The organism is Caulobacter sp. GW821-FHT12D05 (assembly GCF_058807295.1).
Window position 1 is genome coordinate 1 of the sequence record NZ_JBXAQO010000005.1, and the last position, 55,083, is coordinate 55,083.

General features: G+C 67.9%; 51 protein-coding genes and 3 pseudogenes (1 of these 54 only partly in view). 19 read left to right on the top strand and 35 right to left on the bottom strand.

All coding sequences use genetic code 11. The annotated features are described in order from the left end of the window. Positions 1-80 precede the first annotated feature (80 nt). Positions 81-641, bottom strand: a complete 561-nt coding sequence (locus AC1RRR_RS23355; RefSeq protein WP_492816618.1) for a nucleoside 2-deoxyribosyltransferase — start codon at positions 639-641, stop codon at positions 81-83. Between the two features lie 53 nt (positions 642-694). On the opposite strand from AC1RRR_RS23355, the gene AC1RRR_RS23360 reads away from it, so the two are divergent. After that, a complete protein-coding gene (locus tag AC1RRR_RS23360; protein ID WP_492816620.1) occupies positions 695-1,492 on the top strand; it encodes a CAP domain-containing protein in 798 nt (265 codons plus the stop codon). Between the two features lie 112 nt (positions 1,493-1,604). On the opposite strand, the gene AC1RRR_RS23365 is transcribed toward AC1RRR_RS23360, so the two are convergent. The 4 genes from AC1RRR_RS23365 to ilvC all read right to left on the bottom strand — a co-directional run bounded on the left by AC1RRR_RS23365 (position 1,605) and on the right by ilvC (position 4,280). Further along, a complete protein-coding gene (locus AC1RRR_RS23365) occupies positions 1,605-2,186 on the bottom strand; it encodes a YceI family protein (protein ID WP_492816622.1) in 582 nt (193 codons plus the stop codon). Between the two features lie 109 nt (positions 2,187-2,295). Next, entirely contained in the window at positions 2,296-2,772 is a 477-nt protein-coding gene (locus tag AC1RRR_RS23370; protein WP_492816624.1) for an SRPBCC family protein, read from the bottom strand. After that, positions 2,756-3,115, bottom strand: coding sequence for an ArsR/SmtB family transcription factor (locus AC1RRR_RS23375; RefSeq protein ID WP_454759213.1), 360 nt, complete (start codon positions 3,113-3,115; stop codon positions 2,756-2,758). Before AC1RRR_RS23375 ends, AC1RRR_RS23370 begins: the two co-directional genes overlap by 17 nt. 103 nt (positions 3,116-3,218) lie before the next feature. Continuing rightward, positions 3,219-4,280 carry a ketol-acid reductoisomerase gene (gene ilvC, locus AC1RRR_RS23380; RefSeq protein WP_492816626.1) on the bottom strand — a complete coding sequence of 354 codons (1,062 nt, stop codon included), beginning with the start codon at positions 4,278-4,280 and terminating at the stop codon, positions 3,219-3,221. 125 nt (positions 4,281-4,405) lie between these two features. Between ilvC and AC1RRR_RS23385 the strand changes: the two genes are divergently transcribed. Next, entirely contained in the window at positions 4,406-5,341 is a 936-nt protein-coding gene (locus tag AC1RRR_RS23385) for an NADPH-dependent FMN reductase family protein (protein ID WP_492816628.1), read from the top strand. On the opposite strand, the gene AC1RRR_RS23390 is transcribed toward AC1RRR_RS23385, so the two are convergent. From AC1RRR_RS23390 to AC1RRR_RS23400, 3 genes are all read right to left on the bottom strand, one after another. Continuing rightward, positions 5,338-5,730 carry a VOC family protein gene (locus AC1RRR_RS23390; RefSeq protein ID WP_492816630.1) on the bottom strand — a complete coding sequence of 131 codons (393 nt, stop codon included), beginning with the start codon at positions 5,728-5,730 and terminating at the stop codon, positions 5,338-5,340. The genes AC1RRR_RS23385 and AC1RRR_RS23390 overlap by 4 nt on opposite strands. Positions 5,731-5,766: 36 nt before the next feature. Then, on the bottom strand, positions 5,767-6,156 hold the full coding sequence (locus AC1RRR_RS23395; RefSeq protein ID WP_492816632.1) for a DoxX family protein: 390 nt from the start codon (positions 6,154-6,156) through the stop codon (positions 5,767-5,769). A gap of 122 nt (positions 6,157-6,278) precedes the next feature. After that, entirely contained in the window at positions 6,279-7,256 is a 978-nt protein-coding gene (locus AC1RRR_RS23400; RefSeq protein ID WP_492816634.1) for an RcnB family protein, read from the bottom strand. A 109-nt stretch (positions 7,257-7,365) separates the two neighbouring features. Here AC1RRR_RS23400 and AC1RRR_RS23405 point away from each other — a divergent pair, with 109 nt between their 5' ends. From AC1RRR_RS23405 to AC1RRR_RS23420, 4 genes are all read left to right on the top strand, one after another. Then, positions 7,366-7,926 (top strand): DUF924 family protein, encoded by a 561-nt coding sequence (locus AC1RRR_RS23405; protein ID WP_492816636.1) that lies wholly within the window; start codon positions 7,366-7,368, stop codon positions 7,924-7,926. A 35-nt stretch (positions 7,927-7,961) separates the two neighbouring features. Continuing rightward, positions 7,962-8,912 carry a CsgG/HfaB family protein gene (locus AC1RRR_RS23410; protein WP_492816638.1) on the top strand — a complete coding sequence of 317 codons (951 nt, stop codon included), beginning with the start codon at positions 7,962-7,964 and terminating at the stop codon, positions 8,910-8,912. A gap of 285 nt (positions 8,913-9,197) precedes the next feature. Beyond that, positions 9,198-10,037 carry a thymidylate synthase gene (locus tag AC1RRR_RS23415; RefSeq protein ID WP_492816640.1) on the top strand — a complete coding sequence of 280 codons (840 nt, stop codon included), beginning with the start codon at positions 9,198-9,200 and terminating at the stop codon, positions 10,035-10,037. Then, on the top strand, positions 10,034-10,543 hold the full coding sequence (locus AC1RRR_RS23420) for a dihydrofolate reductase (protein WP_492816642.1): 510 nt from the start codon (positions 10,034-10,036) through the stop codon (positions 10,541-10,543). The genes AC1RRR_RS23415 and AC1RRR_RS23420 overlap by 4 nt, the downstream gene beginning before the upstream one ends. 18 nt (positions 10,544-10,561) lie before the next feature. Here the strand turns inward: AC1RRR_RS23420 and AC1RRR_RS23425 are convergent, their stop codons facing one another. Further along, a complete protein-coding gene (locus AC1RRR_RS23425) occupies positions 10,562-11,044 on the bottom strand; it encodes a hypothetical protein (protein WP_492816644.1) in 483 nt (160 codons plus the stop codon). A 176-nt stretch (positions 11,045-11,220) separates the two neighbouring features. Between AC1RRR_RS23425 and AC1RRR_RS23430 the strand changes: the two genes are divergently transcribed. Continuing rightward, positions 11,221-13,302: a hybrid sensor histidine kinase/response regulator gene (locus AC1RRR_RS23430; RefSeq protein WP_492816646.1), complete on the top strand. Its 2,082-nt coding sequence runs from the start codon at positions 11,221-11,223 to the stop codon at positions 13,300-13,302. On the opposite strand, the gene AC1RRR_RS23435 is transcribed toward AC1RRR_RS23430, so the two are convergent. After that, on the bottom strand, positions 13,284-14,303 hold the full coding sequence (locus AC1RRR_RS23435; protein ID WP_492816648.1) for a hypothetical protein: 1,020 nt from the start codon (positions 14,301-14,303) through the stop codon (positions 13,284-13,286). The two genes, AC1RRR_RS23430 and AC1RRR_RS23435, sit on opposite strands and share 19 nt — an antisense overlap. Before the next feature lie 352 nt (positions 14,304-14,655). Between AC1RRR_RS23435 and AC1RRR_RS23440 the strand changes: the two genes are divergently transcribed. Beyond that, complete coding sequence (locus AC1RRR_RS23440; RefSeq protein ID WP_492816650.1) at positions 14,656-15,567, top strand: SMP-30/gluconolactonase/LRE family protein; 912 nt, start codon at positions 14,656-14,658, stop codon at positions 15,565-15,567. Between the two features lie 98 nt (positions 15,568-15,665). Then, a complete protein-coding gene (locus tag AC1RRR_RS23445; protein ID WP_492816652.1) occupies positions 15,666-16,445 on the top strand; it encodes an SDR family NAD(P)-dependent oxidoreductase in 780 nt (259 codons plus the stop codon). A gap of 10 nt (positions 16,446-16,455) precedes the next feature. On the opposite strand, the pseudogene AC1RRR_RS23450 reads toward AC1RRR_RS23445, so the two are convergent. The 7 genes and pseudogenes from AC1RRR_RS23450 to AC1RRR_RS23480 all read right to left on the bottom strand — a co-directional run. Further along, positions 16,456-16,593: pseudogene (locus AC1RRR_RS23450) on the bottom strand (hypothetical protein); the annotation flags it as partial. A 137-nt stretch (positions 16,594-16,730) separates the two neighbouring features. Continuing rightward, positions 16,731-17,822, bottom strand: a complete 1,092-nt coding sequence (locus AC1RRR_RS23455; protein WP_492816654.1) for an NADH:flavin oxidoreductase — start codon at positions 17,820-17,822, stop codon at positions 16,731-16,733. Between the two features lie 80 nt (positions 17,823-17,902). Then, on the bottom strand, positions 17,903-19,114 hold the full coding sequence (locus AC1RRR_RS23460; protein ID WP_492816656.1) for an acyl-CoA dehydrogenase family protein: 1,212 nt from the start codon (positions 19,112-19,114) through the stop codon (positions 17,903-17,905). Between the two features lie 6 nt (positions 19,115-19,120). Then, a complete protein-coding gene (locus AC1RRR_RS23465) occupies positions 19,121-19,411 on the bottom strand; it encodes a putative quinol monooxygenase (protein ID WP_492816658.1) in 291 nt (96 codons plus the stop codon). An 81-nt stretch (positions 19,412-19,492) separates the two neighbouring features. Next, positions 19,493-21,010, bottom strand: a complete 1,518-nt coding sequence (locus AC1RRR_RS23470; protein WP_492816660.1) for a M61 family metallopeptidase — start codon at positions 21,008-21,010, stop codon at positions 19,493-19,495. A gap of 114 nt (positions 21,011-21,124) precedes the next feature. Then, entirely contained in the window at positions 21,125-21,397 is a 273-nt protein-coding gene (locus AC1RRR_RS23475) for a hypothetical protein (protein ID WP_492816662.1), read from the bottom strand. 138 nt (positions 21,398-21,535) lie between these two features. Continuing rightward, positions 21,536-22,231 carry a TerB family tellurite resistance protein gene (locus AC1RRR_RS23480; RefSeq protein WP_492816664.1) on the bottom strand — a complete coding sequence of 232 codons (696 nt, stop codon included), beginning with the start codon at positions 22,229-22,231 and terminating at the stop codon, positions 21,536-21,538. Positions 22,232-22,512: 281 nt separating this feature from the next. On the opposite strand from AC1RRR_RS23480, the gene AC1RRR_RS23485 reads away from it, so the two are divergent. Continuing rightward, positions 22,513-23,334, top strand: coding sequence for a hypothetical protein (locus AC1RRR_RS23485; RefSeq protein WP_492816666.1), 822 nt, complete (start codon positions 22,513-22,515; stop codon positions 23,332-23,334). 3 nt (positions 23,335-23,337) lie between these two features. Here the strand turns inward: AC1RRR_RS23485 and AC1RRR_RS23490 are convergent, their stop codons facing one another. Then, complete coding sequence (locus tag AC1RRR_RS23490) at positions 23,338-24,783, bottom strand: GH1 family beta-glucosidase (RefSeq protein ID WP_492816668.1); 1,446 nt, start codon at positions 24,781-24,783, stop codon at positions 23,338-23,340. 112 nt (positions 24,784-24,895) lie between these two features. Between AC1RRR_RS23490 and AC1RRR_RS23495 the strand changes: the two genes are divergently transcribed. Next, on the top strand, positions 24,896-25,069 hold the full coding sequence (locus tag AC1RRR_RS23495; protein WP_454759195.1) for a CopG family transcriptional regulator: 174 nt from the start codon (positions 24,896-24,898) through the stop codon (positions 25,067-25,069). Further along, positions 25,012-25,335, top strand: coding sequence for a type II toxin-antitoxin system RelE/ParE family toxin (locus AC1RRR_RS23500; protein WP_492816671.1), 324 nt, complete (start codon positions 25,012-25,014; stop codon positions 25,333-25,335). The genes AC1RRR_RS23495 and AC1RRR_RS23500 overlap by 58 nt, the downstream gene beginning before the upstream one ends. A gap of 12 nt (positions 25,336-25,347) precedes the next feature. Here AC1RRR_RS23500 and AC1RRR_RS23505 read toward each other — a convergent pair whose 3' ends face one another. The 10 genes from AC1RRR_RS23505 to AC1RRR_RS23550 all read right to left on the bottom strand — a co-directional run bounded on the left by AC1RRR_RS23505 (position 25,348) and on the right by AC1RRR_RS23550 (position 37,655). After that, positions 25,348-27,513: a bifunctional diguanylate cyclase/phosphodiesterase gene (locus AC1RRR_RS23505; RefSeq protein ID WP_492816673.1), complete on the bottom strand. Its 2,166-nt coding sequence runs from the start codon at positions 27,511-27,513 to the stop codon at positions 25,348-25,350. Between the two features lie 77 nt (positions 27,514-27,590). Then, positions 27,591-28,691 (bottom strand): M48 family metallopeptidase, encoded by a 1,101-nt coding sequence (locus AC1RRR_RS23510; RefSeq protein ID WP_492816675.1) that lies wholly within the window; start codon positions 28,689-28,691, stop codon positions 27,591-27,593. 8 nt (positions 28,692-28,699) lie between these two features. Further along, positions 28,700-29,788 carry a YjgN family protein gene (locus AC1RRR_RS23515; protein ID WP_492816677.1) on the bottom strand — a complete coding sequence of 363 codons (1,089 nt, stop codon included), beginning with the start codon at positions 29,786-29,788 and terminating at the stop codon, positions 28,700-28,702. A gap of 118 nt (positions 29,789-29,906) precedes the next feature. Beyond that, on the bottom strand, positions 29,907-30,401 hold the full coding sequence (locus tag AC1RRR_RS23520) for a DUF805 domain-containing protein (protein WP_492816679.1): 495 nt from the start codon (positions 30,399-30,401) through the stop codon (positions 29,907-29,909). Between the two features lie 141 nt (positions 30,402-30,542). Further along, a complete protein-coding gene (gene metH / locus AC1RRR_RS23525) occupies positions 30,543-33,212 on the bottom strand; it encodes a methionine synthase (RefSeq protein ID WP_492816681.1) in 2,670 nt (889 codons plus the stop codon). A gap of 161 nt (positions 33,213-33,373) precedes the next feature. Continuing rightward, a complete protein-coding gene (locus AC1RRR_RS23530) occupies positions 33,374-34,450 on the bottom strand; it encodes a homocysteine S-methyltransferase family protein (protein WP_492816683.1) in 1,077 nt (358 codons plus the stop codon). Continuing rightward, entirely contained in the window at positions 34,447-35,322 is an 876-nt protein-coding gene (gene blaCAU / locus AC1RRR_RS23535; protein WP_492816685.1) for a CAU/MBL1b family subclass B3 metallo-beta-lactamase, read from the bottom strand. The genes AC1RRR_RS23530 and blaCAU overlap by 4 nt, the downstream gene beginning before the upstream one ends. After that, complete coding sequence (gene metF / locus AC1RRR_RS23540) at positions 35,319-36,263, bottom strand: methylenetetrahydrofolate reductase [NAD(P)H] (protein ID WP_492816687.1); 945 nt, start codon at positions 36,261-36,263, stop codon at positions 35,319-35,321. Before metF ends, blaCAU begins: the two co-directional genes overlap by 4 nt. Continuing rightward, on the bottom strand, positions 36,260-37,237 hold the full coding sequence (locus AC1RRR_RS23545) for an ArsR/SmtB family transcription factor (RefSeq protein ID WP_492816689.1): 978 nt from the start codon (positions 37,235-37,237) through the stop codon (positions 36,260-36,262). Before AC1RRR_RS23545 ends, metF begins: the two co-directional genes overlap by 4 nt. 43 nt (positions 37,238-37,280) lie before the next feature. Beyond that, on the bottom strand, positions 37,281-37,655 hold the full coding sequence (locus AC1RRR_RS23550; protein WP_492816691.1) for a VOC family protein: 375 nt from the start codon (positions 37,653-37,655) through the stop codon (positions 37,281-37,283). Positions 37,656-37,776: 121 nt separating this feature from the next. Here AC1RRR_RS23550 and AC1RRR_RS23555 point away from each other — a divergent pair, with 121 nt between their 5' ends. The 3 genes from AC1RRR_RS23555 to AC1RRR_RS23565 all read left to right on the top strand — a co-directional run bounded on the left by AC1RRR_RS23555 (position 37,777) and on the right by AC1RRR_RS23565 (position 39,883). After that, positions 37,777-38,076, top strand: a complete 300-nt coding sequence (locus tag AC1RRR_RS23555) for a PadR family transcriptional regulator (protein ID WP_454714948.1) — start codon at positions 37,777-37,779, stop codon at positions 38,074-38,076. After that, the gene (locus AC1RRR_RS23560; RefSeq protein ID WP_492816694.1) at positions 38,073-38,678 is read left to right on the top strand and encodes a hypothetical protein; all 606 of its coding nucleotides are present in this window, start codon (positions 38,073-38,075) and stop codon (positions 38,676-38,678) included. The genes AC1RRR_RS23555 and AC1RRR_RS23560 overlap by 4 nt, the downstream gene beginning before the upstream one ends. 83 nt (positions 38,679-38,761) lie before the next feature. After that, the gene (locus AC1RRR_RS23565) at positions 38,762-39,883 is read left to right on the top strand and encodes a serine hydrolase domain-containing protein (protein WP_492816696.1); all 1,122 of its coding nucleotides are present in this window, start codon (positions 38,762-38,764) and stop codon (positions 39,881-39,883) included. On the opposite strand, the gene AC1RRR_RS23570 is transcribed toward AC1RRR_RS23565, so the two are convergent. Then, positions 39,863-40,186, bottom strand: coding sequence for a winged helix-turn-helix transcriptional regulator (locus tag AC1RRR_RS23570; RefSeq protein ID WP_492816698.1), 324 nt, complete (start codon positions 40,184-40,186; stop codon positions 39,863-39,865). The two genes, AC1RRR_RS23565 and AC1RRR_RS23570, sit on opposite strands and share 21 nt — an antisense overlap. Before the next feature lie 70 nt (positions 40,187-40,256). Here AC1RRR_RS23570 and AC1RRR_RS23575 point away from each other — a divergent pair. Together AC1RRR_RS23575 and AC1RRR_RS23580 are read left to right on the top strand one after the other, a co-directional pair. After that, positions 40,257-40,538: pseudogene (locus AC1RRR_RS23575) on the top strand (carboxymuconolactone decarboxylase family protein); the annotation flags it as partial. Positions 40,539-40,563: 25 nt separating this feature from the next. After that, positions 40,564-40,799 (top strand): annotated as a pseudogene (locus AC1RRR_RS23580) (carboxymuconolactone decarboxylase family protein); the annotation flags it as partial. Here the strand turns inward: AC1RRR_RS23580 and AC1RRR_RS23585 are convergent. After that, positions 40,796-41,458: a hypothetical protein gene (locus AC1RRR_RS23585; protein ID WP_492816700.1), complete on the bottom strand. Its 663-nt coding sequence runs from the start codon at positions 41,456-41,458 to the stop codon at positions 40,796-40,798. The pseudogene AC1RRR_RS23580 and the gene AC1RRR_RS23585 overlap by 4 nt on opposite strands. Before the next feature lie 5 nt (positions 41,459-41,463). After that, positions 41,464-42,423 (bottom strand): 2-hydroxyacid dehydrogenase, encoded by a 960-nt coding sequence (locus AC1RRR_RS23590; protein ID WP_492816702.1) that lies wholly within the window; start codon positions 42,421-42,423, stop codon positions 41,464-41,466. 245 nt (positions 42,424-42,668) lie between these two features. Between AC1RRR_RS23590 and AC1RRR_RS23595 the strand changes: the two genes are divergently transcribed. After that, positions 42,669-43,085 (top strand): hypothetical protein, encoded by a 417-nt coding sequence (locus tag AC1RRR_RS23595; protein WP_492816704.1) that lies wholly within the window; start codon positions 42,669-42,671, stop codon positions 43,083-43,085. Between the two features lie 36 nt (positions 43,086-43,121). Here the strand turns inward: AC1RRR_RS23595 and AC1RRR_RS23600 are convergent, their stop codons facing one another. Then, on the bottom strand, positions 43,122-47,906 hold the full coding sequence (locus AC1RRR_RS23600; protein ID WP_492816706.1) for a hypothetical protein: 4,785 nt from the start codon (positions 47,904-47,906) through the stop codon (positions 43,122-43,124). Between the two features lie 174 nt (positions 47,907-48,080). Next, complete coding sequence (gene ettA / locus AC1RRR_RS23605; RefSeq protein ID WP_492816708.1) at positions 48,081-49,748, bottom strand: energy-dependent translational throttle protein EttA; 1,668 nt, start codon at positions 49,746-49,748, stop codon at positions 48,081-48,083. A 241-nt stretch (positions 49,749-49,989) separates the two neighbouring features. Here ettA and AC1RRR_RS23610 point away from each other — a divergent pair, with 241 nt between their 5' ends. Next, positions 49,990-52,290, top strand: a complete 2,301-nt coding sequence (locus AC1RRR_RS23610; RefSeq protein WP_492816710.1) for a TonB-dependent receptor — start codon at positions 49,990-49,992, stop codon at positions 52,288-52,290. Positions 52,291-52,358: 68 nt separating this feature from the next. On the opposite strand, the gene AC1RRR_RS23615 is transcribed toward AC1RRR_RS23610, so the two are convergent. Next, a complete protein-coding gene (locus AC1RRR_RS23615; protein ID WP_492816712.1) occupies positions 52,359-53,468 on the bottom strand; it encodes a PepSY-associated TM helix domain-containing protein in 1,110 nt (369 codons plus the stop codon). Continuing rightward, positions 53,468-55,083, bottom strand: the 3' portion of a protein-coding gene (locus AC1RRR_RS23620; protein WP_492816714.1) for a TonB-dependent receptor. The gene runs 529 nt beyond the window's last position; the window shows 1,616 of its 2,145 coding nt (coding positions 530-2,145); its start codon lies beyond the right edge, outside the window; it ends in the stop codon at positions 53,468-53,470. The genes AC1RRR_RS23615 and AC1RRR_RS23620 overlap by 1 nt, the downstream gene beginning before the upstream one ends.

Genomic DNA, 55,083 nt, shown 5'->3' on the forward strand with positions numbered 1-55,083 from the left:
CCCCCCCCGAGGCCGGGCCAGGACAAGTTCCCCCTCCGGCGCTTCGCGCCACCTCCCCCGTCAGGGGGAGGATCTGGGAGCTACTCCGCGTACAGCGCCAGGGCCTGCAAACACAGCTCCAGGCCCGTCAGGTCCCGCAGCGGGTCCTCGGTGACGATCACGAACAGCCGCCGCGCCTCGCCCCACAGCATGACCGTCTCGGGCAGGCCGTAGTCCTCGATCACGCAGCCGTCGCCGTCGCGCCAGATGTGGTTCTCGTCCAGGGTCGCGCCCAGGATGGCGTCGACGCGGGCCACATACTCGACCTGGAGTTCGCTGGTGATGTTCACATAGGCGAAGGTCGGCTTGCCCAGCCCGGCCAGCACCCCGGCCTCGAACACCGCGCCGGTGTCGGCGCTGGGGCCGCGGAAGGGCGTCAGGTTGATCACCGCCGCATCGGCCTGGCGCAATTGCGCCATGCGGCCGGCGTAGAACTGCCGGGCTTCCAGCTCGTCGCTGCCCTCGCCCGGCGCCATGCGGGTCTGGATCAGGGGCTCGAGGCCGGCGTCCAGGCACAGGGCCCGCTGACGCGCCGCCTGGGCTTCGGAATCGGGGAGCCAGACCTCGGGGCCGGCCAGCCATAGGGAACGGACAGGGCGCATGCGTCTTAGGTCTGGTTCCTGACGTCGACTGTCAATGACTTGTCGGAGAGCGAATGAGGCCTATCGCGCGAAGAACTTTCTGGGCTGGCGGTCTTTTCCTCGCCGCGACGCCGGTTCTGGCCGCCCCGCCGCAGCCCTGGATGGCCTATGAGCGCCGTCTGCGCGGCCTGCTGGACGATCCGCCCGGCGGCGACTTCGATCCCGACTTCGAAGAGACCCTGCTGGACCTCACCAACCTGCTCCGTCGCCGCGAGGGCCCCGCCCCTCTGGCCTTCGACGCTGGCCTGACCCGCGCCGCCCGCGCCCATGCCGCTGACATGGCCGTCACTGGCGTCTTCGACCACGTCACGCGCGAGGGGTATTCCGCCGCCGGCCGCGTCGGCCTGCTGGCCCGCGACCTGGTCGGCGCGCCGGGCGAGAATATCGCCATGCGCCTCAACGCCGCCGGCGCGGTGCGGCCCGACCAGATCATGAACCAGTGGCGCACCAGCCCTGGCCACCGCGCCAACCTGCTGCAGCCGGGCTTCACCCATGTGGGCTACGGCGTGCTGCGCCAGGGGCCGCGCGTCATCGCCGTCGGGGCCTATGCCGAGGTCGCCGCCCGCCTGCCCGGCCCCGCGCCGCTGCGCGTCCGATCCGCCGACGAGATCGCCCGCGCCCTGACCAACGCCGCTCCGACCATCCGCCAGTTCTCGGTCTCCGAGCCCGGCGGCGAGGTGCTGACCACGACCTATGTCGAAGGCCGCCCGCCCAGCGTGCTGCCGCCCGGCGCTTGGCAGCTGCGCCCGCACCTGTCTTCGGGCGAGCACCGCTACCAGGTGGCCTGGGGGCCGGTGTTCGTGCTGGGGTGATCCAAAGCTGTCATCCCGGGCGTAGCGCAGCGAAGACCCGGGACCGCAGCAAACTCAGAGCTTCCGGCGGTCCCGGCTCGGCGCGCTTCGCGCTTGGCCGGGATGACAGTTTTTATTGCGCGACCGCCAGGGTCTCGATGCGGATGTTGACCGCGTCGCCGATCACCCCGGCCGCGCCGGCGCTGCCGAAGGCCTTGCGGCTGATCTGGCCGGTGATGGTGAAGCCCGCCTGTTTCTTCTGCTTGTTGGGCGCCGTGCCGATCTTGTTCAGCTTGACGTCCAGCACGGCCGGCTGGGTCACGCCCATAATCGTCAGGTCGCCGGTGACCTTGGCGGTCGTATCGCCGGTCTTTTCGACCTTGGTCGACTTGAAGGTCATGGTCGGGCTCTTGGCGGCGTTCAGCCAGCGCTCGCCCTTGATGTGCTCGTCGCGAGTGGGGTTGGCGGTCAGCAGACTGTCGACGGTGACCGTGGCCTCGACGCGCGACTTCTCGGGCGCGGCCTCGTCCAGCCAGATCGTGCCTTCCGACTTGGCGAAAATGCCGATGATCGAGGTGAAGCCGAAGCGGTCGATCGTGAAGGTGGTCTCGGTGTGGGCCGGGTCCAGGCCGTAGGCGACCTCGGCGGCGAAGGATGGCGCGGCGGCGGTCGAGACGGCGGCGGTGGCGATCAGGGCGGCGAGCAGGTGTTTCATGGAGGTCTCCCCTGTCCCCAAGCGGGACCGGCGCGAACCTTTCCGCGAGCGGCCAGTCCGCGCAAGCCGGAAACGAAGCCCTCGGCAGCGGCCGAGGGCTTCGCGCCCCTCAGGCGGCCAGTTCAGGCAGCAGCGCGTCCAGCTGCTCGAACTGTTCGGGCAGGCCGGCGGCCGAGCCAGTGATGGCCTCGTCGCAGGCCTCCCGGGTGGGATAGAGCTCGCTGAAGGTCAGCAGGGTCTGACCGCCCTGGTCGTCGAAGGTGACCGTGGTGACCGTGATCTCGCCGGCCTCTTCGTTGGTCCAGACGATTTTCGACGGCGGCGTCACCTCAATGTACTTGCCGAAGAAGGCCATCGAATTGGCCGCATCGTGGCCGAACTCCAGGCGATAGCCGCCGCCGGTGCGGACATCCATCTCGCAGGCCCGCAGCGGCACGCCGATCGACTTGGGCACCCACCAGCGCTGGAACAGCTCCGGCTGGCTCCAGGCCTCGAACACGATGCGCGCCGGGCCGTCGAAGACGCGGGTCACGACCAGCTCCAGGTCGGACTTGCGCTCGACCACCGTCTTATTCTTTGCCGACATTCTGAGCTTCCCTCTGTTTCAATTCCTCGACGATCTCGTCCAGCGCGTCGAAGCGCAGGTCCCAGCGGCGGCGGTAGCGTTCGATCCACGCCGCCTCGTCCTCCAGGCCGCCCACGCCGAGCCGGCAGGTGCGCACGCGCCCGACCTTTTCGGTCACCACCAAGCCGGCTTGTTCCAGCACGCTGACGTGCTTCTTCATGCCCGTGAGGGTCATCTGGAACCGCTCGGCCAGGTCGGTGATCGAGGCCTCGCGACGTCCCAGCTGCTCCAGGACGCCACGCCGGGTGGCGTCCGACAGGGCGGCGAAGGAGGCGTCGAGGCGGGCGGCCGATTGCTGAACCATGTGGTTCAGTATGCATTCGCGCCGAGACCGCGCAAGGCCCAAAACGAAAAGCCCCCGGCCTTTGGGGGCCGGGGGCTCAGCGGGATTACTCTGGTACTGAAGCTTAGTTCTTGGCCTGGTCGACCAGCTTGTTCTTGGCGATCCAGGGCATCATGTCGCGCAGGCGACCGCCGACTTCCTCGATCTGGTGCTCGGCCGCGCGGCGACGCGTGGCCTTGAACGAGGGCTGGCCCACTTGGTTTTCCAGCATGAAGTCACGGACGAACTTGCCCGACTGGATGTCTTCCAGCACGCGCTTCATCTCGGCCTTGGTTTCCGGCGTGATGATGCGCGGACCGGTGACGTACTCGCCGTACTCGGCCGTGTTGCTGATCGAGTAGTTCATGTTGGCGATGCCGCCTTCGTACATGAGGTCGACGATCAGCTTCAGCTCGTGCAGGCACTCGAAGTAGGCCATTTCCGGCGCGTAGCCGGCTTCCACCAGCACTTCGAAGCCGGCGCGGACCAGCTCGACGGTGCCGCCGCACAGGACGGCCTGTTCGCCGAACAGGTCGGTCTCGCACTCTTCGCGGAAGTTGGTCTCGATGATGCCCGAGCGGCCGCCGCCGATGGCCGAGGCGTAGGCCAGGCCGAGGTCGAGGGCGTTGCCGGTGGCGTTGTGGTGCACGGCGATCAGGCAGGGCACGCCGCCGCCCTTCTGGTACTCGCCGCGCACGGTGTGACCCGGGCCCTTCGGCGCGACCATCAGGACGTCGATGGTGTCCTTCGGCTCGATCAGGCCGAAGTGGACGTTCAGGCCGTGGGCGAACAGCAGGGCCGCGCCGTCACGGATGTTGGGGGCGATGTCGTTCTTGTAGATCGCGGCCTGATGCTCGTCCGGCGCCAGGATCATGATCAGGTCGGCCCAGGCGGCGGCTTCGGCCACCGTCATGACCTGCAGGCCTTCGCCTTGCGCCTTCTTGGCGGTCGGCGAACCGGCGCGCAGCGCCACGGCTACGTTCTTGATGCCCGAGTCCCGAAGGTTGAGAGCGTGCGCATGACCTTGCGAACCATAGCCTACGATCGCGATCTTCTTGTCCAAGATGCGGGCGATGTCGGCGTCGCGGTCGTAGTAGACGCGCATGTTTTTTCTCCAGGACTGGTCAATCAGGGCCGCTCGACGCAACGGTAGAGCGACAAAGGCCGGGCGTTTGAGCGTTTTTTTGCCGTTTCGTCAAGGCGAAGCCGAAAGAACGTCGAAATGCCAGGAGCCTTCCGGCCACGTTTTAGGCGCTCGTGCGTTCGTACGCCATGCCGACACCCGAAAAGGACGGCCACGAGCCGCCCAAAGCCGCCATTCGCCCGACCGAACACCGCCCGCTGAGGGTGCTGTTGATCGCCGGTTCGCAGCGCCGCCACAACAGCTGCCCGGGCCTGGATTCCAAGGCCCGCGCCCTGATGCTGCGGATGGCTGCGCGCATGCCGCCGGGCTGGCAGGTCGACACCGAGGACCTGGGCAACCAGCACGGCAAGCCCAAGATCCAGGCCTGCAACGCCTGCGTCAGCTCGTCGATGGCGCTGTGTGTCTATCCCTGCAACTGCTACGGCCCGCGCTCGACCAACCAGCCGGACCTGATGTGGGACCTGGACCTCTATGGACGCCTGGCCCGCGCCGACGCCTGGGCGCTGATCGGGCCCACCAACTGGTACGGGCCGACGACCAACTTCAAGCTGATGTTCGACCGCCTGGTCTGCGCGGCCGGCGGCAATCCCCGCCCCGACCTGATCGACAAGAAGGACACCCTGAAGGCCCAGGCGCTTGAGCGCTCGCCCGAGTGGCAGCAGCTGACCAGGAACCACCTGGAGGGCCGCTCGGCCGGCTTCTTCACCTATTGCGACGGCGGGGCCAACGAACTGGGCAAGGACGGCCGGCCCACCCTGGTGCGGGACAAGGAGTGGTTCGATCCGGCCGAGGAGCCCTATGCGGACGAGCGCCTGGCCTATCAGGGCCTGGTCTGGCAGTGCCGCTACAGCGGGATCGAGGTCCCCGACGAGCTGTGGGTGGCGGGCGTCTTCGGCGAGGGCGTGCCCTATGCCGACGACCAGATCGAGGACGCCATGGCCGACGCCAAGGCCCTGAAACCCTTCGACGCCTGGGCCAGCGCCTTCATCCGCCACGTGGAGAAGAAGGGCGTGGTGGCGACCAAGGACGACGAGCGCGCGGCGCTGTCGACGACCAATGTTTAGCCGCGCAGCTCCAGCCCGTTGCCGTCGGGGTCCTTCAGATAGATCGACACCGACAGGCCCGAGGCGCCGTGGCGCTCGCCCTCGTCGCCCAGTTCGACGCCCTTGGCGACCAGCTCGGCCTTGACCGTCTCCAGGTCGAAGCCTTCGATGGCGATGCAGAAGTGGTCCAGGTTGCGGCCTTCGACGCCCGGCGCGGCCCCGCCTTGCTGGCCCAGGACGCCGTCGATCTCGACCAGGTCGATCAGCGAGGCCCCGGCCCGCAGCTGCGTCATGCCGATCCTGTCCTGCCGGCGCTCCAGCGCGCAGCCGATGACGTCCATATAGAACGCCTCGGCCACGGCGCGGTCGCGCACCCGCAGCACCACGTGGTCGATCCCGGCCGGCTTCATGCGTCTGCTCCCTCGTTCGCGTCGATATAGGCGCGGTCAGGCGCGGCGGAAGGGAAACTGGGCGCGCAGGGCCGGGTTGCGCAGCCACAGGCCGCCCCACATGAACAGACCCAGATAGAGCGAGAACAGCTCGTGGCTGAACAGCGGGTTCTCGACCCGCACCTGGGTGGCCATGGCCCCGCCCAGCAGGCCCGTCATCAGCACCGCACCTAGCAGCGACGTGCGCGGGAAGAGATAGAGCGCCAGGAAGGCCAGCTCCATCAGGCCGATCATCAGGACGTAGTCGGCCTTCCAGCCCAGAGCGACCATGGTCTGCGCCGCCACGGGCATGCCCAGCAGCTTGGGCGCGATCGACGCGCCCAGCATGAAGAGGGCGAAAAGGCCGGTCAGCACGCGGCCGGTCCACACCATGGGGGAAGCTTTCATCGGATCTCTCTCCATCCGGCGGCAAGTCCGCCTTTGGACCGAGGACGGCGCAGCTGCGCCGAAGCCGACATCGCGATGAAAGAAAAAACGGGCGGGCCTCGAAAGAGACCCGCCCGCTGCAATTACCAGAAGAGGTCGTAGTAGACGCTCAGGACCTGGCCGCTCCAGATGTCGACCAGGATGGCGTCGTCGCCGACCCGGACCCACTCGCAGCCGATCGGCGGCAGCGGCAGGCCGTACGCGCCCCAGTTCAGATAGTACGAGCTGCCGTACCAGCCGCCCGGCAGATAGTCGCCGAACGACCAGCTGCGCACATACCAGCCGCGCGGATAGCGGTAGGCCGGGGCGCGGTAGCGCTGGCTCGAGCGGAAGCTCGGGCGGTAGTGGTTGCGGTCGTACTGCGAACGGCCCCGGTCGCGATCACGGTACTGGCCTTGGCCGGGACGACGGTCGTTGCGGTCCCAGCCGCCGCGATTGTCGTTGCGGTCATTGCGATCCCAGCCGCCCGGACGATTGTCGTTCCGGTCGTTGCGGTCCCAACCACCGGGACGGTTGTCGTTGCCCCGATCCGGACGATTGTCGTTGCCGCGCCCACGATTGTCGTCGCGGTTCCAGCCGCCCGGACGGTTGTCGTTGCGGTTCCAGCCGCTGCCGTTGTTCTGCGGCTGTTGCTGGGGTTGCGGCTGAGCCTGGGGCTGCTGCGGTTGCGGCTGTTGCTGCGGACGCTCGCCGCGGTTCCAGTCCGGACGGCCGCCGCGATCGCCGCGGTTGTCGCCCCGATCACCTCGGTTCTCGCCGCGGTTCCAGCCGCCGCCGTTGTTCTGCTGCTGTTGAGGCTGAGGCTGGGCCTGGACCTGCGGACGTTCGCCGCCGCCCCGGTTCCAACCGCCGCCGCCGCGATCACCGCCACGGTCACCACCGCCGCGATCACCGCGTTCAACCCGGCCGCCGCCGTCCCCGCGATCGCCGCGCGGGCCGCCGTCGCGCTGTTCGCGCTGCGCCAGTTGCTGTTGAGCGACCACCGCCCCGGCGGCGCCGGCCTGCGCCGCCGCACCGCCCAGCAAGGAAAGCAGCATGGCGGTCGTGATCAGACGTTTCATTTCGTGCTCCGAAGGGCCTTGAAGCAAAGCCCGGGCTTGTCCCTTGATAGCACTCTCGGACTCGCCCGATGAACCGGGCTTGAACAGACAGAACGCGTGAGGGCCTTCGATGAGCGCGCACTACAACGATGTCGTCGCTTTCTGGCGTGGAGCGGGGCCCAAGAAGTGGTTCGCCAAGGACTCCGCCTTCGACCAGGCCATCATCCTGAAGTTCGAACAGACCCACTACCGCGCCACCATGCGCCGCTACGACAGCTGGGCGCAGACGGCGCTGGGCTCGCTGGCCTTGCTGATCCTGCTGGACCAGTTCCCGCGCAACATGTTCCGCAACACCCCGCACGCCTTCGCCAGCGACCCGCTGGCGCGGATGTTCGCCCGCGAGGCCATCGCCGCCGGCCACGACACCGACCCGACCATCGAGGCGGACCTGCGGCCGTTCTTCTACCTGCCGTTCGAGCACTCGGAATCGCTGGTCGACCAGGAGTTCAGCGTCGAGCTGTTCGCCGCCCTCCAGGCCGACACCGGCGACGAGGAGTCGATGAAGTACGCCCTCATCCATCGCGATATCATCGCCCGGTTTGGTCGCTTCCCCCATCGGAATCCGGGTCTTGGTCGCATAACCACCGACGCCGAGCGCGAATTCCTCGACGAAGGCGGCTTCGCTGGATAGCCGCCCTCCCTGCAAAATTCGCAGGGAAAAGATTCATGAAAACGCTCAACCGGGTGCTGGCGACCAGCATCGCGCTCGTCGTCCTGACGCCCCACGCCGCCTTCGCCCAGGCCAAGCCCAGCAAGGCGCAGAAGATGCAGGTCCAGGCCTCGTCGGAAGTGCCGCACTGCACGCGCAAGATGGGCACGCTGTCGATCGTCGACGGCGATGATCCGCGCGGCTGGACCCAGTACAACCTGGCCTCGCCGCAGAAGGTGCTGCGGGCCATCGTCCAGCGCTCGGGCTGCTTCAACCTGGTCGACCGGGGCGCGGGGCTAGGCGCGGCCGAGAAGGAGCGCGCCATCGGCGGCAATCTTGGCCTGCAGCGCGGCTCCAATGTCGGCCAGGGCCAGGTCAAGGCCGCCGACTACGTGCTGGTGGCCGAGGTCCAGGGCGGCGACAGCAACAGCAGCGGCGCGGCGGCGGGCATCGCCGGGGCCCTGATCGGCGGCCGCGCCGGCGCGCTGATCGGCGGCATCAAGACCAAGAAGGTCGAGGCCAACACCCAGCTGTCGCTGACCAATGTCCGCACCACCGAGACCATGTCGGTGCAGGAAGGCTACGCCGTGAAGAACGACGTCAGCTGGGGCGCGGGCGGCGGCGGGCTGGCCTGGGGCGGCGTCGTGGGCGGCGGCTACGAGGACACCGACATCGGCCGCATCGTCACCCTGGCCTTCATCAACGCCTATTCGAAGATGGTCACGGACCTGGGCGTCCTGGGCGACGCGCCGGCCGCCGCCGCCGCCGCGCCGCAGAAGACCTTCACGACGCTACGCGCGACCAACCTCCGCGCCGCCCCCGCCGCCAACGGCAAGCTGGTCCGCGCGTTGGACCCGGGCATGAACGTCTATCCGACCGGGAACAAGCAGGACGCCTGGTGGGAAGTGGCCGATGAGAACGACAATGTCGGCTGGGTGCTGAACACGGCGCTGCAACCAGCGAAGTGATATCCGTACGGGCCCAATACGTGGGCCCGTACATCTAGAGATTTTGAAGATTTTCCGCTTGGTGAAACTCGAATCTCTGCGGTTGCCGAGAATCGCACGACAAAACGCTCATCCACAGAAGCTGTGGGTAACTCTGTTCATGTTCAGACGTTATCCACAGGTCCTGTTTATATGCGGTGAGTCGGCGACTCGTATTCGTTAAGCGTCGTGTACTGCGTTAAGTACATTGTCGCGCGTGTCCGCGAGACGCTGCAAACCGCACAGGTCAGATAGGCCGGTGCGCAAATGAATATCCACGCTGTTCCGAAAACTCGCATCGATACGACCCATCCAGAATGGCAGTATCTGGAGCTCCTTCAGGATATTTTGGATAACGGCGTGCAGCGTGGCGACCGCACGGGCACCGGCACGCTGGGCGTGTTCGGCCGGCAGATCCGCTTCGACCTGGCCAAGGGCTTCCCGGTCCTGACGACCAAGAAACTGCACCTGCGCTCGATCTTCATCGAGCTGCTGTGGTTCCTGAAGGGCGACACCAACATCGCCTATCTCAAGGACAACGGTGTGCGCATCTGGGACGAGTGGGCCGACGAGAACGGCGACCTCGGCCCCGTCTACGGCAAGCAATGGCGCTCGTGGGCCACGCCCGACGGCCGGGTGATCGACCAGATCAGCAATCTCGTCGAGAACCTGAAGACCAACCCCAACAGCCGCCGCCACATCGTCACGGCCTGGAACCCGGCCGATGTCGACGACATGGCCCTGCCGCCCTGCCACTGCCTGTTCCAGTTCTTCGTCGCCGACGGCAAGCTGTCCTGCCAGCTCTACCAGCGCAGCGCGGACGTGTTCCTGGGCGTGCCGTTCAACATCGCGTCCTACGCCCTGCTGACCCTGATGGTCGCCAAGGTCGTCGGCCTGGAGCCGGGCGAGTTCGTCCACACCTTCGGCGACGCGCACCTCTATCTGAACCACCTGGACCAGGCCCGCGAGCAGCTGACCCGCGAGCCCTTCGATTTCCCGACGCTGAAGATCGCCGACAAGCGCGACCTGTTCGCCTTCGACTACGAGGACTTCACGCTGGAAGGCTACCAGGCCCACCCGCACATCAAGGCCGAGGTCTCGGTTTGATCGGACTCAGCATCGTCGTCGCCCGCGCGGCCAACGGCGTGATCGGTCGTGACGGCGACCTGCCCTGGCGGCTGAAGTCGGACCTGGCGCTGTTCAAGGCCAACACCCTGGGCAAGCCCATCATCATGGGCCGCAAGACCTGGGACAGCCTGCCGCGCAAGCCCCTGCCCGGCCGGACCAATATCGTGCTGTCGCGCGACCAGAGCTTCGAGCCCCAGAACGCGGTGGCCTGCGAGACCTGGATGGAAGCCGTCGAGATCGCCAAGGAACAGGCCTCTGACGACGGGGCCGAGGAGGTCTGCGTGATCGGCGGCCGGGCGCTGTTCGAGCTGGCCCTGCCCAAGGCCAAGCGGCTGTACCTGACCGAGGTCGCCGCCGAGGTCGACGGCGACGTGCATTTCCCGGACTTCGACGAGAGCGCCTGGACCGAGGTCCGGCGCGAGGAACACCCGGCCGGCGAAGGCGACGACCACGCCTTCACCTTCCGGGTTCTGGAGCGACGCTGAGGCGTCAGCCCGGCCTGATTACGACTTCCAGGGCCACTTGATCCCACGCTTGCGTGGGGCCGGGCGCTCCTGCGGCGCCGGAGCGGCTTCGGGCGCCGAGACCTGAGGATTCTTCTCCAGATTGGCCAGCTTGCGGGTCTTCAGGGGCTTGCCCGTGCAGGCCTGGAAGACGACCTCGACCTCGCCGCCCTTGCCGACCTGCGGCATGGCGTATTTGGCCGGGCCGATCCGCTGGGCGGTGACCGTGGTGTCGCCCTTGTCAGTCTTGCCCCAGGCGATCCGCACATGGCTGGCGGTGTCGCCAAAGCGCTTCTGAAGGTCGCGGTCGAAGGTCTTGTGGACCGCCGCGTCGACGACCGGCTGCCACTGCTCGGTCTTCATCGCCGGGCAGCTGGCCCGCGTCGGCATCGCTTCCGACTTCGACCACGGCATCGAGGGCACGGCCGCGCAGCCCGTCAGCATCACCCCCGCCGCCGCGACCGCCATAACAGATACCCGCATACCCAGAATCCCTTGTCCGTATTTCGCCCCACGCTCACCGCGAAATCGTGGCGGGCGCAAGGCCTGACGCGCGCTGACCCGCGCCAATTTGACGCTGCCGCGATTAACCGGCGGCAGTCGCCTGCGCGCGCATTCTGGCCTTCCCAGTGTGGGTGGCCCAATACGGGTGAACAGACGTGAAGCGTAGCACCGAGCCTCTTCTACAGGACGGCCAGACCCTGAGGATCGCGGGCCTGCTCGCGGCCTTCGTGGGGTCGATGGCCTACAGCCTGTTCCTGGCCGGCGCGACCAAGAACCTGCCGTCGATCTGGACCGCCAACGCCGTGCTGATCGCCGGCCTGTTGACCCTAACGGGCCGGGCGCGCTGGATCCTGCTGATCCTGGCCGCCTTGGCCGACGTCGCCGTCGAGCTGGTCGCCGGAGTCGACGTATCGTTCATCCTGGTCGTCGCGCCGCAGGATATCCTGCAGGTGGCGATCACGGCCTGGGGCCTGCACCGCCTGCGACTGACCAACCACATGCGCAGCCCGTGGGGCCTGGCGCGGATCACCGGCGTGGCCACGGTGTTCATCGTCGCCCTGTCGATGATCACCACCGCGACCCTGGCCGTCTCGCAAGGCCGCCCGGCCCTGGACGGCTGGGCCGACTGGATCATGCCCAATGTGCTGGGCCTGATCCTGGCCATGCCGACCACGATCATCCTGATGGATCGCCGCCACAAGCCGCTGTTCGCGGCTTCGGCCTGGCAACTGACGGTGCTGACCCTGCTGGTGGCGCTGACCGCCGTGGCGATCTTCACCTGGGAACCGGCGCTGCAGGCCCTGCTGTTCGCCCCCGCCATGCTGGCCGTGTTCCGGGGCGGACCGCGCGCGGCGGCCATCGTCGTCATCGCCTCGCTGGCCGCCTCGATCCCGGCCGTGCTGCACCGGACGGGCGTCGATCCGGCCGTGGCGCTGTCGCCGCTGCGCCACGTGCTGATCTTCCACGCCATGCTGTTCGCCGTCTGCCTGATGGCGGCCATGATCCTGGAGCGGCAGAAGCGCCTTCAGGCCCTGATGGCCCGCGGCCGCGACATCGCCCGCGCCGCCCAGGCCAGCGCCCAGGCCGCCAACAAGGCCAAGTCCGAGTTCCTGGCCACGATCAGCCACGAGATCCGCACCCCGCTGAACAGCATCCTGGGCTTCGCCGATCTGGTCGCCGACGATCCGGGCCTGTCGCCCGACAGCCGCCGCCGCGTCGACCTGATCGGCCGCTCGGGCCGCTCGCTGGTCGAGATCATCAACGACCTGCTGGACTTCTCGAAGCTGGAAGCCGGCCGGATGGAGCTGGCCCCCGAGCCACTGTCGCCGGCCCTGGTGCTGCGCGACGCCATGGCCATCGCCGCCCCGGCGGCCGAGGCCAAGAGCCTGGACCTGCGGGTCGAGGTGCTCGGCGACGAAGCCGCCCTCTTCAGCCTGGACGAGACCCGCCTGCGCCAGGTGCTGCTGAACCTGGTCTCCAACGCCATCAAGTTCACCCGCGACGGCGCGGTCACCGCCCGCCTGGACCTGGCTGGCGCGCCGGGCCGCGCCCGCTTCGAGGTCACCGACACCGGCATCGGCATCGCACCCGAGGTGCAGGCCCGCCTGTTCCAGCGCTTCACCCAGGCCGACAGCTCGATCAGCCGAGGCTTTGGCGGCACGGGCCTGGGCCTGGCCATCAGCAAGGCGCTGGTCACCCGCATGGGCGGCGAGATCGGCGTCGAGAGCGCGCCGGGCCGCGGCTCATGCTTCTGGGTCGACCTGCCCGTCGAGGCGGCGCAGGCCCTGCCCGTCGCCGAGATCGCCCTGCCCGAGGCGAGCAACACGCGCGGCGCGCGGGTGCTGCTGGTCGACGATCATCCGGTCAATCGTGAGCTGGGCCACGCCCTGCTGGTCCTGGGCGGCCACGAGGTGGTCACCGCCGAGGGCGGGGCCGAGGCCGTCGCCCTGGCGCACGAAGAGGCCTTCGACCTGATCCTGATGGACGTCCACATGCCCGACATGGACGGCCTGGCCGCCACCCGCGCCATCCGCGCCATGAGCGGTCCCGCCCGCGAGACGCCGATCCTGGCGCTCAGCGCCGACGCCATGCCCGAGCAGGTCGCCCGCTGCCTGGCCGCCGGCATGGACGGCCACGTGGCCAAGCCGATCGTCCGGGATGCGCTGCTGGCGGCGGTGGCCCGCTTCACCGCCCAGCCGGTCGAAACCGTCCGGGCGGCTCAGTCGTCGGTGAAGTAGTCGGCGATCGCCGCGTCGACGGTCTCCAGCTCGAACTTCGGCGAGGCGGCGCGCTCCAGGGCCCGGCGGATCTGCCAGGCGCTGCGGCCCACGTGCACGCCCATGCCGCGCAGCTCGGCGACGATGACCTCGCGGGTGGCTTCGTCGACCGACTTGTTGTTCTCCAGCCGCGCCTGGTCCAGCCGCCAGCCGAAGAAGGCGTCGGGCGTCAGCTCGACCACCGCCCCCGGCGCGGGCAGCCACTCGTAGATCGCGCTCTGCTGGTCGACGGCGTGGTCTACATAGTTGGCCAGGCAGTTGCGGTAACGGCGGGCGGCGTCGCGGATGGCGGCCACCGTCTCCAGCGGCCGTAGACGCTCGGTGCCCGGATGGGGCGGCGGCGGCAGTTCGCGGCGGAAGTCCTCGGCGACCAAAGCAAACAAGGCCTTGGGCGTGGGGACGTGGCCCCAGGCCGCGATCCGCTGGGCCAGCAGGTCCGGCGTCAGGCGCTTGGTCAGCACCGCGTGGGCTTCGGCCAACAGCGCGGCCTGGGCCGGGGTGACGCGCAGGGCGACGCCGCCGATCTCACGCAGATCCTTGGGCAAGGCCGTCAGCGCGCGGACCAGGTCCGGCGTGATGGCCTCGGCGTGGCGCAGGGTCTTGGCCGGCGCGGGGTCGACCAGCAGATGGACCAGCGCGCGATAGTCCTCGGGCGCCCAGGCGATCTCGCCCAGGTGTTCGAGCGCCCGGCGCAGACCCTCGGGGGCGACGTCCTCCAGCGCCAGGCGGATGGCCTTGCGCATCGGCAGGTCCATCAGGCGGGTGACGTCGATCGGCGGACCGCCGAGAGGCTCGGCGGCCAGCATCAGGCAGATCAGGTGACGGCGCGCGGCCGTCGCGGTGACGAACGGCGCGTGGGGCGCGGGCCACAGGGCGGCCAACACCTCGGCATAGGGCGGCGCGATCAGGCGCAGCAGGGGCGAGGCGACCAGGGTCGAACTCGCGAGAGACTGGACGGTCATCTAAGAGCTCCGGCGGCGGCCGGAGCGGCCGCGGCTAGCGGTAGGTGCGCAGGGGGCGGGAAGCGGATCGGCGGCGGCGCGAATTCGACGGCGCGCGCCAACCCGCCTTCGGCGGTGCGTTGGTCTGTGCGGCGGCGAGTTTCATGCGGCGGATCGGCTCCTGGAGCGGTGATGAGGGCGTGCTGATCCCACGACTCTCAGGCTCAGGGCAAGCCCCGCGAACACTGTTCTTGCACACGCGGCGCGGCTGTGGCCCGCGCGACACGGTTGGCCGAACGGAACCCTCGCCAGGTTCAAACAGGCGTTTATAGTTACCTCATCGCCCACCAGAGGCGCTCGAGGGAGAGACGCGATGGACATCCAGCTGGTCGCCGACGGCCTGCAATTCCCCGAAGGCCCCGTGGCCATGGCCGACGGCTCGGTGATCCTCACCGAGATCCAGGGCCAGCGCCTGACGCGGGTCTGGCCCGACGGCCGCAAGGAGACCGTGGCCGAGACCGGCGGCGGCCCCAACGGCGCGGCGATCGGCCCGGACGGGGCGATCTATGTCACCAACAACGGCGGCAGCTTCGCCTTCTTCGAGGCCAATGGCCTGAACATCCCCGGCCCTACCCCGCCCAGCCACGAGGGCGGCTATATCCAGCGGGTGGACCTCAAGTCCGGCGCGATCACGACCCTCTACATCGAGTGCGACGGCAAGAAGCTCGTCGGTCCCAACGATCTGGTCTTCGACAAGCAGGGCGGCTTCTGGTTCACCGACCACGGCTGCTCCACGCCGGACGGCAAGAAGTACGGCGCGCTGTACTACGCCCTGCCCGACGGCTCGAAGATCGTCCGCTGGCGCGACCACTTCGTCTCGCCCAACGGCGTGGGCCTCTCGCCCGACGAGAAGACCGTCTACATGGCCGACACCATGCTGGGGCGGCTGTGGTCGTTCGATGTGGCCTCACCCGGCGTGCTGGCCGATCCTCTGCCGCTGATGCCGGGCAACGTCGTCTGCAACCTGCCGGGCTATCAGCTGCTGGACAGCCTGGCCGTCGAGGCCGGCGGCAAGGTCTGCGTGGCGACCATCATCAACGGCGGCATCACCGCCTTCGACCCGGACGGCTCGACCGAGCACTACGCCTTCCCGGACGTGATCGTGACCAACATCTGCTTTGGCGGCGACGACATGCGCGACGCCTGGATCACCGCCTCGGGAACGGGGAAGCTCTACAAGGCCCGTTGGCCGCGTCCGGGGCTGAAGCTGAACTTCAACGCCTGAAATGATGACCTGAATTCACAAGTCCTGGTCCCCGCCACGGCATAGTCTGCCGCCGTGGCGGGCCCATCTGAAGCTCCGTCAAACAACGGAGCCCAGCGATGGACCTGAAACTGAACGACAAGACCGCGCTGGTGACCGGCGCGACCGGCGGCATCGGCCTGGCGATCGCCACGGCCCTGGCCAACGAAGGCGCCACGGTGTTCGTCACCGGCCGCACCCAGGACAAGCTCGACCAGGCCGTGAAGGCCATCGGCGGCAAGGCCAAGGGTGTGCTGGCCGACGCGGCCACCGCCGACGGCGCCGCGCAGATTCTCAAGGCCGTCCCCTCGGTCGACATCCTGGTCAACAACCTGGGCATCTACGAGATGAAGGCCTTCGCCGACATCCCGGACGAGGACTGGCTGAAGCTGTTCGACGTCAACGTGATGAGCGGCGTGCGCCTGTCGCGCGGCTACTTCCCCGGCATGCTGGAGCGCAACTGGGGCCGGGTGATCTTCATCTCGTCGGAGTCGGGTCTCGCGACGCCTGGCGAGATGGTCCACTACGGCATGACCAAGAGCGCCCAACTGGCCGTCGCCCGCGGCATGGCCCAGGCCACCAAGGGCACCGGCGTCACGGTCAACTCCGTCCTGCCCGGCCCGACCCGCGCCGAAGCCATCGCCGACTTCCTGAAAAGCGTCTCGACCAATCCGGACGGCACGACGGCCGAGCATGAAGCCGAGTTCTTCGAGAAGCACCGCTCGGCGTCGCTGCTGCAGCGGATGATCGAGCCGGAAGAGATCGGCAGCCTGGTGGCCTATGTCGCCAGCCCGCTGTCGTCGGCCACCAACGGCGCGTCGCTGAAGGTCGAAGGCGGGCTGGTCACCACGATCGCGTAGAAGCGAAATAGATCCTCCCCCTAGCGGGGGAGGTGTCGGCAAAGCCGACGGAGGGGGAAGAAGCCGGATCGCCCGCTCTTCCCCCTCCGGCCTTCGGCCGCCTCCCCCACGGGGGGAGGGTCTTATTCTTCTCGCAAAAACGTCCCGGCGATCAGCAGGGCCATGGCCAGAAGCGCCAGCAGGCCCGCCACGTACGGCATCCAGGTCATCGTCGCCTCCCTCTGAAGTTCGGGGGCGACGATGGTCCGGGGCCGTCACTACGGACAGCCCCGGAACAGGGGGTATCTAGTACAGCGTACCGAGCGCCGCGCGTTCGAAGTTCTGCAGTTCGTCCTGGCGGCCGTCACGGATCTTCACGACCCACTCCGGATCCTGCAGCAGGGCGCGGCCGACGCCGACCAGGTCGAACTCGCCACGCTCCAGGCGCTCCAGCAGGCCGTCGATCGAGGCGGGCTGGCTGCCCTCCCCGCCGAACGCGGCGATGAACTCGCCCGACAGGCCCACCGAGCCCACCGTGATGGTCGGGGCGCCCGTCAGCTTTTTGGCCCAGCCGGCGAAGTTCAGATCACTGCCCTCGAACTCCGGCTCCCAGAAGCGGCGCTGCGAGCAGTGGAAGATGTCGGCCCCGGCATCGGCCAGCGGCTGCAGCCAGGCTTCCAGCAGTTGCGGCGTCTCGGCGTTCTTGACCGCATAGTCCTGCTGCTTCCACTGCGACAGGCGGATGATCACCGGATAGTCGGGGCCCACGGCGGCGCGGACGGCCTTGAGGATCTCGGCGGCGAACTTGCTGCGCTCAGCGATGCTCGGACCGCCGAAGTGGTCGTCGCGGACGTTGGTGCCGTTCCAGAAGAACTGGTCGATCAGGTAGCCGTGGGCGCCGTGCAGCTCGATGGCGTCGAAGCCCAGGCGCTTGGCGTCGGCGGCGGCCGTGGCGAAGGCGGCAATCGTGTCGGCGACGTCCTCATCGGTCATCGGTTCGGTGAACTGGCCACCGCCGGCCTTGGAGATGCCCGACGGGCTGTCGACCTTGCCCAGGTTCGCGGTGCCCTTGGCCGAACCCACATGCCACAGCTGCGGGGCGATCAGGCCGCCAGCGGCGTGGACTTCCTCGACCACCTTCTTCCAGGCGGCCAGCTCGGCGTCGCCGTGGAAGCGCGGCACGTTGGCGTCGTTCAGCGAGGCGGGACGGGCCACGCCCGTGCCCTCGGTGACGATCAGGCCCACCTGCCCTTCCGCCCGGCGGCGGTAATAGGCGGCGACATCGTCGGTGGCCACGCCGCCCGGCGAGAACGACCGCGTCATCGGCGCCATCACCGTCCGGTTGGGCAGCTTCAGCGACTTGAATTCGAACGGCTTGAACAGGGCGTCGAGCGACATGGGGAATTTCCGAAACAGGATGTGTTGCGCGCGATCCAAACACTTGTTCGGATCTGAGGCTAGTTAGAAATACTGGGGCCTCAAAGCCCCAGCACCATCTTCGCCATGATGTTTCGCTGGATCTCGTTCGACCCCGCGTAGATCGACGCCTTGCGATAGTTGAAATAGGCCGGCGCGGCAGGCGCCGCGTAGTCCGGCCCCGCCCGCAGTTCGTTGCTCTTGGACCAGGGATCCTCGACGAACGGCGCGGCGTAGGTCCCGACGGCTTCCAGCGTCAGCTCGGTAATCGCCTGCTGGTGCTCCGACCCCACGCATTTCAGCATCGAGGACGCCGGGCCAATCGCCTTGCCGGCGGTGCGGGACGAGAAGATCCGCAGTTCGGTGGCGTTCAGCGCCGCCACCTGGATCTCAAGATTGGCGATCTTCTCGCGGAAGTCCCGGTCGTCGATCAGCCGCCCGCCGTCATCGGCCAACTCCAGCGCCGCGATGCGCTTGACCTTCTTCAGCGCGTTCATCAGGCCCGGCGCATAGGCGTTGCCCCGTTCGAACTCGAGCAGGTACTTGGCGTAGGTCCAGCCCTTGTTCTCCTCGCCGATGCGGTTGGCGACCGGCACCCGGACATTGTCGAAGAAGACCTGGTTGATCTCCTGCTCACCGTCGGGCGGACCGTCCAGGGTGACCAGCGGCTTGATCTGGATGCCCGGCGTGTCCATGCGCAGCAGTAGGAACGAGATGCCCTCCTGCGGTTTGCCCTCGGACGAGGTGCGCACCAGGCAGAACATCCAGTCAGCCCACTGGGCGTGGGTGGTCCAGATCTTCGAGCCGTTCAGGACATAGTCGTCGCCGTCGCGCTCGGCCTTCATCTGCAGGGACGCCAGGTCCGAGCCCGACCCCGGCTCCGAATAGCCCTGACACCACCAGATGTCGGACTTCAGGATCGGCGGCAGGTGCTGGGCCTTCTGGGCGTCGGAGCCGAACGCCATGATCACCGGCGCGACCATCTTCAGCCCCATCGGCGACGAGGTCGGCACGCCGGCCAGGCTCATTTCCATGTTGAAGATGTAGCGCTGCGACGGCGAGAAGCCCGCCCCGCCCAGCTCGACGGGCCAGTCGGGCGCCGCCCAACCACGATCCGCCAGCTTCTTCTGCCAGGCCACCTGGCCGGCCTTGTCCAGATAGCCATTCTTGGACTGGCTGAGCTGTTTTTTCAGGCCGTCGTCATAGGCGGTCGCGATCCAGTCGCGGACCTCCTGCTGGAACGCCAGGTCCTCGGGCGAGAAGGCCAGATCCATCGCCGCCTACTCCACGGCGTCCAGATATTCGATCTCGGGACGACCGGCCATGAACGGCCCCATCGCCGCGCCGGCGGCCTTGAAATAGTCGGTCCCGCCGTGGTGCTTCAACGCGTCCTCGGAGGCGTAGAGCTCCAGCACCTTGTAGACGCCCGCCTCGGTCTTGGACTTGGTCAGCTGGTAGACGAGGCAGCCCGGCTCGTTGGCCTTCACCTTGTTCTGCAGATCCAGGAACACCGCCTCGAAATCCGCCGACTTGTCCGGCTGGACCTTCAGAACCGCAACGACACCGATCATGCTGACCTCCCAACGTTTGTTTGAAAGCGAGCATGGGACGGTTGGCGGCGCGGGGCAAGCGCGACGTTCGGGAAGGCGACCTCACCAGGCCTGGCAGGCCGCCTCCGACACTGACGGATCACGCACCCAGGCGTAGCCCTGCACGGTCTTGCCGCCCGGCGCGTCATAGGTTCGGGCCTCTCGCTTCAGGCAAGGACCGAAGGCGTTGTCGCTGGCCTGCAGCGTCTCGCCGCCCAGGATCACGGCCTTGAACTCCTGCTCGGCCTCGGGACCCAGCTCCTTGGTCACCAGGGCGATCCAGGCCTCGTGGTCGAAGCGCTCGCCCTTCTGGCGACGGGCGAACAGCGGCAGCATCAGGTCGTCCAGCTTGCGCGTGCCGCCCGACTTGGCCCGGATGCGGGCGTCCAGGTCGGCGAAGTAGTAGGCGCCGCGCGCATAGGGCATCTCGCGCGCCCGGTTATCGGTGAAGCCGACCTTGGTGATCGCCTCGGCGCTCATGTTGAGGGCCGGGCTGGCGTAATAGGCCTTCATCGCCGCATTGACGTCGCGGGCATAGTCGTCGGCGGTGATGTAGCCGGCCCGCAGCGACAGCAGCCGCGTGTAGTAGCTGGTCAGGCCTTCGCTGAACCAGCTGGACACGCCTTGCGGCGCATCGATGCCGCCGACCCACATGTGGATCATCTCGTGCATGAAGGTGCTGCGCGAGGAGGTCGTCTTGGCGCTGGGCCGGGGCGCGGTCATGAACGAAGCGCCCAGGGCGGTCCCGCCCGCGTTCGGCGGCGGCACGGCCCGGATGAAGACCCGGTAGCGCGGCGGCGGATCCAGATAGCCGAAGAACTTGCCCAGCCAGGTGTAGGCCTTGCCCGCCCAGGCCATCTCGGCGGCCGCGTCGTAGGGCGGCTCTCCCAGCCAGGTGGCGCTGAAGCCGTGGTCGTCCCCTCCGGTCGCGGGATAGCGCCCGGCGGGACCAGCCAGATACCAGCCCTGATAGAGGGCTTGCGGCGGTCCCTTCAGTTCGAAGCTCTTGCCGTCGCCGAAGGTGGCGCTGGCGATCGAGGTGACCGGCAGGTCACCGAGGTCCCACGTCACCTTGCTGACGGTGGTCCTCACGCCCTCGGGCAGGACCAGGAAACCCGCGCCGCTGCCGCTGACGCCGCCGGCGCTCTGGCGGATGCTGAACGGCGGTCCGGGCGGGCCGCCGTCGGGCGTGACCTTGGCGCGATAACTGATCGTGGCGGGGAAGCTCACCGCTCGCTGGGCGCGCCAGTGGCGGAAGTACGGAAAGCCGCCGGGATTGGCCGGGTCGTCCTGCACCGTCAGCGGCACTACGCCCTCGCGGTCGCGCAGCACCAGGCCCTCGACCCGATCGGCGATGCCGGGATTGCCGGCGTAGTTCACCGGCGCGGTCAGGCTGAACGCATCGGCGTTCGCGACGCCACGGACCTCGGACTTGACCTCGATGGCCGTCACCAGCGGACCTCCGTCACGCACGGGCTTCAGCTGGACGAGAAATTCAGGCTTGGCGGTCTGACCGATGGCGTCGCCGCAAAGCACGAAGGCCAGCGCCGCCCCGATGATGATGGAACCTCTCGCCCGCATAGGCCGCGCCTCCCCCAGCAATCTGGAGGACTAGGCTAGTCCGCGTACGGTGCGGTTTCTTTGCAAAGTGATCGGCCGATCCGGCCTATGGCGCATACGCCATGCAGGCGCAGATTACGGCCGCTCGTTCCAGCCGTACGCCACCCACGAGTGGCCGCCGACATTGCGGGCTTCGATCAGGCCGTCCTCGGCCTTGGGCTTGGCCTTGCGGCCACGCAGGGCGAAGGCGGCGATGCCGAACAGCGCGCTGCCGATGAAACCCACGACCACCACGGTCGCCGCGAAGACCACCGCCAGGACCGCTCCGACCACCACCGCGACCGACGTCGCCAGGGCGCCGGCGATCCAGGCCAGGTTCCGCAGGGGCGAAGCATCGACGGTGCTCATCGGGATCCTTTCGTACGCACGCTCATGGTCAACGAAGTTGGTTCACAAGCGCTGAATAGCAACTGAACACCCGCCGGGCTCGGATGAAAAGCCTTTTCCCGTCCTTAGGGTGACGGTCCGGCGAGACAGATTGTCTCGTCAACCCGCCGCGGCCAGCCCCAGTTCCCGACGCTCGCGCATCACGGTCGTGAAGGCGGCGTTGATGGCGGCGGCCTTGCTCTCGGCCAGGGCGATGAAGTCGGCCGGCAGGCCCCGGGCGCGGGCGCGGTCAGGGTGAGCGTTCGAGAGGGCGATCTTCCAGGCCTTGCGCACCGTGGCGTCGTCGGCGTCGGCCGGCACTTCCAGGATGGCGTAGGGATCGTCCTTGCCGACGCCCAGGTGGGTGGCGCGCAGGCGGCGGAACGACAGCGGCGACATGCCGAACAGGTCCGAGACCCGCTCCAGATAGTCCAACTCGTCCTGGGTCACCACGCCGTCCGACTTGGCGATGTGGAACAGGCCGTCGACCACGTCCTCCAGCAGCTGCGGGCAGCTGGAATAACGCTTAGCCAGGCGCTTGGCGTAGCTCTCGAAGCCGTGGGTGGTCTGGCGGGCCAGGTCGTACAGCCGATGGATGTTGGGCTCCGACGCCGGGTCGGGCTGGAACACCTCGGTGAAGGCCTGGAACTCGCTGCCGTCGGCGCGGCCGTCGACCTTGGCCAGCTTGGCCCCCAGCGCGGTGACCGCGGTCGAGAACGCCGGGTCCTCGCCCGGCAGGCCGCCCGGACATTCGGTGCAGTCGGCCAGGTCCAGGCGACGGGCGGCGATGCTCGCGATATTGCGCCAGAAGCTCATGAAGCGCCTCGAATCCAGCGGCGGATGGAAGAAATACGCGTGAAAGGGCGAACCGGATCACCTCGTCACGATGCTTCTAGCACAATGAGAATGATCGTTCACATGACTTTCCCGCAATGCGGCGAAACGTCTGAGCCCTTAAGGTGACCCTGAAGGCGGAGCCATTGGCGGACTTGCTCGTTATGGCTCCGCTTGGCGGGAAACGGCCACGCTACGGTCCCATTCGGGTCCGAAATGCTCTAGTCACTACGCTTCGTATTTCAAAAAGGACCTCCGCCCGCATGGCGAACGCCCTCTTTCTTGCTCTCGCGCTCCTGGCCCAGGACGGCCAAACGGCCCAGGGCCCCAATGCTCCGCCGACCGACGAATATGGCTATGTGGCCTGGTGCTACGGCGCCCTGGGCGGCTACGCCAATCTCTACGACCGCGTGATGCCGGAGGTGACGCGCATCGAGAAGGCGTTCCCGGGTCCCGACGGCGTGGCCGCCTCGCTGAAGACCTATCCGGAGATGCGCACCCAGGCCCAGAAGGACCTCAAGACCTTCTCGTCGGCGATCACGGCGGCCGAGAAGGCCAGCCCGCGCCCGATCTCGGAATATGGCGGCGCGCAGGTGAAGCGCGGCGCGGCGATCTGGCAGGGCTCCGACACGGTCGACAAGGCCCGCCTGGCCCAGATGTGGATGAGCTGGAGCCCGCCCGGCGACTGCGAAAAGCGCGCCAAGACCCTGGAGATGAAGTCCAGCATCCTGGGCAAGGCGCTGAACTACAATGCCGGCTCGGCTGCGACCCAGGCCCCGCAGCCCGCGCCGGAGGCTCCTGCGCCGGTCGCCGAAGCGGCTCCGCCCGCGCCTGCGCCCGTCGCGCCGCCCAAGCCTGAACCCGCCAAGGCCGTCGCGCCCGCCAAGCCGGCGGCGGCGAAGCCCGCTCCGGCCAAGACCGTGAAGGCCGAGACCAAGCCTGCCCCGGCGCCGGCCGCCAAGAAGCTGGCCCCGATCGGCGGCGACGAGATCATCGTCGACCCGGTCAATCCCGTCCCCTGCGCCGGCAGCCTGGTCCCCGCCAAGCGCGGCGGTCGCGACGTGCTGATCTGCAAGAAGGACTAAGGCTCAGCTGGCCGGCAGCAACCCGCTGGCGGCCAGCTTCGAATACCATTGGCAGGACGCCTTGGGCGTCCTGACCCCGGTCTTGCGGTCCATCGCCACCAGGCCGAACTTCGAGGTGTAGCCCAGGTCCCACTCGAAGTTGTCGATCAGGGTCCATTCGAAATAGCCGCGCACGTCGCAGCCGGCCTCGCGGGCGGCCAGCACCGCCTCCAGGTGGCGACGCAGATAGGCGATGCGGAAGTCGTCCTTCAGGATCGCCGGCCGGCTGCCGAACGGATCCGAGCAACCGTTCTCGGTCACCAGCATCTTCGGCGCACCGTACTCGCGGCGCACGCGGTCCAGCACCTCGAACAGGCCCGACGGGTCGATGTGGCGGCCGAAGGCGTCCAGCTCCGCGCCCTTGGGCGGATTGGCCGGGGCGATCTTGCTGGGCGAATTCAGGTCCAGCCGCACATAGGCCGGCGCGTAGTAGTTCACGCCCAGGAAATCGACCGGCTGCTTGACCGTCTTCAGGTCGCCGTCCCGCACGACGCCCTTCAGGAAGTCGTCCATCTCCTTGGGGTAGGTCCCGCGAAACAGCGGATCCAGCCAGGCCTTGTTCCACAGGGCGTCCAGCCCGTCCGAGGCCAGGCGGTTCCAGATCGCCCATGGCCCGCCCGCCGGCCGGCAGGGCTGCAGCGCCATGGTCGTGCCGACGTTCAGCCCGCTCGCCCCGGCCCTCAGGGCCTGCATCGCCAGGCCCTGCCCCAGGTTCATGTGGTGGACGACCTTGCCCAGCAGGTTGATGTCCTTGAGTCCCGGCGCATGCTCGCCCAGCACATGGCCGAAGACGGCATGCACGGCGGCCTCGTTGAGGATGATGTAGTTCTTCAGCCGATCGCCCAGCTTCTCAACCAGGGCGTGGGCGTAGTCGGCGAAGCGCAGCGCGGTGTCGCGATTGGCCCAGCCGCCCTTGGCTTGCAGCCCCTGCGGCAAGTCCCAGTGGAACAGCGTCGCATACGGCGCGATGCCCTTCTCCAGCAGGGCGTCGACCAGTTTCGAGTAGTGGTCGAGACCGGTGGCGTTCACCGCCCCCTCCCCGCTGGGCAGGATCCGCGACCAGCTGATCGAGAAACGCGACGCGTTCAGCGACATCGAGGCCATCGTGTCGACGTCCTCCTGGAAACGGCGATAGCTGTCGGTGGCGACCGTGGCGTCCGAGCCATCTTTGACGTGGCCGGGGACCTTCTCGAACACGTCCCACACGCTGGGCCCGCGCCCGTCGGCGGTCTGCGAACCCTCGGTCTGGAAGGCGGCGGTGGCCACGCCCCAGACGAAGTCCTTGGGGAACTGCCGGCTCTTGGGTTTCAGGTCGGTCTCGTGAGCCCCCTCACAACCCGAAAGCCCCACGGCGGCGCCTCCAAGTGCAAGCGCACCCAGAGCCCGGCGGCTAACGCCTGACCGTTCCATCGTCCCCTCCCTTATGTCGTTGGGGGGAGGATGCGGCGGGGTTGAGAGCTTAGCAATCCTCCCCCTAGCGGCGCCTCTCCCCTGGACTTCTCCCTCGTGTTAAGGTCGTAGCATGAAGCCCGAACCGTCTATCTTTGATGTCGATGACCTCGCGGATGCAGCGGCAGACGCCGAGGGCGTGGCCGATCTTGACGCCGGCCGTGTCGTGACTCACGAGCGCATGAAGGCATGGCTTCTATCGTGGGGCTCCCCCGACGAACTGCCCGCGCCTTCCAAAGACCGTTGAACGTTATCTGGTCGGCTCGGTCGGAGCGCGACCTAGAGAGTATCCGCGCCTACATCGGACAGGTAGCGCCGCTCGCGGCTCAACGGTTCGCCTTGCGCCTAGTCGCGGCGGTGGAAAGCCTCGGCGACCACCCTCACCGAGGCCGGCATGTTCGCGGCAGTGTGCGCGAGTTCGTGGCCATCCCGCCCTATGTCATCCGCTATCGGGTTCGAGCCAGGTTCGTTGAGATCGTGCGGATCAAGCACGGTGCGCAACAGCCCGACTGACGCCTTGCCCGATCAGCGAGTCCGCACCGTCTCGCGCACGCCGGCGATCGCGTCGGCCGGCATCGGGCGGCCCAGCAGGAAGCCCTGGAACTCGGTGACACCCAACTTGATCAGGGCCTCGAACTGGCCTTCGGTCTCGACGCCCTCGGCGGTGGTCTTCAGGCCCAGCGACTTGGCCAGGCTGACGATGGCCGAAGCGACGGCCATGCTCTCGCTGTTGCCCGGCAGGCTGGAGACGAACGAGCGGTCGATCTTCAGTTTGTCGATCGGGTGGCGGCGCAGATAGGCCAGCGAGGCATAGCCGGTGCCGAAGTCGTCCAAGGCCAGGCGGAAGCCCAGCCGCTTGAGGCGGCGCAGGGCCTCGTGGACGCCGTCGCTGTCCTTGAGCAGGGCCGTCTCGGTGATCTCCAGCATGAAGACGTCAGCGCGGGCGCCGGTCTCGGCCAGGGTGGCGACCATCTCGTCGACGAAGCCGGGGCTGGACAGCTGCAGGGCCGAGACGTTGACCGACACCTCCAGGCCCGACCAGCGCAGGCTGTCGTAGCAGGCGCGGCGGAACACGGCCGCGCCGATCTGGCCGATCAGACCGCAGGCCTCGGCCAGGGGGATGAAGATGGCCGGCGAGATGTCGCCGCGCTCGGGATGATGCCAGCGGGCCAGGGCCTCGACCCCGACCATCGCGCCGCGCGCATCGGTCAGGGGCTGGTAGGCCACGGTCAGGGCCTCGCTCTCGATCGCGGTGCGCAGATCGCGCTCCAGGCCCTTTCGCAGGCGCAAAGCCGAGTCCATCTCGGGCTCGAAGAAGCAGAAGCGGCCCCGGCCGCCTTCCTTGGCGCGGTACAGGGCCACGTCGGCCTGGCGCAGCAGCTCGGCCTGGCCCTGGTCGCCGTCGGAAACCACCGCCACGCCCACCGAACACGACAGCTCGGCGCGGCCGATGGTCAGGTCGACCTCGCCCGACAGGCCCTCGACCACGCGCTGGGCCAGGGTGGCCACGCCGGCGGGATTGGTGTCGGGCTGGATGATGGCGAACTCGTCGCCGCCCAGGCGGCAGATGGTGTCGGTCTCGCGGCAGATCTGCTTCAGGCGGCGAGCGACCTCGCGGATCAGCTGGTCGCCGGCGTCGTGGCCGTAGTTGTCGTTGACCTCCTTGAACCGATCCAGGTCGATGCACAGCACCGCCAGGTGCCCCGGCTTGCGGCGCAGCAGGGCGTGGGCGTGGACCAGGCGGTCGGTGAACAGGGTGCGATTGGCCAGGCCCGTCAGCGGATCGTGCAGCGACAGGTGCTTGGCCTCGGCCTCGCTGAGCAGCAGCTTCTTGGCGGCGCGGCGGGTGATGCGGAACAGCAGCAACGAACCGATCACGGCGGCCAGGATGGCGGTGACCAGCATCGGCGTGGCCGACTTCAGCAGCTCCTCGCCCGGCTGGCGCGGGGTCCAGCGCAGGGTGATGCGGCGACCGTCGGCGGACTTGCCCAGGATGGCCTGGGCGGCGCTGGTATGGACCTTGTCGGCCGCGACCACCTCGATATGGGCGTCGTGCAGCAGGAAGCGATCCGAGAAGGTCTTGATCACGCTGTTGGCCACCGGGATGCCGGTCACCAGCAACGGCGCCCGCGCGCTGCGGGTCTTGGCCTTCAGGTCGGGACGGACCAGCGAGACGGTGATCAGCACCGGCTCATTGCCGATCAGCTCCACGCGGCTTTTGTGCACGGCGCGCAGCTGCGCGACCTTCTTGGGATCGGTCTCGATCTTGCGGATGGCGGCGATCAGCGGTGCGGTCGGCGCCGCATAGCGGGCGTAGGTGTCGGGCGCGACGTCCTTGCCGTTGACGTGGCCGTACAGCGGCCGCCCGTCGGCGTCGAGCACGTAGACGACCTTGTAGCCCAGCGCCCCGCCCAGCGAGGCGCCGATGTTCTGGCTGGCCCAGGCCTGGTCGAACTGGTTGTCCAGCTTGATGATCGCCTCGTCCCAGATGACGTAGGGATTGAGGGCGGTCTGGATTTCCTTGCCGCGCTGGCGCAGGCCGTTGCCGACCAGGGTCTGCTCGTACTGGCGCTCGCGGACGTCGGCGTGGCGGGTGGCGACGGTCAGGGCGACACCGGCAAGCAGGATCATGCCCGCCGCCATGCCGGCGATCAGGCCAAAGATCTTCAGCTCGATGTTCCTGCGGTCCATCCCACTCCCCTGGAGGAAGCGGCATCGTCCCTGCGAACGGTTGCGGAAGTCCTTACCCGGACGGGCCTGTGGACAAATTATCGCACGGCGTTACGCGATTTGGGTTTTGGCGCGTCGGCTGCTCGACACACCCGGTCCAGAACGGCCCAATCGCGGTCGGACATGGACGGCTGGCCGGGCCGGATCGCCCGCTTGGCCTTGTCGGCGCGACCGGCCGTGTCGGGGTGGGTCTGGAACCACTCGGCGGCCTGGCGCAGGCGCGGATCGTCGCCGCGATTGGCCAGGCGATCGAAGAAATCGGCCATGCCTCGGGTCGAGATGTGCTCGGCATGCAGGATCTGGATGGCCCGATCGTCGGCCTCGGCCTCCAGCGTGCGGCTGAAGCGGTGATCGGCGAAACCGCCGGCCAGGACGACCAGTTGCTGCCCCGCCCCGCTGCCGCCGCCGACTACGGCGTCCAGCAACAGGCCCGCGCCCATCGAGCGCCAGGCGGCCTGCATGACGTGGCGGCGCTCGACGTGGGCGATCTCGTGGGCCAGAACGGCGGCCAGCTCGTCGGGGCCCCTCGCCTCCTCGATCAGCCGGCCGGTGACCAGGATCGTGCCGCCCGGCAGGGCGAAGGCGTTGACGAACGGCGCGCGGATGGCCCGCACGCGGATCGGGAACGGCGCGTCGGCCGCCTTGCCCAGGCGCTGGCCCAGGTCGTCGAGCAGCGCCGCGGCTTCCGTATCGGTCTTGCAGGGCCGGAACGGCACGGTCAGCTGCTTTTCCATGCTGACGCCGAAGCGGGCTTCCAGCTCGGGCGGGGTATGCCGGGCCAGGGGTCCGGCGGCCATCGGCACGCCGATGAAGACCACCGCCGCCACGGCCAGGCCCGCGCCGATAAGGCCGCCGACCAGGGCCCATTCCCGACCTCGACCACGCCGCTTGATCTCGCCGTGCGAGCGACCGGCCAGGGCGCGCCAGCCTTCCGCCTCCACGATCAGCCGGGCGTCCTCGTCGCCGCGCGACAGGCTGTAGCGGCCGTCAGAACGCAGGGTCTCGCGCACCTCGCGCAGCGGCCAGTCGAGGCCGACGGAAGGATCCTCGACCGCTCGCGCGACAACGCGGCCGCCCTCGACCCCGATCGTCACCGACCAGGGCCGCGCCGTGCGGCCGTCATGCAGCTGCCCCTGCATGTTCCGCCTCAGAAGGGCGAGACGTCGAAGGCGTCGGCCAGGCCCTCGCCGGTCTTGGGTCCGCGCGGCGCCTGGCGGGCATCCGACAGCGGGGCCAGGCCCGCGCTGGTCAGGCGCTGGATCAGGAACTTCGCCGATCGCGCCATGGCCACGGGCTGCAGGAAGCCCAGGGTGAACACCAGGATCAGCAGGTTGGTCAGGGTCAGGCCCAGCAGGGCGCCGGTCTTGACGTCCAAGGCCAGGTTGGCCTCGCCGACATGGATCGAGGCGGCGATCTCACGCAGCACGGCGGCGTGATAGGCGGCCGAGGCGATCACCACGACCAGGGCGTAGACGAAGGCCATGGCGTAGATCTGCAGGATGAAGGTGACGCTGGACGGCCCACCGGGCGTCTGCATGCGCGTCGAGACCATCGCGATGATCACGCCGATCATGGCGAAGTAACCGATCATGCCGACGACCCACGCGATGGCGAACGGGCCGTACAGGTTCTGGCTGTTGGCGCGCTTCCAGGTGATCGGCTGGTCGCCATAGCTCATGCCGCCCCAGATGCGCTCGGCCAGTCGCATGGTCATGGCCGGGGCGAACCACCCGAACGTGACGCCGGTGAGCAGCGCATAACCCAGATAGGTCCAGCCGTAGCTGCCAGCCTTGCCGCGCAGATGGAACCGTACGCCGCGCCAGATCGTGCGGCTGGCCATGTAGCGATAGGTCATGAAGATCGCCATGCCGATCAGCACGAAGGCGGCGATGTAGACCGGGATCAGCAGCAGGGTGAACAGCGGGCTGACGAACTGGATCGCCAGCACCAGCGCCAGGTACGGCACGCCGATGAACAGCGTGGCCAGCAGGAAGCCAAGGAACAGCTCCTTGCCCTTGCCGGTATATTCGAACGGCTCGCCGTTCAGGGTGACGTGCGACCACACCCGGCGGCGCACCTCGGTCTTGCCCCAGAAGCGGTACAGCGTCAGCGTAACGACGTTGAGCAGGCCGTTCTTCAGCGAAAGACCAATGAAGGCCTTGGGCTCGATCGTCTGGCCGAAGGTCAGCGTCTCGCCGGCGGCCGGCGTCGACACCGGCGTAGCGGTCCCGTCCATGAAACTCCTCGAAGGCCCTCGCCCGCCAAGCTTGCGGACGAGGGCGAGCCTCGTGGGAATTTACGGCAGGGTCAACCTTAGATGGCGACTAGCCCCTCCGCGACAGGGCGAACCGATCCTAAGCGAAAGAGCTCTCGACAGCTTCGGGCTGCTGAGACACGACATAGGGCGTCGGCACGACCTGTTGCATGTCCAACGGCTCGGCCGCTGCCTCGTCCGGCCAGCCGTAGTCGTTCTCCTCGGGTGAACCCGGCAGCAGACCTAGTTCGACGAAGGTCCAGAGCTGCACCACCGGGATCAGCCCGACCAGCAGGAAGGCGCCGCCGCGGTTGCGATCGTGGCAGCGGCGGACCAGCGCCGCCAGCAACAGCCAGGTCGTCGCGACGAGGGCGACCCAATAGGCCGCGCTGATCGCCTGTTGCCAGACCGCCCAGCCCGCCTCGGGCCCTTCAAACACCGCCAGCGGATGCCAGTTGGGCAGGCCCACCAGGCTCAGCAGACCTTCGCTGGACACCGGGGCCAGCCCAACCAGCGTCGCGCCGGCCGTGGCCCACCAGAACGTGGAGCGCGGGCCTCGACCTTCGAAGCTCGCCAGTCGCGCAAAATCAGACATCTCAGACCTCGTCCTCAATGGATGTGGACGGGTCGCTGCAAGAAAACAGCCAGAGGTTAAGCGAAATAAACTCTAGATAGCAGGGCGTTTCGCCTCAAAATGGCACGCCCGACCCGCCTCCGCGTACGGAAGCGGGTCAAATCAGGCCGCCGCGTCCCTAGCCCGCGCCGCCGGGTCGTAGTTGAGGATCGGCGACAGCCACTTCTCGGCATAGGCCATGTCCCAGCCCTTGCGGCGGGCGTAGTCCTCGACCTGGTCGGCGTCGACCTTGCCGACGCCGAAATAGTGCGACTGCGGATGGCTGAAATAGAGCCCCGAGACCGCCGCGCCGGGGGTCATGGCGTAGCTCTCGGTCAGCTTCAGCCCGGTGGCGGCTTCCGCGTCCAGCAGCTGGAACAGCGTGCCCTTCTCGGTGTGGTCGGGCTGGGCCGGATAGCCGGGCGCGGGGCGGATGCCCTGGTACTTCTCGGCGATCATCACGTCGGTGTCGGCCGCCTCTTCGGGCGCATAGCCCCACAGCTCGACACGGGCCTTGTAGTGGAGCCACTCGGCGAAGGCTTCCGCCAGGCGGTCGGCCAGGGCCGAGGCCATGATGGCGCTGTAGTCGTCGCCGGCGTCCTTGAACTTTTTGACGATCTCGTCCTCGCCATGGCCGGCGGTGACGGCGAAGCCGCCGACATAGTCGCCGCCCTGACCGATCGGCGCGACGAAGTCCGACAGGGCGACGTTCTGCTTGCTGGCCCCCTTGTCCATCTGCTGGCGCAGGGTGAACAGGCGCGACAGCTCGGTCGTGCGGGTGTCGTCGGTGTAGAGCACGATGTCGTCGCCGTCGGCCTGGGCCGGCCAGAAGCCGATCACGCCCTTGGCCCCGAACCACTTCTCGGCCAGCACCTTGTCGAGCATCTCGCGGGCTTCGCGATAGAGGTCGGTGGCGGCCTGGCCGACCACGTCGTCTTCCAGGATCTGCGGGAAGCGGCCGATCAGCTCCCAGCTGGCGAAGAACGGCGACCAGTCGATGAAGGGCACCAGCTCGTCGAGCGTGGGCTCGAAAGTCCGCGCGCCGATGAAGGCCGGCTTGGGCGGGACATAGCCGTCCCAGTCGATGGCGAACTTCTTCTTGCGGGCGTCGACGATGCTGGTCCGGGCCTTGGCCGTCTGGCCCCGGGCGTACTGCTCGCGGATGCGGACATATTCGGTGCGCGTCTCGGCCTGCAGGCGGTCGCGCTCGGTCGGCGACAAGAGGCCCGACACCACGCCCACCGCCCGGCTGGCGTCCAGCACATAGGTGGTCGAGCCCTTGTGATAGGCCGGCTCGATCTTGACCGCCGTGTGGGTGCGGCTGGTGGTGGCGCCGCCGATCAGCAGCGGGATGGTGAAGCCCTGGCGCTCCATCTCGGCGGCGACGAACACCATCTCGTCCAGCGAGGGCGTGATCAGGCCCGACAGGCCGATCATGTCGACGTTGTGCTTCTTGGCCTCGTCCAGGATGCGGTCGGCCGGGACCATGACGCCCAGGTCGATGACCTCGTAGTTGTTACACTGCAGCACGACGCCGACGATGTTCTTGCCGATGTCGTGGACGTCGCCCTTCACCGTGGCCATCAGGATGCGGCCGGCCTGCTCGCGCGGCTTGCCGGCCTTCTCGGCCTCCATGAACGGCTCCAGCCAGGCCACGGCCTGCTTCATGACACGAGCCGACTTCACCACCTGCGGCAGGAACATCTTGCCCGAGCCGAACAGGTCGCCGACCACGTTCATGCCGTCCATCAGGTGGCCTTCGATGACGTGCAGCGGCCGTTCGACCGACAGGCGCGCCTCTTCGGTGTCCTCGTTGATGAACTCGGTGATGCCGTGGACCAAAGCGTGGGTGATGCGCTCGTTCACCGTGCCTTCGCGCCAGGCCAGGTTGGCGGTCTGGACCTGGCCCTTCTCGCCCTTGTAGCGCGGGGCCATGTCGACCAGGCGCTCGGTGTTGGAGACGTTGGTCCGCTGCGGACGGTTGAGGATCACGTCCTCGACGGCCTCGCGCAGTTCGGGGTCCAGGGCGTCATAGACCGGCAGGTCGCCGGCGTTGACGATGCCCATATCCATACCCGCCTCGATGGCGTGGTACAGGAACACCGAGTGGATCGCCCGGCGCACCGGCTCGTTGCCGCGGAAGCTGAACGACACGTTCGACACCCCGCCCGAAATCCGGGCGTAGGGGCAGCGCTTCTTGATCTCGCGCGTGCCCTCGATGAAGTCGACGGCGTAGTTGTCGTGCTCCTCGATCCCCGTCGCCACGGCGAAGATGTTGGGATCGAAGATGATGTCCTCGGGCGGGAAACCCACCTTGTCGACCAGGATGTTGTAGGCCTTCTCGCAGATCTCGATCTTGCGGGCGGCGGTGTCGGCCTGGCCGACCTCGTCGAAGGCCATCACCACCACGGCCGCGCCGTAGCGCAGGCACAGCTTGGCCTGCTCGATGAACTTGTCCTCGCCTTCCTTCATCGAGATCGAATTGACGATCGCCTTGCCCTGGACGCACTTCAGCCCGGCCTCGATCACCTCCCACTTGGAGCTGTCGATCATCACCGGCACCCGCGCGATGTCGGGCTCGGCCGCCATCAGGTTCAGGTAGGTGATCATCGCCTGCTTGGAGTCGAGCAGGCCCTCGTCCATGTTGACGTCGATGACCTGGGCGCCGGCCTCGACCTGCTGACGCGCGACCGACAGCGCCTCGGGGTAGTTCCCCTCGACGATCAGCTTCTTGAACTTGGCCGAGCCGGTGACGTTGGTGCGCTCACCGATGTTGACGAAGACGGGTCTCATGGTCGGTCCAAACAATTCGCCCCTCCCCTCGATGGGGAGGGGTTGGGGTGGGGTGACGCGGCGGTCAGTCCAACCACGGCGTTCTATTCTGAAGCGCTGTCACCCAATCCCCTACCCCTTCCCCATCAAAGGGGAAGGGAGATGGCGGAAGCGCCGATGACTTAAGCCAACTCGAACGGTTCGAGGCCCGCCAGGCGCATGGCCTTGGGACGCTCGGGGATCTGACGAGGGGTGACGCCGCGCACTTCATCGGCGACGTGACGAATGTGGTCCGGCGTGGTGCCGCAGCAGCCGCCCAGGATGTTGACGAGGCCGTCCTTGGCCCATTCGTGCAGGGCGTGGCCGGTCTCGTGCGGCTCCTCGTCGTACTGGCCCATGGCGTTGGGCAGGCCGGCGTTGGGATAGGCCGCGACCAGGGTGTCGGCGATACGGGCCATCTCGGCGATGTGCGGGCGCATCAGGTCCGCGCCCAGGGCGCAGTTGAAGCCCACGGCGAACGGCTTGCAGTGCTTGATGCTGTTCCAGAACGCCTCAGCCGTCTGGCCCGACAGGGTGCGGCCCGAGCGGTCGGTGATGGTGCCGCTGATCCAGATCGGCAGCTCTTCATGGCCCTCGTCGCGCAGGTCGAGGATGGCCTTGATGGCGGCCTTGCAGTTCAGGGTGTCGGTGATCGTTTCGATCAGGAAGAGATCGACGCCGCCCTTGTACAGCGCATCCACCTGCTGGCGGTAAGCCTCATAGACCTGGTCGAAGGTCACCTTGCGCGCGCCCGGATCGTTCACGTCCGACGACATCGACAGCATGACGTTCAGCGGGCCGATCGAGCCGGCGATGAACTTCGGCGACGCGGGGTTCTCGGCGTTCCAGCGGTCGGCGACCGAGCGGCCGATCTTGGCGCCCTCGAAATTGATGTCCCAGACGTCCTGCTCGCCCAGGTGATAGTCGGCCTGGGCGATGGTGGTGCCCGAGAAGGTGTTGGTCTCGGAGATGTCGGCGCCGGCGGCGAAATAGGCGTCGTGAAGTTCGGCCACGAGATCCGGCCGGGTCAGGCACAGGATGTCGTTATTGCCCTTCATCTGGCCGTTGTAGTCGGCGAAACGATCGGCGCGGTAGTCGACCTCCGACAGACCCTTCTTCTGGAACATCACGCCCCAGGAGCCGTCCAGGATCAGGATCTTCTGCTTGGCGGCGGCCTTGAGGGCAGCCACCCGATTGGCGCGGATGGAAAGGTCGGTCATCGCTTGGCTCCCGGATTGGCGGCCTGCTGGCGCGCCAGTTCCTGGTTGAACCGGGTCTCGTAGCCGTCGACGAAACGGGAGAGTTCGGTGGGGTCGATAAAGGCGTTCGGGTCGCCGCGCAGCAGCTTCTGGCGCTTGGCCAGCAGCTCGCCCTGCTCCTCGTGGCTGGGCAGCACGACGTCGGTCGGGATAGCGCGCATGGCCGCGAAGCTTGCGCGATAATCCGCCACGATGTTGCGGTGGGTCTTGTTACCGACCAGGTGGTTGCCGGCCACCGACAGCGAGCATGGGAAGGTCACGTTCAGCGGCCGGCCCTTCTCGGTCACCGCCATGGTCCAGGTGGTGCAGCCGACGGTGTGGCCGGGCGTCAGGTGGGCGACCAGGGTCGTCTCGCCGACCTTCAGCTTCTGGCCGTCGCCGAAACCCTTGTCGACCTTGACCGCCGGAAAGGGCGTCAGGCCGTTGTCGTTGTCACCGAAGTGTTGGCCCTTCTCCAGGGCCGGCTCGTCCAGGCGTGAGGCCCAGACCTTGGCGGTCGGGATGTCGGCCTTCAGCTGGGCGATGCCGCCGGCGTGGTCGTAGTGGGCGTGGCTGTTGATCAGCACCTTCACGTCGGCCAGCTGGAAGCCCAGCTGCTGGATGCTGCGCTCGATCAGCTTGCCGCCCTCGGCCGACGGACCGCCGTCCAGCAGAACGTGGCCTTCCGACGAGGTGATCAGCCAGGCCGACAGGCCTTCGGAGCCGACATAATAGATGTTGCCGACCACGCGGTACGGCTTGATCGGCTTGACCCAGTTGCTGTTGTCGTCGGCTAGAGCCGGTGACGCGACAGCCGCCAGGGCGAAGGCCAGGGAGATCAGGACGCGCTTCATGCCGCAGCCTCCGCAGGAGCCGGAGCGGTCTCGCGCACGCCCAGCACACGGCAGATGGCGTAGACGAGGTCAGCCCGGTTCAGGGTGTAGAAGTGGAAGTCCTCGAAGCCCTGCTCCTGCAGCTTGGCGCACATCTCGGCGGCGACCGAGCAGGCGATCAGGCGGCGGGTCTCGGCGTCGTCGTCCAGGCCTTCGAACAGGTTGGCCAGCCAGCCCGGGATCGCCGTGCCGCAGGCGGCCGACATCTTCTTCAGGCCGTTGAAGTTGGTCACCGGCATGATCCCCGGCAGGATCGGGATGGTGATCCCAGCCGCGCGGACCTTGTCGACGTAGCGCAGGAAGGCGTCCAGATCGAAGAAGAACTGGCTGATGCCCCGCGTCGCGCCGGCGTCGACCTTCTGCTTCAGCACGTCGATGTCGTGCTCCAGCGACGGGCTTTCCGGATGCTTCTCGGGATAGACTCCGACCAGCACCTCGAACGGCGCGACGCCGCGGATGGCCTTGGTCAGCTCGGTGGCGTTGGCGTAGCCGTCGGCGCGCGGCACATAGACCCCGCCGATGCCGCCCTCGGTCGGCGGCGGGTCTCCGCGCAGCGAGACGATGTGGCGGACACCGGTTTCCCAGTATTCGCGGATCACTTCGTCCACTTCCTCGCGGCTGGCGCCGACGCAGGTCAGGTGGGCGGCGGGCTTGAGGCTGGTCTCGTCCAGGATGCGCTTGACGGTGCGGTGCGTGCGCTCGCGGGTCGAGCCGCCGGCGCCGTAGGTCACCGAGACGAAGGCCGGATCCAGCGGCGCCAGGCGGGTGATCGCCTGCCACAGGTTCTCTTCCATCTGCGGCGTCTTGGGCGGGAAGAACTCGAACGACACGCGCGGACGGCCGGTGCGTTCACCGGCGCGGGCGACGGGACCGATCACGCGGCGGGTGGGCGGAAGGGTCATGCGGCGTTCCTCGCGGCGTTAGCCAGACCGGGACGGCGCGCCGTCCAGATCTTCACGGTCAGGCCCTCATCCGTAGCCGGCGGCAGGGCGATATTGCTTTCCAGCTGCAGACCGGCGGCCTGCAGCCAGGTGACGATCTCGACGTCGTCGAAGCCCAGGCGGCGGTGCTGGTGCACCTCGCGCAGGAACTCATGGTCGTGCGGGGCGAAGTCGGCGATCAGCAGCAGCCCGCCGGGCGTGACCAGCCGCGCGGCCTCGGTCACGGCGTTGGCGGGGTCCGACAGGTAGTGCAGCACCTGGTGCACGGTCACCAGGTCGGCGCAGCCGCCCGGCAGGCCGGTACGGAAGATGTCGCCGTGGCGCAGCTCGCAGCTGACCAGGCCCGCCTTGGCGACCTCGTCGCGGGCGATGTTCAGCATCTGCTGCGACAGGTCCAGGCCCAGGGCGTTGGCGGCGCGCTTGCCCAGCAGGGTCAGCATGCGGCCCGCGCCGGCGCCCAGGTCGACCAGTTCGTCGAACGGCCCCTCGCCGGTCGCGCGCAGGATCGCGGCCTCGACCTCGGCCTCGTCGACATACAGCGAGCGGATCTCGTTCCAGCGCGCGGCGTTGCGAGCGAAATAGGCCTGGGCGTCGGTCGAGCGCTCGGCGCGGACGGCGGCCAGCTTGTCGGCGTCCAGGCGCACGACGGGATCGGTGTCGTCGATCAGGTCCAGGGCCTGCTCGACCAGGAAGCGGCCCGCCGACTTGGCGGCCAGGCGATAGAACACCCAGGCTCCGTCGGGAAAGCGCTCAACCAGGCCGGCCTCGGCCAGCAGCTTCAGGTGCCGCGACACGCGCGGCTGGCTCTGGTCGAGGATGCGGCACAGCTCCAGCACCGACAGCTCCTCGGCCGCCAGCAGGGCCAGGAGCCGCAGTCGCGTGGACTCGCCGGCGGCGCGCAGCACCTCGACGACCTGTTCGGCGGTTAGCTTCATAGGGACATAAAGATATCTTTATGTCCGATTTGGCAAGAGGATATTATGCCCCAGCTTCAGGCTTAGCGGGCTCCCAGAGCTCAATCTTGACCCCTGCGGGATCCAGAAGCCAGGCGAAACGGCCCATGCCGCCTTCGTCCTGCTGGCCCAGCGACTCGACGCCCTCGGCGGCGGCCTTGGCCAGCACGCCGTCGATATCATCGACTATGAAATTGATCATGAACGGCGCGGCCGACGGTGCGAAATATTGGGTGTCGGCGGCGAACGGCGACCAGTTGGTCGTGGTCTTGGGCTGCTTGAAGATCGCCCCGCCCCACGAATGAATGTCGAAGCCCAGCACCCGGGCGTACCAGTCGCGTAGCGCGGCCGGATCCTCAGCCTTGAAGAAAACCCCGCCCAAACCCAGCACCTTGGCCATCGCCTGCTCCCTCAGCCCCGAGGGCACCTTAGCAGAGGCTGCGGCAGCGCGAAGCCCGCACCTCGACAATAAGTCTACATATGTCGATTGACTCATAACTCTACATATATAGTCTGCACATATGACCCGGACTCGAGCCGCCTCCCCGCAGACCCGCGCCGTGCTGGAAGCCCTGATGGCCCAGCCGCAGGCGTGGCGTTACGGCTACGACCTTTCCAAGGAGACGGGCCTGAAGTCCGGCACCCTCTATCCGCTGCTGATGCGCCTGTCCGACCAGGGCCTGCTGGAGGCCGAGTGGCGCGAGCCGCAGCAACCCGGCCGCCCGCCGCGCCACGCCTATCGCCTCACGGCCCAGGGCCTGGCCGCCGCCAACGCCCTGCCCCGTCCCGATCCGTCCGGCCTGGAGGTCCAGCCCGCATGAGCCCGCTCGCCATCCGCCTGCTCGACCACGCCCTGAAGGTCATGCCGCCGGCCCGCCGCGACTGGATGCGCGCCATGCAGGCCGAGCTGGCCTACATCCCCGATCCCCCGGTCGCCATCCTGTTCGCGCTGGGCGGCGTCTGGGCCAGCTACGGCCAGCGGGCGCTCGAGACCCTGACCCTGGCCCGCCTCACCCGCTGGACCCTGGCAGCCGCCGCCCTGATCTGGGCCGGCAGTTACGGCGTCGCCACAGCGCTGATGGTCGCGGTCAAGGCCACGCCGGGGATCACCCCGCAGGACCTCGGCTCGGGACCCGGCACGGCCGCGAACCTGCGGTTCTTCCAGACCTATCCGACGACGCAGCTGGCCGTCTTGCCGGTGGTCGCCGTGCTACTAGCAGCCGGAGCGGTGCTGCTGGTCCGACGCCGGCCCGACGCCTTGCCGCTGCTGGCAATGGCCCTCACCGGCGGCCTGATCGTCGCCATCGCCGACCTCGGCAGGGATTGGCCGTTGGCCTGGTCGGACGGCTGGCTGGTTCCCCTGGTCTGCCTCGCGCCGGTCTGGTGGCTCAGCCGCCGCGCGCCTGACCTGCGCCTGACCTAACCACACTCACCAACCTCGCTCATCCAGCCGAGAGACCCTTCGTCTCCCGCCGATGACGCGCGCCCATGCTTCGGAGATCACCCATGCCCTTCGACCGTCGCCAACTGCTGCTGGGCGGCGCGGCCCTGGCCGCCACGCCGGCTCTCGCCGCCGAGAACAAGACCGCCGACGCCATTGCCCAGCAGTTGCTGGTCGCCAACACCGCACCGGCTCTGTCCCTAGCGGTCGCCCGGCCCGGCGGCGTGCTCTGGTTCAAGGCCCTGGGCAAAGCCGACCTCCAGCTAGACGTCGCCACGACCCCCGCCCATCGCTTCGGCTTGGGCTCAGTCAGCAAGGTCGTCACCGCCACAGCCGCCGCTCGCCTGGTCTCGCGCGGCGTCCTCGACCTGGACGCGCCGATCACGCGCTGGCTGCCCGACCTGCCCGCCCAGCACCGCCAGACCACGCTGCGCCAGCTGTTCACCCACCGCGCCGGCATCCGCCACTACGACCTCCAGCGCGACCTGGGCGCCAAGGCGCCCGGCGGTCCGATCGGCCAGCGCGCCTATCCGTCCAATCGCGAGATTCTGGACATCTTCATCAACGACCCGCTGATCGCGCCGGTCGGGACCAAGGTCGCTTATTCCTCGTACGGCTACACCCTGGCCTCGATCGTCATGGAGACCGCCGCCAAGCAGCCCTTCGTCGCGCTGCTGAAGGCCGAGGTCGGCGCGCCCTTCGGCCTGACCAGCCTGGACAGCGACGACAGCTTCGCCATCAAGCCGGGCCGGGTCAGCGGCTACACCGACGCCAAGCTCTACAAGAGCCTGGGTTATCCGCTCGCCCAGGAGGGCCTGGCCAATTCGCGGCGCGACAATCCGGCCTACAAGTGGGCGGCTGGCGGGCTGATCATGACGCCCTCGGACATGGCCCGCTTCGGCGCGGCGCACCTGGACAGCAAGATCACCAAGGCCGAGCGCGCCCTGCTGTTTACGCCCATGACCGAGAAGACCGGCGCCATGCCGCCGCTGGGCCTGGGCTGGCGCATCGATACGGACGACAAGGGCCGCCCGCGCTGGCACCACGCCGGTTCGGACGAAGGGTCCCGCGCCAGCCTGGTGATCTATCCGGACCTTGGCCTGTCGATCGCCTTCGCCACCAACCTGTTCGCCTCGCCGGGCAATGTGCTGAAGCCCTCGTCGGACCTAGCCGACGCCTTCGCCTAGGTCGCTGGCCCAGGCCTCGGACCAAGCCATCAGCGGCCAAAGAGCGGCGATCAGCTCGGCCCCGCGTGGGCTCAAGCGATAGCCACCCTCGGCTGCCACGATGTCGGCGGCGCGCAATTCTGAGAGCCGGGTGTTCAGCGTGCCGGGCGGCAGTTCGGCCGCCGCCTGCAAAGCGCGGAAGGTCAGCACCCGGCCCTCGCGCAGCTCCCAGACGATCCGCAGCGCCCCGCGACGGCCCAAGAGGTCCAGCGCCGCCATGATCGGCTTGCCGGTCTCCGAGCCGCGAACGGCGCGCCCGGGCAAAGGTGCTTCATTTTTTGTAGCGTCATCGGAATTTTCCATGTTACAAAATTTGTAGCACGGAGGATTTGCTATGTCGCCGAGGATCGAACCCGCTAAGGCCCCCTACCCGCCCAGCGTCGCCCGTACGCTGGAACAGCTGAAGACGCCCGGCGACCAACCGCTGTCGTTGTTCCGCACCCTGGCCCGCGACGAGCGCCTGTTCAGCCGCTTCACCGGCGGCGGCCTGCTCGACCCCGGCCATTTGACCCTGCGCGAGCGCGAGATCGTCATCCACCGCACCTGCGCCCTCAACGGCTGCGGCTATGAGTGGGGCGTGCACGCGGCGATCTTCGCGGGCGCAGCCGGCCTCGACGCCGAGCAGTTGGCGGCCACCGCCGCGCCGGGGATCGCGCCCTGCTGGGGACCGCATGAGGCGTTGCTGATCAGCTTCTGCGACGCCGTCCACGCCCGCGCCGACATCGACGACGCGCTTTGGGCGCGCCTGGAGCAAGCCTTCAGCGAAGAGGCCCGGATCGAGCTGATGATGCTGGCCGGCTTCTACCGAACCGTCAGCCTGCTGGCGAATGGCCTGCGGCTGGCGCCGGAGGGGTTCGCGGCGCCGTTTCCGGCCTAGCCACAGGTCTCCGAGACCTTGGTCCAGATCTCGCGACTCTCGATCACCGTCTCGTTGCCGGGAACCGCGCCGCCGCCCAGGCTGGCCTTCAGCGCGGCCAGTTGCTGCTTGGCGGCCTCGCGCTCTTCCGGCGGACCGGAGCGGATGGCTTCTTCGATCTGGGCGATCACCGGGGCCATGGCGGCATTGGTCTGGGCGGGAACTGGCGCGCCGCCCATCGGGGCCTGGCGGGTCTGGAACGTCCGCTCCCAACGCCCGTCCGCCAGCTTGCGGAAGTTGTCGGAAATCAGTTGCCCGCCCGAACAGGCCGTCTGGTAGGTCGAGCCGCCGCCGGGCAAGGCGTGGAAGGTCCGGGTCATGCAGTTCGACGGGACGGGCGGCGGCGCGCCAGGCCCCTTCACGCACCAGTGGTGGCGGCCCTGCCCCGGATAGGACTGGGTCGTCACCGCGCCGTCGGGACCGGTCTGCTCCACGGTCGCCGCGCCGGTTGCGCCGTCCAGGCGCTGGACGCTCTTCATGACCATCGGCCCTGAGCGCACGGTCATGGTCGTCTCGGAATCGATGCGGTAGTCGCCCGGCGGCGGCGCAACCTGGCCAGCCGCCAGCACCGCAGCAGCCGATGCGAGGGCGACCACGCCGCCGAGCACAAGAGCCCTCATGCGCCTCAGGCCGCGACCGGCGTGGCCAGGGGTTCGCCGTGGAAGTAGCGGCGCAGGTTCTCCAGGGTCAGGCTGACCATGGCCGGGATGCTGTCCAGCGTCGCGCCGGCCGTGTGCGGAGTCAGCACGGTGTGGGGCACGCCCACCCAGCGCGCGGCCGGGGTCGGCTCCTGCGCGTAGACGTCCAGCGCCGCCATGCCCAGCGTACCGGCCTTCAGGGCCTCGATCAGGGCGTCCTCGTCGATCAGCGCGCCGCGCGCGACATTGACGATCAGGCCCTGCGGCCCGACGGCCTCGATGACGGCCTTGTTGATCAGGTGATGGTTCGAGGCGTCCGAACGCGAGCAGACCACCAGCACGTCGCTGTCGCGAGCCAGGGCCAGCAGGCTGTCGGCGCGGGGATAGTCGGTGTCCTTGGGGCGCGGCCCCCACCAGGCGATCTTCATTTCGAAGGCCCGCAGGCGCGCGGCCACCGCCTCGCCGATATAGCCCAGGCCGACGATGCCGACCTTGCGGCCGCGCAGGCCGTGACGCGGGGCCATGCGCTCGGCGTGGGTCCAGTGACCCGAGCGCAGGCGATGGTCGCCCTCGACGATGCCGCGCCAGGCGGCCAGGACCAGGCCCACCGCGTGATCGGCGACGTCGGCGGCGTTGAGGCCCGTCGAGTGGGTCACGGCGATGCCGTGCGCCTTGCACCACGGCACGTCGACGCCGTCATAACCGACGCTGACGCAGGCGATCAGGCCCAGCTGCGACATCTCCGAAAGCATGTCGCGCGACAGCGCGAACTCGCCGGCATGGACGATGGCTCGCACCCGTCGCCCCGGACCGTCCAGGAAGGCCATCCTGTCGGGATAGTCCCACAGCCGATGCACCGTGTAGGCGCCCTCCAGCAGCGGCTGCAGGGGCAGCAGCATCTCGTGCGAGAGCAGGATGTGGGGCTTGTCGGCGGCCGTTTGCGGCATGCATGTCTCCTTGGCGGGACAGTCGTCTTGCGGACTTGAGGCTACTCTTCTGGGAGCGCTTATCCAGAGCTAAGCAGAGGCTTGGCCGATCGCCAGCCCCCTCCCGACGATGTGAAACATCCCGCCAAGAACCCGGCCAAAGCGTGGCGGTTCCCCCTGGCCACGGCAGAGCTGTGAACAACCGGCGTTCCAGCGGGTTTTGCTAGCGGCGCCACAACGGCGCTTCCAGGTCTGGAGAAACCCCGATGTTGACCAAGACGCTCGCCGCGGCCGCGGCGCTTTCGCTGCTGGTCGCCGGCGGCGAGGCCCTCGCCGCCCAGAAGGCCTCGACCACCATGGCCGGCCCCAAGCAGCCGATCCCCTATGATCAACTGAACGCCTACACCAAGGCCTCCGCCAAGACGCGGGCCAGCAAGGACTGGTGGGCGGGCCAGGCCTCGACCGGCATGTCGGCGGATACGTCCGCGACCGCCCCGGCCACGGCCAGCGATCCGGCGACGACGCCGATGCCCGACACCGCCGTGAACCCGACGCCCAGCGCCGCGCCGCCCAGCCTGCCGGTGACCCCGCCGATCAACGCCACGCCGCAGACGGGCGACCCGACCCTGCCGAACCAGCCGGTTCCGGGCGCGCCGGGCGTGCCCCCGACCGAACCGAAGTAGCCTTGATGACCCGGGACGGCCTGGCCGTCCCGGTGGTCACCCGCCGCCGAAGACGAAGTCGGCCTTGTAGTAGCCCTTGGCGGGATCGAGGATGTCGATCGTGAACGGGGCCGAGCCGTCGGCCAGGTCCGCCAGCCAGGCGTCATTGGAGCGCACCATGACGCCCAGGTCGGCCTTCTGCGCCTCCGCCAGCAGCCAGCCGACCATCGCCGCCTTGGTGCCGATGCCTTCACGCCCGTCGCCGCCATAGGTCGCGAAGTAGTCGACGCGCGTGTCGATCATCGCGTGGATCTGGGTGTCCGAAGGCGCGGCGCCGAAGATGGTCTTGTAGGCCTCGCGCGTGGCGTCGACGAAGCTCAGCGACCCGTACTTGGCCAGGAAAGCGTCCTTGCCCTCGCCGTTCTTGCCCAGGTTCACCGCGAAGTTGATGTAGCGGTTCTCCAGATTGAAGCTCTGGTAATAGGCGCTGTTGAGGTTGTTGGCGTTCGGGCCGGTGGGCGAGACCAGATAGTCGATCCCGGCGCTGCCCGGGATCTTCCCGGTGAAGAACTCGTAGGCCAGGGTCGCCACCGAGGTCGTGGCGCCGGCCGCCTTGATGATCTCGGTCACGGCGGCGGCCTGGGTCAGGGCGCCGCTGTCGAGCCGCGCCGACAGGTCGCTCGCCAGCACGCCGCTCGCGCCCCCGGTATTGCGCAGGATATTGCCGACGAAGAACATCATGCCATCGCCGAGCGCGACGGTCTTGTCGCTGTAGCTGATGTATTCGACGTTCCGCACCGTATCGACGCCCTCGTAGTTTTGAGGTGACGACGGCGGCGCGTAAGGGCGACGATCGGCGATCTTCCAGCCATCGCCCGTCCAGGTGACCGTAAAGTCGGTGCTCGCCCCGCGCATCACCACCGTATCGACGCCCTTGCCGCCGTCGATGACGTCGTCGCCTTCCCAGCCGGTGATGACATTGTTGCCAGCATCGCCGGTCAGGCGGTCCGAGGCTGTCGAACCGGTCAGGTTCTCGACGTTCTTGAGCGTTACCCAGGCGCCCTCGGCGATCATTTGCCGATCGGTCCGGCCCAGGTCGATGACGACGCCACCGTCGAAGAACGGGGCCATGATGGTGTCGAAGCCGGCGCCGCCATCGACGGTGTCGCTTCCCGCGCCCACACCCGTCGTCTCGGGCGACAGAACAATGGCGTCGTCGCCATCGTCGCCGAAGAGCTGATCGTCCCCGGATCCGCCAGACACGATGTCGTTGCCGGCCCCGCCGCGCAGCACATCGTTGCCGGCGCCGCCGCTGAGGTTGTCGTCGCCCCCGCGACCTTCGATCAGGTCGTCGCCGTTCTCGCCGTTGAGCTGGTTGTAGCCGTCCGTGCCGCGGAAAACGTCGTTGAACCGGCTGCCGATGATGCTCTCGATACTGATGAAGGTGTCGCGACCTTCGCCTGTCTCCTGGGGCGTCGAGACGGCCAGGTCGACGGTGATCCCGCGCGAGGCGTTGTTGAAGCCCAGGAGGTCGTTGCCCTCGCCGCCATCATAGGTGTCGTCGCCCGCGCTGCTGGCGATGGAGTCGTTGCCGGCGCCAGCCTTGAAGATGTCGTTCCCCGGCGTTCCCAGCAGCGCATCGTCGCCCGCGCTACCCGAAATGACGCCCGCCGGGTCCTTGAGGTTGATCGTCCGGTCCTGGAACTTCAGCGCTTCGACATTGAAAAGCGTGTCGCGGCCCGATTGGAACAGGCCGCTCTGGTCGGTGACGACCCACGAGCCATCCGCCGACTGGGTCATGGAATAGTTGGTCGAGGACCCGCTAAATTCGACGGTGTCGTAGCCGTCGCCGCCATCGACCGTATCGTCGCCGTTGTCGGCGTAGATCACGTCGTCGCCGGCGCCGCCCTTGAGGATGTCGGCGCCACGAGAACCGTACAGCTTGTCGGCATAGGCGCTGCCGATGACCCCTTCGATGGAGATCAGCTTGTCCAGGCCCGCGCCGGTATTCTGCTGGCCCGACAGGAGGAGCTGGATGAACACCGGCCCCAGCGCGCCGGCATAGCTGACGATGTCCGTGCCGTCGCCGCCGTCCAGGACGTCGTCGCCCAAGCCGCCGGTCAGCAGGTCGTCGCCGCCCATGCCGTTCAGCACATCGTCATAGGCGCCGCCCGTCAGCTGGTCCGCGCCCGCCGTGCCGGTCAGGGTCACGCCGGCCTGGGAGGCCAGGGTGATCGACTTGTCCGAGAAGCGCAGCACCTCGATGCCGCGCAGCGTGTCGACGCCGCTATAGGCATAGGCGTAGGTGGCCGGATCGCGCAGGTCCCGCACGGTCAGCGACCCGTCGCTATTGAGGGTCCAGCTGTAGTCCGAGGCGTTGCCGTCGAAGACGGCGGTGTCGTTGCCGGCGCCGCCATCCAGGAAGTCATTGCCGATGGAGCCGCTCAGGACGTCATCGCCCGCGCCGCCCGACAGCTGGTCCGCGCCGTCGGCGCCGTTGATCGTATCGGCGACCCCGGTGCCCACCACGACGTCGTCGCCGGAGCCGGCATAGATCTCGATCCCATTGAGCGTGTACTTGTCGCCGATGACGATACGGTCGCTGTAGTCGCTGCCGTAGCCGCCGTAGAACCGCTCGATATTGGTGATCTTGGATCCGGCGGTTCCCTCCCAATTGCCGGTCATGTCCAGGTCCAGCGCTTCGCCGGATCGGGAGTACCAATCGCCGATCACGAGGGTGTCGATCCCCGCCCCGCCGTCGACGGTGTCCTTGCCGTCGAAGACGATGGTGTCGTCGCCCGCGCCGCCGCTGATCTTGTCCGCGCCCAGGCCGCCATAGATCTTGTCGGCGCCGCCCGAGCCGACGATCGTGTCGTCGCCCGCGTAGCCCCGCAGGATCAGGCCGTTATAGGCCTCGCGGCCCATGATCTCGCCGTAGTAGTAGGTGATCTGGGTGACCAGCCCATCGCCGACGATGATCGTGTCGGCGTCGTTGGAGCCGGAGATGTCGTAGGTATCCTCGACATTGGCGATCGTGCCGCCATTGACCGTGCCGACCCCGCCGCTCCACAGGCCTCGCAGATCGATATTCCAGGCCGACGCGCCGCTGAAGCCCCGCAGGACGTCGCGCCCCGCGCCGCCGTCGATGGTGTCGTTGTAGCTGACATAGAAGGTGTCGTCGCCGTTGCCGCCGTACAGCCAGTCAAGACCCTCGCCGCCCGAAAGGAAGTCGCCGCCATCGCCGCCATAGAGCGTGTCGTTACCGGCATCGCCATTCAGGTTGTCGCCGAGCGCGCCGCCGACGGCGTAGTCGTCTCCGGCGCCCAGGCTCACGCTGAGCCCGTTCGAGCCGTCGGCGGGCCCTGCCCCCCAGATCACCCGATCGGCCATCTGGCTGCCGTTGAACGCCTCGATCTTCTCGACGCCCCGGATCTCGGCGCCGTTGATCAGGCCGGCGCCGCCCGTCCACAGGTTGGTCAGGTCGATGTTCAGGGCTTGCGCGCCGTAGTTGTTCGTTCCCCATTCGAACGACAGGCTGTCCACGCCCGCGCCGCCGTCGATCGCGCGATCGCTGGCGTCGATGATCAGGACGTCGTCGCCCGCGCCGCCGTTCAGCGTGTCGGCGCCGGCCCCGCCCGTAATGTAGTCGCGTCCGCCGCCCCCGGTCAGGACGTCGTCGCCGTCGCCGCCATTGATGGTGTCGCTGCCGCCCCCGCCCGTGAGACGATCAGCGCCGCCGCCGCCGTTCAGCGTCGTCGCGCTGACGTAGGCTTCGCCGACGACGACCGTGTCATTCATCGCGCCGCCGGTGACCAGGCCCAGCACTTCGACCTCGGTGATGCTGAGCCCCGCTGAAGCATACTGGCCGGTCGCCCAGAGCGTGGTCAGGTCGATGTTCAGAGCCGTGGCGTCCGCCACGAAGTTGATCGTGTCACGGCCCGCGCCGCCGATGACCTTGTCGGCCCCCGCGCCCAGATAGAACTGGTCGTCGCCGTCGCCGCCGTCCAGCGTATCGTCGCCAGCCCCGCTATAGAGGCTGTCGTGGCCCATGCCGCCGACCAGCGTTACGCCCGTGGCGCCCGCCTTCATCGTGTCGGATCCCAGGCCGCCGACGATCCGTTCGATGCTGCTCAGGGTGTCGCGCCCCGACGAGATGATGAAGACCGTGCTTTGCGATAGGTCGACGCTCAGATTGTAGTAGATTTGGCTGTAGTCGGCGGTGTCGAAGCCATCCCCGCCGTCGAGGATGTTGTCGCCATTGCCGCCGTCCAGGGTGTCGTCCCCCGCGCCGCCTCGCAGCGTGTCATTGCCATTGCCGCCGAACAGCTTGTTGGCGCCGTTGTCGCCGGTCAGGACGTCGGCGAAGCCGGAGCCCAGCAGGCCTTCGATACCGCTGAGGGTGTCCTGCCCCGACCCGCCGGTGGTCTGGGAGCCCGTCACGGCCAGGCTGACCGTCACCGCCGACGTGGCGTCGTTGTAGTCGGCATAGTCATAGCCCGCGCCGCCATCGAGCACGTCATCCCCCGCGCCGCCGCGCAGGGTGTCGTCACCACCGCCGCCCAGCAGCGTGTCGTTGCCGCCGCCGCCGCTCAACAGATTGGCGCCGCCGTCGCCCGTCAGCTTGTCGTTGAAGGCCGAGCCGGTGAGGTTCTCGATATTGAGCAGCGTGTCCGAACCGGCCCCGCCTGTGGCCTGAGGGCCTGAGATCGTCAGGTCCACGGTCACGCCGGCGGTCGCGTTGCCGTAGTAGGCGGTGTCGACGCCCCCGGCGCCGTCCAGGACATCATCGCCCGCGGTGCTGACCAGGGTGTCGTTGAATGCCGTACCCGTCAGATTCGCCATGTCGTGACCCCGAGCTTGGATCGCGGCGCAGGCTCAAAAGTCACTAACGCCACCTAAAATTGAGCCCAGCTGTGCCCTAAAATTCGAGGTTTCGTCAATCGTACTGACGCCGGAACGCAAAAGGGCGACGGCCTGCGCCGTCGCCCTTCATCCGAGGCCCGAAAGTTCGGCGCCTTAGCGCGCGAACTTCTGGAACTTGATGCGCTTGGGGATGAGGCTGTCGGCGCCCAGGCGGCGCTTCTTGTCCTCTTCGTACATTTCGAAGTTGCCCTCGAACCATTCGACGTGGCTGTCGCCTTCGAAGGCCAGGATGTGGGTCGCCAGGCGGTCCAGGAACCAGCGATCGTGGCTGATGACCACGGCGCAGCCGGCGAACTCTTCCAGCGCCTCTTCCAGGGCCTGCAGGGTTTCGATGTCCAGGTCGTTGGTCGGTTCGTCGAGCAGCAGCAGGTTGCCGCCGGTGGCCAGGGTCTTGGCCAGGTGGACGCGGTTGCGCTCACCGCCCGACAGCAGGCCGACCTTCTTCTGCTGGTCGCCGCCCTTGAAGTTGAACGAGCCCACGTAAGCGCGGCTGTTGATCTCGCGCTTGCCGACGATCATCACGTCGGTGCCGCCGCTGATCTCTTCCCAGATGGTCTTGTTCGGATCCAGGGCGTCACGCGACTGGTCGACATACGAGAGCTTGACGGTCTCGCCGACCTTGACCGTGCCCTGGTCGGGCTGCTCGCGGCCGGTGATCAGCTTGAACAGGGTCGACTTACCGGCGCCGTTCGGGCCGATGACGCCGACGATGCCGTTCGGCGGCAGGCGGAACGACAGGTCCTTGAACAGCACCTTGTCGCCGTACTCCTTCTCGAGACCGTTGACCTCGAGCACCAGGCTGCCCAGGCGCGGGCCGGGCGGGATCTGGATGTGGGCCTGGGTCTGGGCGGCGCGGGCGTTTTCCTGCGCGGCGACCATCTCGTCGTACGACGCCAGACGGGCCTTCGACTTGGACTGACGGGCCTTGGGCGAGCTGCGGACCCATTCCAGTTCGCGGGTGAGCGCGCGCTGGCGGGCTTCCGATTCCGACTGCTCCTGGACGACGCGCTTTTGCTTCTGCTCCAGCCAGCCCGAGTAGTTGCCCTCGTAGGGCACGCCCTTGCCGCGATCCAGTTCCAGGGTCCACTTGGTGACCTGATCCAGGAAGTAACGATCGTGGGTCACCAGGATGACGCAGCCCGGGAACTCTTCCAGGTGATGCTGCAGCCAGGCCACCGACTCGGCGTCCAGGTGGTTGGTCGGTTCGTCGAGCAGCAGCATGTCTGGCTTGCTGAGCAGCAGGCGGGCCAGGGCGATGCGGCGCTTCTCACCGCCCGACAGGTCGGCGATGCTGGCGTCGTTGGGCGGGCAACGCAGGGCGTTGATGGCCATCTCGACCTTGGAATCGATGTCCCACAGGTCCTTGGCGTCGATGACCTCCTGCAGCTTGGTCATCTCCTCCATCAGCTCGTCGGTGTATTCCTCACCCAGCTGAGCCGCGAGCGCGTTGTAGCGGTCGAAGATCTGCTTCTCTTCGCAGTCGGCGATGACGTTGCCCCAGACGTCCAGGGTCGGATCCAGCACGGGCTCCTGCGGGAGGTAGCCGCGCTTGATGCCGTCGGCGGCCTTGGCCTCGCCCGAGAATTCCTTGTCCAGGCCGGCCATGACCTTCAGCAGGGTCGACTTACCCGAGCCGTTGACGCCGACCACGCCGATCTTGGCGTCGGAATAGAAGGACAGCCAGATGTTCTCGAAGACCTTCTTGCCGCCGGGATAGGCCTTGGTCAGGCCCTGCATCTGGAAAATGTATTGCTGCGCCATGAGGGCTCGCGTGCTCGCTGGACGAGGGTTTCGGGGATTGGCCGCTGAAATAGCGGTCCAGGCCGCTTCGCGCAATCGTGGCGGGGTCGGATCGTCCTATCCGCGATAGCGCTACCGTCATGGTTTAGTCGCGTGACTGTCGGACAGCCGACACGCTCCCGTCGCCGCGCCGTCGTGGACCGCTGTTAGCCGAGCTTCCCAGGTCGACGTCTCTCCGCGTCGGCAAGGGGAAAAGAAGCTTATGAAAAACCACCTGATGCTGGGGGCCGCCATCAGCGCGCTCCTCTTCGCCGGCCACGCCTTCGCCGCCGAAACCGCCGCCGACGCCGCCCCGGCCGCCGCGCCCGCCGAGGCTTCCGAAGTCGACGCCGTCATCGTCATCGGCCAAGGCCAGAGCCGCCAGGTCCAGACGCTGAAGGACGACGCCATCGGCCTGGAAGCCGCCGGCACCAGCGCGCTGAAGGCCGTCGACAAGCTGCCGGGCGTCACCTTCCAGTCGGCCGACGCCTTCGGCGCGTACGAGTGGTCGACCCGCATCTCGATCCGTGGCTTCAACCAGAACCAGCTGGGCTTCACCCTGGACGGCGTGCCGCTGGGCGACATGACCTACGGCAACCACAACGGCCTGCACATCAGCCGCGCCACCGCCACCGAGAACATCGGCCGCGTCGAGCTGGCCCAGGGCGCGGGCGCCCTCGGCACCGCCTCGACCTCGAACCTGGGCGGCACGCTGCAGTTCTTCTCGCGCGATCCGTCGGAAAAGATGGGCGGCGAGATCGACCTGACCGGCGGCTCGGACAGCATGCACCGCGTGTTCGGCCGTTTCGAAACCGGCGCCATCGAGCAGCTGGGCGGCCTGCGCGGCTACCTGTCGATCGCCGACCAGAAGGCCGACAAGTGGAAGGGCGGCGGCGAGCAGAAGCAGCGCCAGTACGACCTGAAGGTCGTGATGCCGCTAGGCGAGCGCGGCGACCTGACCGGCTTCTACCACCGCTCGGAACGCCGTGAGCAGGACTACCAGGACCTGTCGTTCGACATGATCCGCCGCCTGGGCCGCAACTGGGACAACACCCAGCCGAACTGGGCCCTGGCCATCGCCGCCGCCCGCGCCTACCAGACCGGGACCGCCCTGCCCGCGCCGTTCGCCACCGTGGACGACGCCTACTACGCCGGCGCCGGCATCCGTGACGACGATCTGTTCGGCGCCAAGCTGAACCTGGACATCACCGACCACGTCAAGCTGGACGTCACCGCCTACGAGCACAAGAACGAGGGCCAGGGCCTGTGGTACACGCCCTACACGGCGACGCCGGGCTTCGGCACGGCCGGCTCTGACGCCGCCCCGCTGTCGATCCGCACCACCGAGTACGACATCAGCCGCGGCGGCATCACCGGCGGCCTGACGATCGACATCGGCGCCCACCGCATCGGCGTCGGCGGCTGGCACGAGATCAACCACTTCAACCAGGCCCGCCGCTTCTACGGCGAGACGATCTCCAAGCCCTCGCGCGACGCGCTGGACTTCCAGGAGAACCCGTTCTTCACCCAGTGGCAGTACCGCTTCGAGACCAAGACCACGGTCGCCCACCTGGAAGACGAGTGGACGATCAGCGACGCCTTCAAGATCAATTTCGGCTTCAAGTCGATCAAGGTGACCAACGCGGTGACCACCGTCGTCGGCAACCCGCTGTCGGGCGAGATCCAGAGCAAGGACAACTTCCTGCCGCAGGCCGGCTTCGTCTGGAAGGCCACGCCTGACTTCGAAATCTTCGGCGGCTACACCGAGAACATGGGCGCCTACGTCTCGGCGGCCACCTCGGGTCCGTTCAGCTCGCTGAACCAGGACAACGTCAACTACGTCGCCACCAAGCTGAAGCCGGAAAGCTCCAAGACCTTCGAAGCCGGCGCGCGCTATCGCACCGACCGCTTCCAGGGCGTGGCCGCCGTCTATCAAGTGGCCTTCGACAACCGCATCCTGGCGGTGCAGCAGGGTTCGTCGATCCAGGGCAACGCCCCGGTGCTGTCGAACGTCGGCTCGGTCGAGACCAAGGGCGTCGAGCTGGCCGGCACCTATCGCATCACCGACGCCTGGAGCCTGTACGGCGCCTACACCTACAACGACTCCAAGTACGACAACGACGTCGTCTCGCTGGACGGCAAGCTGCAGGCCCGCACCAAGGGCAAGACCGTGGTCAACACGCCCAAGAACATCTTCAAGGGCGAGATCGCGTTCGACCAGGCCGGCTTCTTCGGCAAGCTGGGCGTGGCCTATACCGACAAGCGTTACTACACCTACGAGAACATCGGCGGTGAAGTCCCCTCGACCACGGTCGCCGACCTGACGGTGGGCTATCGCTTCGCCGAGGACAGCTGGGGCAAGGGCTTCGAGGTCCAGGCCAATGTCACCAACCTGACCGACAAGGACTACATCTCGACCATCGGTTCGGGCGGTTTCGTCAACAGCGACACCAAGGGTGAAGCCATGACGGTCCTGCCGGCCGCGCCGCGTCAATTCTACGTGTCGATCAAGAAGACGTTCTAAGGTCCGTCAGGATCGAAACGACGAAGGCCGGGAGGGAAACCTCCCGGCCTTTTTCGTGCGCGGTGCGCCTAGGCCGCGACGGCCTCTGGTTTGACCTTCGCCTTGGGCCTCTTGCGCTTGGGCACGCCCGTCGGGTTGCCCCAGAAGGTCACGACCGCCAGCGTGCCCAGCAGGGTCATCGTCAGGCCCGAGACCGTCATCACCAGGCGATAGGGCAGACCGCCGACCTTGGCCGCGTGCAGCGGGAAGTCGAGATTGGCGATACGCGAGCCCAGCGGCATGGCTTGGGCGTCGCGGCTGCCGACCATCTTGCCGGTGGCCGGATCGAACCAGGCCATGCTGCGGCCGTTGGGCAGCCACTCGGCCTGTTGGCGCAGGCGGATGCCGATCAGCCCGCCCGCTTTGGCCGGCAGGCCGATGGTCCGCACCTCGGCGCCGGGGAAGCGGGCCTGGGCCTGGCCGATGACCTGGGTCCAGTCCAGGTCCTTGGCCAGCTTGCCGCCCTTGATCTTCGGCGCGGCCGAGGCCTTCTCCATCACCGCCGCCGACGAGAACGGCTCGCGCAGGGCTTGTGAGAACCACTTCAGGTTCATCGCCGCGCCGGTGGTCAGCGACAGGATCAGCAGCGGCGCGATCAGCACGCCCAGGTCGCGGTGATGATGGACGATGGCCGCCCGCTTCATCATCCGGGGCCAAAGACGGATGTGGAACATCCGCCGCGTCGGCCACCACAGGATCAGGCCGGTGATCACGAAACCCAGACCCGCCAGGCCGGCGATCCCGCCGACGATCTCGCCCGCGTCGCCGTTGAACAGGTGGTGGTGGAAGTCGAAGATCCAGACCTCGGGCCGGGCCCAGTTGGAGGTCCAGGCCTGGACGATGTTCCCGTCCTGGTCGGCGAAGGCCGCCTGCTGTTCCTTCTTGTAGGCCAGCTTGTGCAGGCCCATCCGCTCGGTCGCCAGGACGATCGAGCGCGGCCGGTCCTTAGCGGCGAAGACCTTGGTCGCCATCGCCCCCAGGGTCGCCGCGTCCTGGCGCTGCACGTCGGCGGCGTGGGGCACGGTGGCGCGCAGGAAGGCGTCTTCGTGCACCAGCAGCGCGCCGGTGAAGCCCAGGAGCGCCAGCAGCAATCCGATCAGGCCGCCGGTCCAGCGGTGCAGCAGGCGCAGGGTCTTCATCAGAAACGGGCTTCCCAGCCGAGGGTCACGGTGCGGCCGCGACCGGCGTAGATCTTGTCCTTGGTCGGCAGGCTGGTGTCCGAATAATAGGTCAGGTACTGCTTGTCGAAGAGGTTCTGGACGCCCAGCGACACCGCCCCGACCGGCAGTTCGTACCGCACGAAGGCGTCGGCGACCGTGTAGCCCTCGAAGTCGTCCTTCACGAGCGCGGTCTGCATGTTGCGCGAGATGTACTTCTGCACCTGGGCGCGCACGGCCCACTTGCCGGTGCGGTAGTCTGCGGCCAGGTTCAGGCGGTCGGGCGAGATGTTCGCGCCGTCCAGATAGGTGTCCAGCGTCCCATCCGCGTTGGTGTCGGTCTTGCCGCGCAAGCGGGCATAGCCGGTCGAGACGTCCAGACCCTCGATCGGGGTCTTGGCCTTGACGTTCACTTCCAGGCCCTCGATGGCGACCTTCTGGCGCTGGACGTCGAAGATGCCGCCGGCGTTCTTGACCAGCAGCTGGCCCAGGTCGGACGAGGACCAGAAATAGGCGACGCTGGCGTCAAACGGGCCGCGCTTGTACTCGGCGCCCAGTTCGCGGTTGTTCGACACGATCGGCTCGACGGCCAGGTAGGTGTCGACATCGACATTGGCGACATTGATGGCGCGCAGGATGCGGCCGACGTCCGGCACGGTGTAACCCTCGGCATAGCTGCCATAGAAGCGGATGCCGTGGGCCGGCTCGAACACGACGCCGCCGTTGGCCAGGGTGGCCTTGAAGTCGGGATTACCGCCGCCGACCTTGCGCGCGCCGTAGAAGGCCAAGGTGGTGAAGTCGTTGACCTTCAGCTGGACGTTCTCGAAGCGCAGGCCGCCGGCCAGCCGCAGCTTGCCGTCGAACAGGGCGTAGTTGCCCTGCACGAACGGGGCGACGCTCTCGAACTTGGTCGGTGGCACCCAGGCGCGGCCGGTCGCGACCAGCAGCTGGGCGGTGGTGTCGGTCAGGGCGTCGACGCCGACGGTGGCCGTCAGGTCCTTGATGCCCGGCACGGTGCGCTCGTAGTTCACGCGCGCGCCCAGCTTGCGCGAGCGGTTCGAGGACTGGTCGAACAGCGTGCCGTTCGGGGCGATGCTGACGTCCTGGAAGGTGGCGTTCTTGTCGCCGCCGAAGGTGTCGCGCGAGCGGTTGAAGAACAGCTGGGCGGTGAAGTTGCCGCCATAGAGGTCGCTGGTCAGCTGGGCCGAGACGGTCTCGACGCGGTTGGCGGCCGGGATGCCGGGCACGACGCCGCGATAGGCGGTGGTGGGCAGGCGCGTGGCGCGATTGCCGTCGGTGGGCGCAACGGCCGTGCCGGTGACGGTCACATAGTCGCCGTCGCCCTTCAGCTCGAAGCGGTTGGCGACCAGGTCCAGGCGGGTGTTCTCGGCGATCTGCCAGCCGAAGCGACCGAACACCGACAGGGTCTTGGAGTCCTGGACGTCGCCCTGGGTGTTGTCCATGCCGATGCGGCGGCCATTGGCGTCGTAGAAGGCGCCGCGCGCGTCATAGGCGACGCCGACCGTGGCGTCGAAATCCCCTTCCCGCCAGCCGACCAGGCCGGCCAGCTTGCCGCCCATGGCGTCACCCAGCTTGT

Excerpts from the sequence above, each read along its gene's own strand:
- AC1RRR_RS23355 (WP_492816618.1), bottom strand. The coding sequence starts at position 641 with ATGCGCCCTGTCCGTTCCCTATGGCTGGCCGGCCCCGAGGTCTGGCTC.
- AC1RRR_RS23360 (WP_492816620.1), top strand. The coding sequence starts at position 695 with ATGAGGCCTATCGCGCGAAGAACTTTCTGGGCTGGCGGTCTTTTCCTC.
- AC1RRR_RS23365 (WP_492816622.1), bottom strand. The coding sequence starts at position 2,186 with ATGAAACACCTGCTCGCCGCCCTGATCGCCACCGCCGCCGTCTCGACC.
- AC1RRR_RS23370 (WP_492816624.1), bottom strand. The coding sequence starts at position 2,772 with ATGTCGGCAAAGAATAAGACGGTGGTCGAGCGCAAGTCCGACCTGGAG.
- AC1RRR_RS23375 (WP_454759213.1), bottom strand. The coding sequence starts at position 3,115 with ATGGTTCAGCAATCGGCCGCCCGCCTCGACGCCTCCTTCGCCGCCCTG.
- AC1RRR_RS23385 (WP_492816628.1), top strand. The coding sequence starts at position 4,406 with ATGCCGACACCCGAAAAGGACGGCCACGAGCCGCCCAAAGCCGCCATT.
- AC1RRR_RS23390 (WP_492816630.1), bottom strand. The coding sequence starts at position 5,730 with ATGAAGCCGGCCGGGATCGACCACGTGGTGCTGCGGGTGCGCGACCGC.
- AC1RRR_RS23395 (WP_492816632.1), bottom strand. The coding sequence starts at position 6,156 with ATGAAAGCTTCCCCCATGGTGTGGACCGGCCGCGTGCTGACCGGCCTT.
- AC1RRR_RS23400 (WP_492816634.1), bottom strand. The coding sequence starts at position 7,256 with ATGAAACGTCTGATCACGACCGCCATGCTGCTTTCCTTGCTGGGCGGT.
- AC1RRR_RS23405 (WP_492816636.1), top strand. The coding sequence starts at position 7,366 with ATGAGCGCGCACTACAACGATGTCGTCGCTTTCTGGCGTGGAGCGGGG.
- AC1RRR_RS23410 (WP_492816638.1), top strand. The coding sequence starts at position 7,962 with ATGAAAACGCTCAACCGGGTGCTGGCGACCAGCATCGCGCTCGTCGTC.
- AC1RRR_RS23415 (WP_492816640.1), top strand. The coding sequence starts at position 9,198 with ATGAATATCCACGCTGTTCCGAAAACTCGCATCGATACGACCCATCCA.
- AC1RRR_RS23425 (WP_492816644.1), bottom strand. The coding sequence starts at position 11,044 with ATGCGGGTATCTGTTATGGCGGTCGCGGCGGCGGGGGTGATGCTGACG.
- AC1RRR_RS23435 (WP_492816648.1), bottom strand. The coding sequence starts at position 14,303 with ATGACCGTCCAGTCTCTCGCGAGTTCGACCCTGGTCGCCTCGCCCCTG.
- AC1RRR_RS23440 (WP_492816650.1), top strand. The coding sequence starts at position 14,656 with ATGGACATCCAGCTGGTCGCCGACGGCCTGCAATTCCCCGAAGGCCCC.
- AC1RRR_RS23445 (WP_492816652.1), top strand. The coding sequence starts at position 15,666 with ATGGACCTGAAACTGAACGACAAGACCGCGCTGGTGACCGGCGCGACC.
- AC1RRR_RS23455 (WP_492816654.1), bottom strand. The coding sequence starts at position 17,822 with ATGTCGCTCGACGCCCTGTTCAAGCCGTTCGAATTCAAGTCGCTGAAG.
- AC1RRR_RS23460 (WP_492816656.1), bottom strand. The coding sequence starts at position 19,114 with ATGGATCTGGCCTTCTCGCCCGAGGACCTGGCGTTCCAGCAGGAGGTC.
- AC1RRR_RS23465 (WP_492816658.1), bottom strand. The coding sequence starts at position 19,411 with ATGATCGGTGTCGTTGCGGTTCTGAAGGTCCAGCCGGACAAGTCGGCG.
- AC1RRR_RS23470 (WP_492816660.1), bottom strand. The coding sequence starts at position 21,010 with ATGCGGGCGAGAGGTTCCATCATCATCGGGGCGGCGCTGGCCTTCGTG.
- AC1RRR_RS23475 (WP_492816662.1), bottom strand. The coding sequence starts at position 21,397 with ATGAGCACCGTCGATGCTTCGCCCCTGCGGAACCTGGCCTGGATCGCC.
- AC1RRR_RS23480 (WP_492816664.1), bottom strand. The coding sequence starts at position 22,231 with ATGAGCTTCTGGCGCAATATCGCGAGCATCGCCGCCCGTCGCCTGGAC.
- AC1RRR_RS23485 (WP_492816666.1), top strand. The coding sequence starts at position 22,513 with ATGGCGAACGCCCTCTTTCTTGCTCTCGCGCTCCTGGCCCAGGACGGC.
- AC1RRR_RS23490 (WP_492816668.1), bottom strand. The coding sequence starts at position 24,783 with ATGGAACGGTCAGGCGTTAGCCGCCGGGCTCTGGGTGCGCTTGCACTT.
- AC1RRR_RS23495 (WP_454759195.1), top strand. The coding sequence starts at position 24,896 with ATGAAGCCCGAACCGTCTATCTTTGATGTCGATGACCTCGCGGATGCA.
- AC1RRR_RS23500 (WP_492816671.1), top strand. The coding sequence starts at position 25,012 with ATGGCTTCTATCGTGGGGCTCCCCCGACGAACTGCCCGCGCCTTCCAA.
- AC1RRR_RS23505 (WP_492816673.1), bottom strand. The coding sequence starts at position 27,513 with ATGGACCGCAGGAACATCGAGCTGAAGATCTTTGGCCTGATCGCCGGC.
- AC1RRR_RS23510 (WP_492816675.1), bottom strand. The coding sequence starts at position 28,691 with ATGCAGGGGCAGCTGCATGACGGCCGCACGGCGCGGCCCTGGTCGGTG.
- AC1RRR_RS23515 (WP_492816677.1), bottom strand. The coding sequence starts at position 29,788 with ATGGACGGGACCGCTACGCCGGTGTCGACGCCGGCCGCCGGCGAGACG.
- AC1RRR_RS23520 (WP_492816679.1), bottom strand. The coding sequence starts at position 30,401 with ATGTCTGATTTTGCGCGACTGGCGAGCTTCGAAGGTCGAGGCCCGCGC.
- metH (WP_492816681.1), bottom strand. The coding sequence starts at position 33,212 with ATGAGACCCGTCTTCGTCAACATCGGTGAGCGCACCAACGTCACCGGC.
- AC1RRR_RS23530 (WP_492816683.1), bottom strand. The coding sequence starts at position 34,450 with ATGACCGACCTTTCCATCCGCGCCAATCGGGTGGCTGCCCTCAAGGCC.
- blaCAU (WP_492816685.1), bottom strand. The coding sequence starts at position 35,322 with ATGAAGCGCGTCCTGATCTCCCTGGCCTTCGCCCTGGCGGCTGTCGCG.
- metF (WP_492816687.1), bottom strand. The coding sequence starts at position 36,263 with ATGACCCTTCCGCCCACCCGCCGCGTGATCGGTCCCGTCGCCCGCGCC.
- AC1RRR_RS23545 (WP_492816689.1), bottom strand. The coding sequence starts at position 37,237 with ATGAAGCTAACCGCCGAACAGGTCGTCGAGGTGCTGCGCGCCGCCGGC.
- AC1RRR_RS23550 (WP_492816691.1), bottom strand. The coding sequence starts at position 37,655 with ATGGCCAAGGTGCTGGGTTTGGGCGGGGTTTTCTTCAAGGCTGAGGAT.
- AC1RRR_RS23555 (WP_454714948.1), top strand. The coding sequence starts at position 37,777 with ATGACCCGGACTCGAGCCGCCTCCCCGCAGACCCGCGCCGTGCTGGAA.
- AC1RRR_RS23560 (WP_492816694.1), top strand. The coding sequence starts at position 38,073 with ATGAGCCCGCTCGCCATCCGCCTGCTCGACCACGCCCTGAAGGTCATG.
- AC1RRR_RS23565 (WP_492816696.1), top strand. The coding sequence starts at position 38,762 with ATGCCCTTCGACCGTCGCCAACTGCTGCTGGGCGGCGCGGCCCTGGCC.
- AC1RRR_RS23585 (WP_492816700.1), bottom strand. The coding sequence starts at position 41,458 with ATGAGGGCTCTTGTGCTCGGCGGCGTGGTCGCCCTCGCATCGGCTGCT.
- AC1RRR_RS23590 (WP_492816702.1), bottom strand. The coding sequence starts at position 42,423 with ATGCCGCAAACGGCCGCCGACAAGCCCCACATCCTGCTCTCGCACGAG.
- AC1RRR_RS23595 (WP_492816704.1), top strand. The coding sequence starts at position 42,669 with ATGTTGACCAAGACGCTCGCCGCGGCCGCGGCGCTTTCGCTGCTGGTC.
- AC1RRR_RS23600 (WP_492816706.1), bottom strand. The coding sequence starts at position 47,906 with ATGGCGAATCTGACGGGTACGGCATTCAACGACACCCTGGTCAGCACC.
- ettA (WP_492816708.1), bottom strand. The coding sequence starts at position 49,748 with ATGGCGCAGCAATACATTTTCCAGATGCAGGGCCTGACCAAGGCCTAT.
- AC1RRR_RS23610 (WP_492816710.1), top strand. The coding sequence starts at position 49,990 with ATGAAAAACCACCTGATGCTGGGGGCCGCCATCAGCGCGCTCCTCTTC.
- AC1RRR_RS23615 (WP_492816712.1), bottom strand. The coding sequence starts at position 53,468 with ATGAAGACCCTGCGCCTGCTGCACCGCTGGACCGGCGGCCTGATCGGA.